At 40.3% G+C, this 57,671-nt stretch carries 52 protein-coding genes, 1 pseudogene and 2 other annotated features (2 of these 55 running past the window's edge); of the genes and pseudogenes, 38 read left to right on the top strand and 15 right to left on the bottom strand.

Annotation, left to right across the window (positions count from 1 at the left end; all coding sequences use genetic code 11):
* A protein-coding gene (locus EGC82_RS16950; RefSeq protein WP_244212479.1) for a cytochrome c/FTR1 family iron permease crosses the window boundary here: on the bottom strand, positions 1-236 show its 5' portion. Its footprint begins 1,693 nt before the window's first position; only the first 236 of its 1,929 coding nucleotides appear in the window; the start codon lies at positions 234-236; the stop codon falls past the left edge of the window.
* A gap of 678 nt (positions 237-914) precedes the next feature.
* Here EGC82_RS16950 and EGC82_RS16945 point away from each other — a divergent pair.
* Positions 915-1,583 carry a flagellar brake domain-containing protein gene (locus EGC82_RS16945; protein ID WP_124731799.1) on the top strand — a complete coding sequence of 223 codons (669 nt, stop codon included), beginning with the start codon at positions 915-917 and terminating at the stop codon, positions 1,581-1,583.
* Between the two features lie 187 nt (positions 1,584-1,770).
* On the opposite strand, the gene EGC82_RS16940 is transcribed toward EGC82_RS16945, so the two are convergent.
* Both EGC82_RS16940 and gltB read right to left on the bottom strand, forming a co-directional pair.
* Entirely contained in the window at positions 1,771-3,177 is a 1,407-nt protein-coding gene (locus EGC82_RS16940) for an FAD-dependent oxidoreductase (protein ID WP_124731798.1), read from the bottom strand.
* Between the two features lie 5 nt (positions 3,178-3,182).
* Positions 3,183-7,631 (bottom strand): glutamate synthase large subunit, encoded by a 4,449-nt coding sequence (gltB, locus tag EGC82_RS16935; RefSeq protein WP_124731797.1) that lies wholly within the window; start codon positions 7,629-7,631, stop codon positions 3,183-3,185.
* Between the two features lie 521 nt (positions 7,632-8,152).
* Between gltB and mnmL the strand changes: the two genes are divergently transcribed.
* The 3 genes from mnmL (at position 8,153) to oxyR (ending at position 10,892) form a co-directional block, all read left to right on the top strand.
* Positions 8,153-9,121 (top strand): tRNA modification radical SAM protein MnmL/YtqA, encoded by a 969-nt coding sequence (gene mnmL / locus EGC82_RS16930; RefSeq protein WP_124731796.1) that lies wholly within the window; start codon positions 8,153-8,155, stop codon positions 9,119-9,121.
* A gap of 292 nt (positions 9,122-9,413) precedes the next feature.
* Positions 9,414-9,779, top strand: a complete 366-nt coding sequence (locus EGC82_RS16925) for an Hpt domain-containing protein (protein WP_124731795.1) — start codon at positions 9,414-9,416, stop codon at positions 9,777-9,779.
* A gap of 195 nt (positions 9,780-9,974) precedes the next feature.
* Positions 9,975-10,892 (top strand): hydrogen peroxide-inducible genes transcriptional activator OxyR, encoded by a 918-nt coding sequence (gene oxyR, locus EGC82_RS16920; RefSeq protein ID WP_124731794.1) that lies wholly within the window; start codon positions 9,975-9,977, stop codon positions 10,890-10,892.
* A gap of 361 nt (positions 10,893-11,253) precedes the next feature.
* On the opposite strand, the gene EGC82_RS16915 is transcribed toward oxyR, so the two are convergent.
* Together EGC82_RS16915 and mutH are read right to left on the bottom strand one after the other, a co-directional pair.
* Positions 11,254-12,276, bottom strand: coding sequence for an adenylate/guanylate cyclase domain-containing protein (locus EGC82_RS16915; protein ID WP_244212478.1), 1,023 nt, complete (start codon positions 12,274-12,276; stop codon positions 11,254-11,256).
* A gap of 232 nt (positions 12,277-12,508) precedes the next feature.
* Positions 12,509-13,177 (bottom strand): DNA mismatch repair endonuclease MutH, encoded by a 669-nt coding sequence (mutH, locus tag EGC82_RS16910; protein WP_124731792.1) that lies wholly within the window; start codon positions 13,175-13,177, stop codon positions 12,509-12,511.
* Between the two features lie 762 nt (positions 13,178-13,939).
* On the opposite strand from mutH, the gene rppH reads away from it, so the two are divergent.
* The 3 genes from rppH (at position 13,940) to EGC82_RS16895 (ending at position 17,614) form a co-directional block, all read left to right on the top strand.
* On the top strand, positions 13,940-14,458 hold the full coding sequence (rppH, locus tag EGC82_RS16905) for an RNA pyrophosphohydrolase (protein WP_124732689.1): 519 nt from the start codon (positions 13,940-13,942) through the stop codon (positions 14,456-14,458).
* A 24-nt stretch (positions 14,459-14,482) separates the two neighbouring features.
* Positions 14,483-16,723, top strand: a complete 2,241-nt coding sequence (ptsP, locus tag EGC82_RS16900; RefSeq protein WP_124731791.1) for a phosphoenolpyruvate--protein phosphotransferase — start codon at positions 14,483-14,485, stop codon at positions 16,721-16,723.
* 90 nt (positions 16,724-16,813) lie between these two features.
* Positions 16,814-17,614 carry a sulfite exporter TauE/SafE family protein gene (locus EGC82_RS16895; RefSeq protein WP_124731790.1) on the top strand — a complete coding sequence of 267 codons (801 nt, stop codon included), beginning with the start codon at positions 16,814-16,816 and terminating at the stop codon, positions 17,612-17,614.
* A gap of 73 nt (positions 17,615-17,687) precedes the next feature.
* On the opposite strand, the gene EGC82_RS16890 is transcribed toward EGC82_RS16895, so the two are convergent.
* Positions 17,688-18,539 carry a thymidylate synthase gene (locus EGC82_RS16890; RefSeq protein WP_124731789.1) on the bottom strand — a complete coding sequence of 284 codons (852 nt, stop codon included), beginning with the start codon at positions 18,537-18,539 and terminating at the stop codon, positions 17,688-17,690.
* A gap of 246 nt (positions 18,540-18,785) precedes the next feature.
* Here EGC82_RS16890 and nhaA point away from each other — a divergent pair, with 246 nt between their 5' ends.
* The 5 genes from nhaA (at position 18,786) to EGC82_RS21875 (ending at position 22,180) form a co-directional block, all read left to right on the top strand.
* Positions 18,786-19,961, top strand: a complete 1,176-nt coding sequence (gene nhaA / locus EGC82_RS16885; protein ID WP_124731788.1) for a Na+/H+ antiporter NhaA — start codon at positions 18,786-18,788, stop codon at positions 19,959-19,961.
* Positions 19,958-20,344: a hypothetical protein gene (locus EGC82_RS16880; protein WP_124731787.1), complete on the top strand. Its 387-nt coding sequence runs from the start codon at positions 19,958-19,960 to the stop codon at positions 20,342-20,344. Before nhaA ends, EGC82_RS16880 begins: the two co-directional genes overlap by 4 nt.
* A 182-nt stretch (positions 20,345-20,526) precedes the next feature.
* Entirely contained in the window at positions 20,527-21,450 is a 924-nt protein-coding gene (gene nhaR, locus EGC82_RS16875; RefSeq protein WP_124732688.1) for a transcriptional activator NhaR, read from the top strand.
* A gap of 30 nt (positions 21,451-21,480) precedes the next feature.
* Positions 21,481-21,729, top strand: a complete 249-nt coding sequence (locus EGC82_RS16870) for an FAD assembly factor SdhE (protein WP_124731786.1) — start codon at positions 21,481-21,483, stop codon at positions 21,727-21,729.
* A gap of 37 nt (positions 21,730-21,766) precedes the next feature.
* A complete protein-coding gene (locus EGC82_RS21875; protein ID WP_124731785.1) occupies positions 21,767-22,180 on the top strand; it encodes a protein YgfX in 414 nt (137 codons plus the stop codon).
* 32 nt (positions 22,181-22,212) lie between these two features.
* On the opposite strand, the gene nadB is transcribed toward EGC82_RS21875, so the two are convergent.
* Entirely contained in the window at positions 22,213-23,829 is a 1,617-nt protein-coding gene (gene nadB, locus EGC82_RS16860; protein WP_124731784.1) for an L-aspartate oxidase, read from the bottom strand.
* 234 nt (positions 23,830-24,063) lie between these two features.
* Here nadB and rpoE point away from each other — a divergent pair, with 234 nt between their 5' ends.
* From rpoE to EGC82_RS16800, 12 genes are all read left to right on the top strand, one after another.
* On the top strand, positions 24,064-24,642 hold the full coding sequence (rpoE, locus tag EGC82_RS16855; protein WP_124731783.1) for an RNA polymerase sigma factor RpoE: 579 nt from the start codon (positions 24,064-24,066) through the stop codon (positions 24,640-24,642).
* Positions 24,643-24,668: 26 nt separating this feature from the next.
* Positions 24,669-25,283 (top strand): sigma-E factor negative regulatory protein, encoded by a 615-nt coding sequence (locus EGC82_RS16850; RefSeq protein WP_124731782.1) that lies wholly within the window; start codon positions 24,669-24,671, stop codon positions 25,281-25,283.
* 41 nt (positions 25,284-25,324) lie between these two features.
* Positions 25,325-26,254: a MucB/RseB C-terminal domain-containing protein gene (locus tag EGC82_RS16845; protein ID WP_124731781.1), complete on the top strand. Its 930-nt coding sequence runs from the start codon at positions 25,325-25,327 to the stop codon at positions 26,252-26,254.
* Positions 26,255-26,460: 206 nt separating this feature from the next.
* Positions 26,461-26,931, top strand: coding sequence for a SoxR reducing system RseC family protein (locus tag EGC82_RS16840; RefSeq protein WP_164839236.1), 471 nt, complete (start codon positions 26,461-26,463; stop codon positions 26,929-26,931).
* A 250-nt stretch (positions 26,932-27,181) separates the two neighbouring features.
* Complete coding sequence (gene lepA / locus EGC82_RS16835; protein WP_124731779.1) at positions 27,182-28,972, top strand: translation elongation factor 4; 1,791 nt, start codon at positions 27,182-27,184, stop codon at positions 28,970-28,972.
* Between the two features lie 477 nt (positions 28,973-29,449).
* A complete protein-coding gene (gene lepB, locus EGC82_RS16830) occupies positions 29,450-30,364 on the top strand; it encodes a signal peptidase I (protein ID WP_124731778.1) in 915 nt (304 codons plus the stop codon).
* A complete protein-coding gene (rnc, locus tag EGC82_RS16825) occupies positions 30,364-31,044 on the top strand; it encodes a ribonuclease III (RefSeq protein ID WP_124731777.1) in 681 nt (226 codons plus the stop codon). The genes lepB and rnc overlap by 1 nt, the downstream gene beginning before the upstream one ends.
* Positions 31,041-32,045: a GTPase Era gene (gene era / locus EGC82_RS16820; protein WP_124731776.1), complete on the top strand. Its 1,005-nt coding sequence runs from the start codon at positions 31,041-31,043 to the stop codon at positions 32,043-32,045. Before rnc ends, era begins: the two co-directional genes overlap by 4 nt.
* Before the next feature lie 45 nt (positions 32,046-32,090).
* Complete coding sequence (gene recO / locus EGC82_RS16815; RefSeq protein WP_164839235.1) at positions 32,091-32,804, top strand: DNA repair protein RecO; 714 nt, start codon at positions 32,091-32,093, stop codon at positions 32,802-32,804.
* 111 nt (positions 32,805-32,915) lie between these two features.
* A complete protein-coding gene (gene pdxJ, locus EGC82_RS16810) occupies positions 32,916-33,653 on the top strand; it encodes a pyridoxine 5'-phosphate synthase (protein ID WP_124731774.1) in 738 nt (245 codons plus the stop codon).
* Positions 33,653-34,033, top strand: coding sequence for a holo-ACP synthase (gene acpS / locus EGC82_RS16805; protein WP_124731773.1), 381 nt, complete (start codon positions 33,653-33,655; stop codon positions 34,031-34,033). Before pdxJ ends, acpS begins: the two co-directional genes overlap by 1 nt.
* 113 nt (positions 34,034-34,146) lie before the next feature.
* Entirely contained in the window at positions 34,147-34,668 is a 522-nt protein-coding gene (locus EGC82_RS16800; protein WP_124731772.1) for an Mpo1 family 2-hydroxy fatty acid dioxygenase, read from the top strand.
* Positions 34,669-34,716: 48 nt separating this feature from the next.
* Here EGC82_RS16800 and EGC82_RS16795 read toward each other — a convergent pair.
* From EGC82_RS16795 to EGC82_RS16785, 3 genes and pseudogenes are all read right to left on the bottom strand, one after another.
* Positions 34,717-36,038: pseudogene (locus EGC82_RS16795) on the bottom strand (IS4 family transposase).
* Positions 36,039-36,173: 135 nt separating this feature from the next.
* The gene (locus tag EGC82_RS16790) at positions 36,174-37,454 is read right to left on the bottom strand and encodes an HlyC/CorC family transporter (RefSeq protein WP_124731771.1); all 1,281 of its coding nucleotides are present in this window, start codon (positions 37,452-37,454) and stop codon (positions 36,174-36,176) included.
* 153 nt (positions 37,455-37,607) lie between these two features.
* A complete protein-coding gene (locus EGC82_RS16785; RefSeq protein WP_124731770.1) occupies positions 37,608-38,396 on the bottom strand; it encodes a cytochrome C assembly family protein in 789 nt (262 codons plus the stop codon).
* 283 nt (positions 38,397-38,679) lie between these two features.
* On the opposite strand from EGC82_RS16785, the gene ffh reads away from it, so the two are divergent.
* The 8 genes from ffh to EGC82_RS16745 all read left to right on the top strand — a co-directional run bounded on the left by ffh (position 38,680) and on the right by EGC82_RS16745 (position 45,318).
* Positions 38,680-40,053: a signal recognition particle protein gene (gene ffh, locus EGC82_RS16780; protein WP_124731769.1), complete on the top strand. Its 1,374-nt coding sequence runs from the start codon at positions 38,680-38,682 to the stop codon at positions 40,051-40,053.
* Between the two features lie 229 nt (positions 40,054-40,282).
* On the top strand, positions 40,283-40,534 hold the full coding sequence (gene rpsP, locus EGC82_RS16775) for a 30S ribosomal protein S16 (RefSeq protein WP_101034542.1): 252 nt from the start codon (positions 40,283-40,285) through the stop codon (positions 40,532-40,534).
* Positions 40,535-40,555: 21 nt separating this feature from the next.
* Complete coding sequence (rimM, locus tag EGC82_RS16770; protein WP_124731768.1) at positions 40,556-41,086, top strand: ribosome maturation factor RimM; 531 nt, start codon at positions 40,556-40,558, stop codon at positions 41,084-41,086.
* 15 nt (positions 41,087-41,101) lie between these two features.
* Positions 41,102-41,848 carry a tRNA (guanosine(37)-N1)-methyltransferase TrmD gene (gene trmD / locus EGC82_RS16765; RefSeq protein WP_124731767.1) on the top strand — a complete coding sequence of 249 codons (747 nt, stop codon included), beginning with the start codon at positions 41,102-41,104 and terminating at the stop codon, positions 41,846-41,848.
* Positions 41,849-41,881: 33 nt separating this feature from the next.
* Positions 41,882-42,235 carry a 50S ribosomal protein L19 gene (rplS, locus tag EGC82_RS16760; protein ID WP_124731766.1) on the top strand — a complete coding sequence of 118 codons (354 nt, stop codon included), beginning with the start codon at positions 41,882-41,884 and terminating at the stop codon, positions 42,233-42,235.
* Between the two features lie 364 nt (positions 42,236-42,599).
* A complete protein-coding gene (locus EGC82_RS16755; protein WP_124731765.1) occupies positions 42,600-43,691 on the top strand; it encodes a 3-deoxy-7-phosphoheptulonate synthase in 1,092 nt (363 codons plus the stop codon).
* An 11-nt stretch (positions 43,692-43,702) separates the two neighbouring features.
* Positions 43,703-44,842, top strand: a complete 1,140-nt coding sequence (gene tyrA / locus EGC82_RS16750; RefSeq protein WP_124731764.1) for a bifunctional chorismate mutase/prephenate dehydrogenase — start codon at positions 43,703-43,705, stop codon at positions 44,840-44,842.
* Positions 44,843-44,973: 131 nt separating this feature from the next.
* On the top strand, positions 44,974-45,318 hold the full coding sequence (locus EGC82_RS16745) for a hypothetical protein (RefSeq protein ID WP_124731763.1): 345 nt from the start codon (positions 44,974-44,976) through the stop codon (positions 45,316-45,318).
* A gap of 397 nt (positions 45,319-45,715) precedes the next feature.
* Here EGC82_RS16745 and EGC82_RS16740 read toward each other — a convergent pair whose 3' ends face one another.
* On the bottom strand, positions 45,716-47,662 hold the full coding sequence (locus EGC82_RS16740) for a chorismate mutase (RefSeq protein WP_124731762.1): 1,947 nt from the start codon (positions 47,660-47,662) through the stop codon (positions 45,716-45,718).
* Between the two features lie 58 nt (positions 47,663-47,720).
* Positions 47,721-47,842, bottom strand: a sequence feature (Phe leader region).
* 124 nt (positions 47,843-47,966) lie between these two features.
* Positions 47,967-48,320 carry a ribosome hibernation-promoting factor, HPF/YfiA family gene (hpf, locus tag EGC82_RS16735; RefSeq protein ID WP_124731761.1) on the bottom strand — a complete coding sequence of 118 codons (354 nt, stop codon included), beginning with the start codon at positions 48,318-48,320 and terminating at the stop codon, positions 47,967-47,969.
* A gap of 396 nt (positions 48,321-48,716) precedes the next feature.
* Here hpf and EGC82_RS16730 point away from each other — a divergent pair, with 396 nt between their 5' ends.
* The gene (locus EGC82_RS16730; protein ID WP_124731760.1) at positions 48,717-49,382 is read left to right on the top strand and encodes a cytochrome b/b6 domain-containing protein; all 666 of its coding nucleotides are present in this window, start codon (positions 48,717-48,719) and stop codon (positions 49,380-49,382) included.
* 123 nt (positions 49,383-49,505) lie between these two features.
* On the opposite strand, the gene EGC82_RS16725 is transcribed toward EGC82_RS16730, so the two are convergent.
* Positions 49,506-49,955, bottom strand: a complete 450-nt coding sequence (locus EGC82_RS16725) for a c-type cytochrome (protein ID WP_124731759.1) — start codon at positions 49,953-49,955, stop codon at positions 49,506-49,508.
* A gap of 266 nt (positions 49,956-50,221) precedes the next feature.
* Between EGC82_RS16725 and trpR the strand changes: the two genes are divergently transcribed.
* The gene (gene trpR, locus EGC82_RS16720) at positions 50,222-50,503 is read left to right on the top strand and encodes a trp operon repressor (protein ID WP_124731758.1); all 282 of its coding nucleotides are present in this window, start codon (positions 50,222-50,224) and stop codon (positions 50,501-50,503) included.
* 303 nt (positions 50,504-50,806) lie between these two features.
* Here the strand turns inward: trpR and EGC82_RS16715 are convergent, their stop codons facing one another.
* Both EGC82_RS16715 and slyD read right to left on the bottom strand, forming a co-directional pair.
* Positions 50,807-51,184: a hypothetical protein gene (locus tag EGC82_RS16715; protein WP_124731757.1), complete on the bottom strand. Its 378-nt coding sequence runs from the start codon at positions 51,182-51,184 to the stop codon at positions 50,807-50,809.
* Between the two features lie 257 nt (positions 51,185-51,441).
* Positions 51,442-52,008 carry a peptidylprolyl isomerase gene (gene slyD / locus EGC82_RS16710; protein ID WP_124731756.1) on the bottom strand — a complete coding sequence of 189 codons (567 nt, stop codon included), beginning with the start codon at positions 52,006-52,008 and terminating at the stop codon, positions 51,442-51,444.
* A gap of 545 nt (positions 52,009-52,553) precedes the next feature.
* Positions 52,554-52,671 (top strand) — a sequence feature (Thr leader region).
* 61 nt (positions 52,672-52,732) lie between these two features.
* Here slyD and thrA point away from each other — a divergent pair.
* The 4 genes from thrA to EGC82_RS16690 form a co-directional block, all read left to right on the top strand.
* A complete protein-coding gene (thrA, locus tag EGC82_RS16705; protein ID WP_124731755.1) occupies positions 52,733-55,198 on the top strand; it encodes a bifunctional aspartate kinase/homoserine dehydrogenase I in 2,466 nt (821 codons plus the stop codon).
* Positions 55,195-56,154, top strand: a complete 960-nt coding sequence (thrB, locus tag EGC82_RS16700; protein ID WP_164839153.1) for a homoserine kinase — start codon at positions 55,195-55,197, stop codon at positions 56,152-56,154. Before thrA ends, thrB begins: the two co-directional genes overlap by 4 nt.
* Positions 56,155-56,198: 44 nt before the next feature.
* Entirely contained in the window at positions 56,199-57,482 is a 1,284-nt protein-coding gene (thrC, locus tag EGC82_RS16695; RefSeq protein ID WP_124731754.1) for a threonine synthase, read from the top strand.
* Positions 57,483-57,664: 182 nt separating this feature from the next.
* Positions 57,665-57,671 carry the 5' end (the start) of a hemerythrin domain-containing protein gene (locus tag EGC82_RS16690; RefSeq protein WP_124731753.1) on the top strand. It continues 536 nt past the right edge of the window, so 7 of the gene's 543 nt are visible here — the first part of the coding sequence; the start codon lies at positions 57,665-57,667; its stop codon lies beyond the right edge, outside the window.

Below are 57,671 nucleotides of genomic sequence, written 5' to 3'. Positions count from 1 at the left end.
GTTTTTTCGATAATGATGCTAGCAAATTGCTGCATTTCAGCAAATTCATCCGGATTAGAAATATTGCCAGCTGTCACGGCTTCTGAGTAATCCACACCAATGTATTCCGCTAATTGGAGAATTTGTCGTGTTTGTTTTAAAAGATCTGGTGATGTCTTTTGTGATACTTCTTTTAATATAAGTGTCGGGCTCTGTGCCCATAAAGACGTTGAAAAAACCGAGCTAATGATAATCAATAGGCATCGATTGAAGACAGAAGATCTGAGCTGTTGTCGCCATAACGTGAAGCTGCTTAAGAAAGTATTCAAGGTATTGCCTTAATAGGAATGAGGTAATTATGCTATAAACCAAATCAAACAAATGATAATGATTAGCATTCTACTTTCTTGTTGGCGGCTTATCAATCACTCTGAAACGGTGTTAGGTCGGGCGATAAGTGTTATACAACTGATTTGCGTGGTTATTGGTGGATTACAGTGAACAAAATGTGAGGTTATAATGATATTTTTATTATTATTTTAATTTAAAACATAATGTTATGTTTTTACCTGTAGTAGGTGAAACAATTAGTTTTATGGCTTATTGATATACAGTATTAATTATCATTATTTGGTATAACTAACCTCATTTAGTGATAATAAACGGTGAGTAAATAGCCCTTTGTCCTGCTGTACGCATTGACTTACAATAGAGAGCTAATGGCGCTTAGCTAGCAAAACGAATAATACATTTACGATGACAGGCTTATAAGTATTCTGACCGTCATTCATTTATTGTCTCAAGTTGAGATTAAATGAGATTAACAAGATTTAAGTCGCTCTCAAGCTAACGCTAGTCGTTACGATTGTTTTTTGATTAGATATTTTGATGAAACAGAGGTTTAGTATGACAAGTTGTACGATGGCAGGTAAATAATGACAACGCCAGCAAACGCTGCACTTTATGGTGACCTTCGTTTGATTGATATCGGCATGGAGTTGTTTGTTGAAATTCGTTTTGCCAATGGTAAAACAGTGCAATCACGTTCGAGCATGATTGGTTACCAAATTGGCCGTTTTATCTTGATTGAGTATCCCAACAAAGGTTTTTCTGAGGCTTATCAACATATGTTAGCTAATGCTGAAATTGTGGTAAGAGCGATGACTAATAGTGGTTTTAAAGACATCATTGCCTTTAAATCGACCATATTCTCTGTGGTTAATCAACCTATTAGAATGCTGTGCATTAGCGTGCCTAAAACCATCATTAAGAAAAAAGTCAGAGATCAGTTGCGAGTTAATATCGAGCAAGAAGTGTTTATTATGCACAACGACAATAAAATCAGTGCAAAAATGCTCGACTTTTCTTCTACTGGTTGTTTGCTTACGGTAGACGCCAAAACGGTGAATATTGAACAAGGCGAAGAGATACATGTGGCTATCTCGATTAACACTGATCTTTCAGGGATTTTAACGGGTAGCATGGTTAAAGTTCAAAACATTGAAGGTGTATTGAATATTGGGGTGAAGTTTTCAGATGAGCATCCACAATTAAAAGATAATATTTTCAGTTATTTTTTAGTGAGTTCAACTAAAAAGCCGTGACCAAAAGAGAATCTTAGTAGTGGTTTTTGATTGTGACTCATCGTGCGAAAAAAGATAAAAAATGCGCATCAAAAGATACGCGAAAATTCACAAGCAAACTCGGTATTCCAGCTTTTATTATTAGACTATAGGCAGGCTAAAGGTTTACTTACCTTTAGCCTGCTTTTAGCTTTATTATGGCTAGCTGTTAGTCTAAGTAGTTTAAAATACCTAATGCAGCGTCTCGACCTTCTGCTATTGCAGTCACTACCAAATCAGAACCTCGTACCATATCCCCACCAGCAAACACTTTTGGGTTAGTGGTTTGGAATGGATTGTCGTCGGTTTTCTTGGCTTTAACTAATCCCCATTCGTTGGTTTCGATACCAAAATCACTAAACCAAGCAGCAGGACTAGCCTGGAAACCAAAGGCTATAATCAGCGCATCGGTTGCCAGTACTTGCTCACTACCAGCAATGATTTCAGCGCGTTGACGTCCACTGGCATCAGCTTCGCCCATTTTAGTTTCAACGCATTCAATCCCGATCACTTGGCCATTTTCAGCTTTAATGGCCACAGGTTGACGATTAAATAAGAAATTAACCCCTTCCTCTTTGGCATTTTGTACCTCACGACGTGAACCCGGCATGTTGGCTTCGTCACGACGATAAGCACAAGTAACGCTTTTAGCACCTTGGCGTATCGCTGTTCGTAAGCAATCCATTGCAGTATCACCGCCGCCTAATACCACCACATCTTTACCTTCTAGGCTTAGATAGGGTGTCGCCTCGTCTTGAGTACCCATAATATGATGAGTATTACCGATAAGGTATGGCAGAGCTTGAATAACCCCTTCAGCGTCTTCGTTAGGCAGTTTCGCTTTCATGGCGGTGTAGGTACCCATGCCAAGGAATACCGAATCATATTCGTCTAACAAGCTTTGAAAGCTGATATCTTTACCAACAGTGACACCCATTTTAAATTGAATGCCCATGCCTTCAAGTACAGAGCGACGGGTCGCCATTACATCTTTATCTAACTTAAAAGATGGAATACCATAAGTGAGTAAGCCACCAATTTGTGGATATTTATCATACACTACCGCTTGCACGCCATTACGAGCCAAGATATCTGCACAGCCTAGGCCTGCAGGACCAGCGCCAATAATAGCAACTCGTTCTTTGCGTGGTGTTACATCGGCTAAGTTTGGGCGCCAACCTTGTGATATCGCGGTATCGGTAATGTATTTTTCAACACTACCAATGGTGACTGCACCAAAGTCATTATTTAACGTACAGGCACCTTCACACAAACGATCTTGTGGGCACACTCGGCCACAAATTTCTGGCAAGGTATTGGTTTCATGCACCAAGTCTGCCGCTTCCATAATCCGACCTTCTTCTGCCAGTTTCAACCAGTTTGGAATGTAGTTATGCAGTGGACATTTCCATTCGCAATAAGGATTGCCACAGTCGAGACAACGATCGGCTTGTTGCGTTACTTCAGGCTGTGTAAAAGGCTGATAAATTTCAATAAACTGTGTAGCACGTTTTTTGGCTTCATGTTTAATAGGATCTACTCGACCCACTTCTATAAATTGAAAGTCATTGCTCATAATAATTACCCTGCCTTTACTACTAATTCCGGACTCTTCTGCTCAATGTTCAACAGGTCAGCAACGGCAATATTCTTTGGTTTAACTAATACGAAACAATCCAGCCAGTTTTCAAAATCACTTAAAATCATAAAGGCGTGTTCACTGCCTGTTTCAGCATAGTGAGTTTCAATCAGGCCTTTTAAATGTTGCTGGTGAATTTTTGATTCTAGTTTATGAGTATCAACCATTTCGGTGTTAACTCGGCGATTAAAGCGCCCAAACTGGTCGAATACATAAGCAAATCCGCCGGTCATGCCCGCGCCGAAGTTGACTCCTGTTTTACCTAAAATAACCACGATACCGCTAGTCATGTATTCACAACAATTGTCACCACTGCCTTCTACAACCGCAATAGCGCCAGAGTTACGTACAGCAAAACGTTCACCCGCTTGACCAGCAGCAAATAATTTACCGCCCGTTGCACCATATAAACAAGTGTTGCCCATAATGGCACTGCGTTCACTTTGGAACGGACTACCAATAGGAGGGTGAATCACTATCTTACCGCCAGACATGCCTTTGCCAACATAGTCATTGGCATCGCCGCATAGCTTAAGCTCAAGGCCAGGGCTGTTCCATACGCCAAAACTCTGACCTGCACTACCATTAAAACTAAGTGTTAATGGCTGCTTAGCACCAGCAACGCCGACGGTTGTGGCGATAAAACCTGATAATGCCGCGCCTACTGAACGGTCGGTATTATTGATTTGATATTGACCAGAAAACGGTTCACCGCTATCAACTGCCTGGCGACAATCAGCTAAGAGTGTTTGGTTTAACTGGCCCACATCAGATGGTGGATTGGTTTCTTTCCACGTCAATGATGAGTTGGGCTGAACTTTAGGCTTATATAAAATCGGCGCTAAATCTAAACCACGTTGCTTGTCAGTTTGTCCTTCGAGTGCATATAGCCAATCACTGCGACCAACCAAATCTTCGAATTGGTTTACACCTAATGCCGCCATCCATTCACGCACTTCTTGAGCCACAAACTCAAAGTAGGTCATGACACGTTCTGGTAAGCCGTGGTAATGGTTTTCACGTAAGTTTTTATCTTGTGTTGCCACACCCGTTGCGCAGTTATTAAGATGACAAATACGTAAATATTTACACCCTAGTGCAATCATAGGTACAGTACCAAAACCAAAACTTTCTGCGCCTAATAGCGCCGCTTTAATCACGTCTGTACCGGTTTTTAAACCGCCATCAACCTGCAGGCGAATTTTATGACGTAAGCCATTCTCTACTAGCGACTGATGCACTTCTGCTAAGCCAAGTTCCCAGGGAGAACCGGCATACTTAACCGAGGATATAGGACTTGCGCCAGTTCCGCCGTCGTAACCAGATATGGTGATCATATCTGCATAGGCTTTGGCGACACCCGTTGCAATGGTTCCAACACCGGGTTCTGATACTAGCTTGACCGACACCAAGGCTTTTGGATTAATTTGTTTTAAATCGAAAATTAGCTGGGCTAAATCTTCAATTGAGTAAATATCGTGGTGCGGCGGCGGTGAAATTAATGTCACACCAGGACGAGCATGACGCAGTCCGGCGATTTCAACACTGACTTTATGGCCAGGTAATTGCCCACCTTCACCGGGCTTAGCGCCTTGTGCTACTTTAATTTGCAGTACATCAGCGTTAACGAGATAGTGAGCGGTAACGCCAAATCGACCAGATGCAATTTGTTTAATCGCTGAGTTACGTTCGCTATTAAAACGACGCGCGTCTTCTCCGCCTTCACCTGAGTTTGAGCGTCCACCAAGACGATTCATCGCAACCGCTAATGCTTCATGCGCTTCAGGGCTTAACGCCCCAATACTCATGGCGGCACTGTCAAAGCGTGAATACAGAGTCTCAGCGCCTTCAACGGCGTCTAGTTCAACAGCTTCAAGTTGGCCTTTAATGCCAATTAAGTCGCGCAGTGTTGCTACAGGGCGATCATCAACTAAGTGAGTAAACTTTTTATATTCAGCATAGTTTTTATCTTTAAGTGATGCTTGAAGTGTGTTGACCACATCTGGGTTAAAGGCGTGGTACTCACCACCTTCAACATATTTAAGTAAACCACCTTGCGGTAACGGCACATGAGCACGATATGCTGCGGTATGGAGTACTTTTTGGTCATCGGCAATATGGTTAAAGCTGACCCCTTCAATACGACTAATCACACCTTTAAAGCATAATTCAATCACATCACTGGCTAAACCGACAGCTTCAAACTGTTGGCTGCAACGATATGAGCCCACAGTACTGATGCCCATTTTAGACATGATTTTACGTAAACCCTTTTCAATGCCATAACGGAAGTTAAGCAATAATGAGGTCACATTTTCAACGTGATGCAGTTTGGCCATTGCAGCAATAGATTCATAGGCAAGATAAGGGTAAATAGCTGTCGCACCAAAGCCTATCAATACAGCAAAATGATGCGGATCGCGTGCTGATGCGGTTTCAACAATAATGTTGGTGTCGCAGCGTAAGCTTTTATCAACTAAACGCCTCTGCACTGAACCCACAGCCATTGCGGCAGGGATCACTTGAGCATTTTTAGCTATAGCACGATCAGATAAGACTAATAATGTTGTGCCACTGCGTGCTAAACGCTCGGCTTCGTCGGTTATACGGCGAATAGCCTGCTCTAGACTTTCGTGAGCATCATAGTTTAAATCAACAGTGTTAGCGCGATAGTTGGTGCTATCTAAACCGAGTAATTGATTAAAATCACTGAACAATAAAATCGGTGAATTAAACATCACTCGATAAGCATTACCAGTGGTTTCACTGAATAAATTTTGCTCACGTCCAACACAGGTCGCTAGCGACATAACGTGTTTTTCACGCAACGGATCAATCGGTGGATTGGTCACCTGAGCAAACTTTTGACGGAAATAGTCATATAAAGAACGTGACTTTTTCGACAATACTGCCATAGGCGTGTCATCACCCATTGAGCCAATAGCTTCTTCACCTTTGCTGGCAAGTACCCAAACAACTTGCTCTAACTCTTCACGAGTAAAACCAAATTGTTTCTGATATTGCAGCAGTATTTTGCTATCAAAGCCACTCGAACCCTGTTTGTCTGGGGCCATTTGTTCTGCTGGGATCAAGGTTTGACTGTTTTTAGCCATCCATTCTTTGTATGGATGGCGGCGTTTCAAGTCGTTGTCAATTTCAAAAGAATGATACAAACGACCATTTAAGGTATCGAGTACTAATAACTCACCTGGCCCCACTCGACCTTTTTCAATCACTTCATCGGCGGCATAATCCCAAATACCGACTTCAGAGGCTAAGGTAAGGATGCGATCCTTGGTTATAACGTAACGAGAAGGGCGTAGGCCATTGCGATCAACTGCACATGCAGCATGGCGGCCATTGGTCATTACAATGCCAGCAGGGCCGTCCCACGGCTCCATGTGCATTGAGTTAAAATCATAAAAAGCTTTTAACTCGTCATCCATTTCAGGATTTGATTGCCACGCTGGTGGAATAAGCAAGCGCATTGCTCGGTATAAATCCATTCCACCTGATAATAGCATTTCGAGCATGTTATCTAATGATGAAGAATCTGAACCTGTTTCATTCACAAACGGTGCGGCTTGTTGTAAGTCAGGCAGCAAGGGGGAATTAAATTTATAGGCACGTGCACGCGCCCATTGGCGGTTACCCGTAATGGTATTGATTTCACCGTTATGGGCTAAATAGCGGAACGGTTGTGCTAATGGCCATTTTGGTGATGTGTTAGTTGAAAAGCGCTGGTGAAATAAACAAATAGCACTTTTTAAACGTATGTCTGCTAAGTCGCTATAAAATGATGGCAGATCAGCTGGCATCATTAAGCCTTTATAGACAATAACCTGGCCAGAAAGACTGGCGACATAGAAATCTTTGTCATCGGTAATTTGTTGTTCAAGACGACGACGCGCCATATACAAACGACGCTCAAGATCTTTTTCGCGCCATCCCACTGGTGCATTAATCAATACTTGATAAATTTGTGGCAAGCTTTTACGCCCAATTTCTCCCAGAACATCTGGGTTAATTGGTACTTTACGCCAGCCAGCGACACTTAATGTTTCTCGTTGTAGTTCTTTTTCTAAAATAAACTTAGCTTCATCAGCACGTTGTTCATCTTGACTGAGAAACAGCATTCCTACGGCAAACTTTCGGCTTAAATGCCAATCGTTCTCTGCCGCAATAGCTTCAAAAAAATCTGTAGGCATTTGCATTAATAAACCACAGCCATCACCTGTGCGTCCGTCAGCTGCAATACCACCACGATGCTTCATTCGATCGAGACCATGAATCGCGGTACGCACAATGCGGTGACTTGCGTCCCCGTCCATTTGTGCAATCAAACCAAATCCGCAATTGTCACGCTCAAAACTGGGATGATACAAGCTCATACAAAAAACCCCCTAAACCTCTACTAGATACGACTCGGGGTAAATTTGAAGAATATCCATAGATATGCACCCGAACCATTCAAATTAAACTGAGAATGCATAAAGGTCAAACCAAAAAAATGCAACAAACTGAAATATTATTACTAAAAAAAACTAAAAAGGCTCTAAGTTTACGTTAACGTAAACTGTGAGATGTCGTCTATAACGTTATGAATAAAAAGAATTTTAGAAAAAATTCAAACAACTGATTACTTTTTGGTAACAAACTCGATAAATTGTTTTTGAAATAAAAATAATGAATTTTATTTTAAATACAGTTTTTGGGTAAAAAATTATTCTAAATGACTAAGTATTCATTGTAGGTAATGTGTAAATTGCTTTAATTTTTTTACACTGTTTTGAACTCGTGCACAAGTTTACCGTCAAGTTTATTAGATAGCCGCTTTATTGATTTAGCACCAAGACAGATGTTTATCGGCTAACTACACTGACAAACTTTGTGATTATGATGAGAGTAAATTGTGGGTTTAGATGATTACGTTAATACGTTTGGTGTACATTGCAAACGACTATATGGACAAAGAGTAAAAAAATTAACTATTGATGCTCAATTCACTTGTCCTAATCGTGATGGCACATTGGGTGTTGGCGGATGCACTTTTTGTAATGTGGCTTCATTTAGTGGTGAGCAAAACAGCGAACAACCGATTGCGCAGCAATTAACTCAAGGCAAAGTACGCGCTCAATCAGCAATAAAATGTACCACTTCTGTGAATATAACTTCAACATCAGCGGCAAAGTATATTGCTTATTTTCAAGCTTACACCAGTACTTATGATGAATATAAAGTACTCAAGAAAAAGTACGATCAAGCGCTAGAAGATACCGATATTGTTGGACTGCACATTGGTACTCGCCCTGACTGTGTTCCGAATGAAGTACTTGATTTGTTGGTTGAGTATCAACAGCGTGGGATTGAGGTGTGGCTTGAGCTTGGACTGCAAACGGCCAATAATCATACTTTAAAGCGGATTAATCGTGGCCACCAATTATGCGAATACCGCCAGACAGTAAAAAATGCCCGTGAAAGAGGCATTAAAGTGTGCACTCATTTGATATTAGGCCTCCCAGGCGAAACGTCCGTAGATTACTTTAATAGTTTACAAACTGTATTGGGCATTGGTGTTGATGGGCTTAAGTTACATCCTTTACATATTGTTGAAGGCAGTATTATGGCTAAACAATGGCGTTACCAGCCTATGCCATTGATGAGCCTTGACGAGTATGCTTCAGAGGTAGCAAAACTGATCCGCCATACTCCAAAAGAGATTATCTTTCATCGCGTAACGGCTTATGCTAAAAAACCCATGTTACTCGCCCCTGATTGGTGTGCTTTTCGCTGGGATGGTCTGGTTGCGATTGTTAATGAGTTACGTGATTTTGGTGGCCAAGGCAGTGCGTTAATGTTTAGCCAACAGAAAACGGCTTAATGGGATTGATATCGATAAATTGATCGTGAACCGACTGAATATGACTGAGGTGAAGCATAGTTTTGCGGAGATGCATGAGAGTGATAACTATTACCAACTAGCCTGTGAGTAAAATAGGACCAATATGAGGTATTTTTAAACATTGGTAATACCAGCTGAGTAGTTATGTTGATAAAATGTAACTTTTTATGGATAAATAGCGGCTAAATATTAGCAAGCCTTGCATAGGGTATTTTACTCGGTATCATATTTATAATTTTATAGCGTTATATTTTTGATACAGGGGTCCTTTATGGCCACAACGCAGTTAGACTCAATATTGGATCTCAATACGCTTGAGCAATATATCAGTGCCATCGGTGCTGGAACGTTATTGAAAAGCGTAGTGTTATTCGAGCAACTAATGCCTGAATATGTCAGTAGCCTAGTGAAAGCTGGCGATGCAAATGATAAAGAAACGCTATGTGCAGAAGCTCATAAATTTAAAGGTGCAGCAGGATCTGTTGGCCTTAAACGTATTCAGCAATTTTCACAACTATTACAACATGGTGAAGAGGCTAAATGGGACAGCGGACATATGATTTGGCTTGCCGAAATCGTTGAGCATGCCGCGCAAGATTTACAACAACTGAAAGTCTACCTAGAAGCGAAAGTGTAATTGCAAATAGAATAGGTCGGATAATCCTTTTAGATTAATACCTATTCGTTAGTGTCTTCAATCGGTTTGTTGAAATGCCTCATATGAATGAGGCATTTTTTATGGGTGTTTGTTCAACATTGCACATCACTGTCTTGTTATTTGGACTAATTTAATTCACTATTTGAATTAACATAGATAAGGGCAATCGTTTATATGAAAAATCTTCCCAGCCTTAAGAACCTTTATTACTTGGTTCATTTACATCAAGAGCAAAATTTTAACCGTGCCGCCAAGACGTGTTTTGTTAGTCAGTCAACTTTATCTAGTGGTATCCAGAATCTTGAAGAGCAACTGGGTTATCAGTTAATTGAACGTGACCATAAATCGTTCATGTTTACTGCAATCGGTGAAGAAGTGGTTGAACGTGCTCGGAGTATTTTAACCAATGTTGATGATTTAGTTGAATTGGTTAAAAACCAAGGCGAACCGATGACTGGAGAGATCCGTTTAGGTTGTATTCCGACTATTGCGCCTTTTTTACTCAGCAGAGTGGTGAAGTTATGTCAGCAAGACTACCCTAAACTCAGCTTGTTATTAAAAGAAGACACCACAGAACGATTACTAGATGCATTAGCAAAAGGCGAATTAGATTTATTGATATTAGCTTTGCCTGTCGACACCAGTGGTTTTCACAGCATGAAAGTCGGTATTGATCCATTTAAAATGGTGATGCATAAAGAGGTATCACAACAATTTCTACAACCGATTGACTATCAAAAAATGCCCGATGAAAGTATCTTTTTACTGCAAGCAGAGCATTGTATTACTGGACACGCGATAACAGCGTGCCAACTGGGAGATAGCGCCAAAATTAATCCATTTGCAGCCACCAGTTTGCATACTTTGGTACAAATGGTAAACAGTAAACTTGGCACCACGTTTTTACCGCAAATGGCCATCGATACGGGTATTCTAAGCGATACCGATCTGGTTGCTATGGACCCTCCCGGTGAAGCTCCTTATCGTGATATTGGTTTAGTTTGGCGACAAACGACCAGTCGGATTTCAACATTTAGAACTTTGGGTTTAGCTATTCAACAAAAACTATTAGCTCAATCATTACCTAGCTAGTTTCAGTGAGAAGTCATTGATAGGTTAATGTCAGATATCAGCAAAATGACAGGTATGAATACTTGTCATTTTTGTTATTAGCATTCCTGTTATTATTTAAGTTGTCTAGACGCGTTAATAGAACTTCGGTGGTCAGTCAATTACCCTATGTTAGTAGGGGGAAGAGGTTTTTTTATTGGCAGCAGATCAACGAAATAAAGGCTATAATGAGGTCAGGTCCGTCATCGGTGAAACGACTCCAAAAACCAATCCAAAAACCAATCTATTATAATTTTTTTGCTAATCAATATCATCCTGTTAGCACAACTCTTGTCAGTGTGATTAATGTTGATTATCGCGATTTGATATAAACTGATTTACGCTAGTGATGGGGTAGTTTTATTGGGGCAACACCGTAGACCTCAGTCGGTAACTTTTTACCTTTAAGCATAATAGGGCCTAAGCTAGTGAGATCATACTGACTGTTTTGTTGCTCAAGCCTATGGACGACATCTCCTGATAACAACATTCTTTGACCCAGCGGGTTACATTGGTCTTGCAATCGTGCCAAAGTATTCAATACATCACTAAAGAAACTAATTTCTTGTTTATGTACGCCGACAACCGCTGCTACAACTTGGCCACAATGTGCTGCGGCTTTGAATTTAGGCACAAACCCATATTGCTGCTCAAAGTATTGTCTTTGCCATTGAAGTTGCTGGCAAAATTCAAAATAAATATTCATACAACGATCTTGTTTAATGCCTTGTTCTAACGGCCAGTGGATTAGCACTGCATCACCCATATAACGATAAATTTCTGCTTCATTGTCGGTTACTGTATCTGCCAGCATACTAAAGCTGTCTTGAATTAAACGACTAAAGCGGTAATCACCTAGGGTTTCGGCATGAGCTGTAGATGACACCATATCTATAAATAAGAACAATTGTTGCTCATAACGTGGTTTGTGATATTTGCCAAGGCCAATATTGAGTAATACTTTGGGACCAACTAGCAGTGACATTTGTTCAATAAAAGCTAAACTGACCCGCACTACAACGAGATAAACCACTAACGCTTGAAATGATGGACTGTAAATAATCTGCACAGTGAGCATTTGTCTTAAGGTCACCATGTGATTCTCAATAGCCCACATGTTTAAAAATTGTGTTACGTACGCCAAGGTCGTTGCCCCGAGTAACAGAAATAATCCTTTAAACACCACAGAAAACAAATAAGGCAAGCGGCTGATGGCACTAAAATCCGCAATCAGATTCGACATCCAATGCAAACTGCCAAATACAATCCCCATCATTACTGCAAGTGTTGCTAGATCAGCATTGCCAACGGCCCATTCAGGTAGTTGCGATGATTGTGAGTAGCGAAAAAAAACAAAAGAAGCCATTGCTACACACCAGGCAAAAATAGCGAACAATAATTTTTGAGTTTGACGGCGTGCTTTCACGGAGGATGTGGTTGCCCATATGACTTAGTATATAAGGGGGGTAGTCTATAGAAAATTTACTAACTTGTGATAGTTTATTTGTGATTTAGATCAATAGAAGTGAATAAATATGTGCTGTCATGCAAAGTTTTTCCAATACTACTAACAATCAAAAGATTGTTATTACGACCGATTATGAAAATGCATTGGCTAAAATCTGCTGAGTAAATTCAATTTTAAGGTAAAATCCTCGAGGATTGGATAATTTAATACTGCCATCTTCGGCAATACTTTGGGTAAGCGTTTTACTATTAGCCGCTTTTGGACGTAATTGTAGTACCTCACCCTGACGTGCGCTGATCCTGTCTACCTGGCCTAGCGCAATAAGCTCCATTATCTCTTCCCAATCTTGTTGCAGCTGCCCAGCTTGTTTAGGGTTAGGTTGCCATAAAATGGGGGTACCTATTCGACGCTCTCCTACAGGTATACTCCGAGCCCCTTCAACGGGTACCCATAACACTCTTTGTAATTTATGATAAACGACACTGTTTTCCCAGCTCATGCCTTGAATATTTGTTAGCGGAGCCACAGTGACATAGGTGGTTTCAAGTGGCTTGCCATTGTGATCGATAGGTATCGTTTTCAGTTCAACGCCTAAATGCAAAAAGTCTTGTTGAGGTTTTGAACCTGCTAGTGCGCCTAATTCAGATTCAATAAGTTGGCCAACCCAACCCTTATCGCGGCGTAAATCTGCAGGCACCATTATGTGGTTATCAGCGGCGATATCAGCTAAGCGAATACCTGCCATGTTATGCGCTCTTTGCATTAATTCGCTAAGATTTAAGGGCGATGATTTAGCCATGAACGAGTATTTCTCTTTTATATAAATTGATGAGTCGACGATTAAAACTGATCATATATGCTAACAAGTAATATTCAACGATAACAAGTTTTGTTATTTAGTTATAGGGAGGTTAAAAAGTAACCGTATTTTACTGGGGCAAAACCATTTGATTGAATTTGATTGTAGGTCTATGTTTCTATTTGGATTTTTATATAGCCTCTGTTTTTATAATATACTTGTCCCGAGTTACACTCGTTTTCCCCTAGATTTTGCACATACTTATCCACAGATTTAATGGATAACTGTAATAAAACGACTCTTTAACTGATTAAAAACACCAAGTCAACGCAATAAAATAGCTTTTTAAGCTGTTTAATTTAAAATAAGCCTTGTTATTTGTGTATAACTTAAGTTGCTAAATGAGTGTTTGACCATCTTAATTGATCTTGGTTGTTTTTTGTTCAATAGCTTGAATTAAGCATATATTAAATTTATTAATATTTTTAAGTTAATGTTTATATAGAATTATATTATAATTATGGACTATTTATTTTAAGGGGTGATTAGCTTTTTTTTACCCTGTTATCAAGGTTTACCAAAGTTTCGAACAGAGATATCCACAGATTTTGTGGATAATCCACTGTGTAGGTTTGTTTAATTGTTGATAATTTTGATTTATTAACATTGTTATTCATTTATCCACAGTAAATAGAGGTTTGCCGATAGGCATGCTTTGTGAAACAATCAGACGATATAAAATTTGTTATCTTTGGAGTCCATGTGATTGATAGCGACGGCTTTCGCGCAAATGTGGGCATCATTATCTGTAATAATTTTGGGCAAGTTATGTGGGCCAGACGTTTTGGTCAACATTCATGGCAGTTTCCACAAGGTGGGTTAGATGATGGCGAGTCAGCAGAAGAAGCCATGTATCGAGAACTTTACGAAGAAGTGGGACTAAGACCTGAACATGTTCAAATTTTAACGTCCACTCGATCTTGGTTACGTTACCGTTTACCCAAGCGTTTGGTTCGCCAAGAAAGCAAACCTGTTTGCATTGGCCAAAAACAGAAATGGTTTTTACTACAATTAAAAGGTCATGATAATACTATTAACCTCAACTCTTCTGGTCATCCTGAATTTGATGATTGGCGTTGGGTTAGTTATTGGTATCCTGTTCGTCAGGTAGTGTCTTTTAAGCGCGACGTATACAGAAAGGTCATGAAAGAGTTCGCATCGACGACACTAGCGCTACAAACGCGTGAGTTTAGTAAGAAACGAAGCAAACAACGGAGTTAACTGATTTCAAAGAGGATTGGAACAGTGTTAAATATGCTCAGGGATATCACTCAAGCTGTTGCCAGAGCCAGCAGCCTTGAAAGTGCATTAAATGTATTAGTGTCACAAACTCGATTAGCGATGGCAACTCACTGCTGTTCTATTTATATCCTCGAACAACAACATCTTGTGTTATCGGCGACCGAAGGACTCGAAAAGTCCGCGGTTGGTCGAGTCAGCATGCCATTATCGGAAGGTTTAGTAGGCTTAGTTGCAGAGCGTGAAGAAGCCGTAAACCTTGCCGATGCTCGTATTCATCCGCGATTTAAATTATTCCCTGAAGCTGCAGAAGAAGAATATCGAGCATTTTTGGCTGTGCCGATCATTTTTCAAAAACAGCTTGTGGGCGTTATTGTGGTTCAACAGCCAGAAGCCCGTCAATTCAGTGAAAGCGAAGAAGCCTTTTTAATGACTCTAGCGGCTCAACTAGCAGTCGTTGTTCGCAGTTTGAAGCACAAAGCCGCCATTACCAATGTGCAACAACAAGTGCTTTTTAGTGGTGTGAATGCATCAAGTGGCATTGCCATTGCTCACGGGTTGGTTTTGGGCGGTGTTATCTCACTGGAACAAGCCGATGTTCGCTGTATTGATATTGATGTTGAAACTCAACGTTTAAAGTTGGCTATGCAGCGTTGTAAAGACATGTTGTCGTCTATATCGCAACGATTTGAACGTGAAAACTCTGCTGAAGTCGCCTCTATTTTCACTGCATTTCAATTACTGCTCGATGATTCTAGCCTTGGTGGTGAATATGCTCGAGAAGTTGCTTTAGGCTGGCAGGCTGAATCTGCAGTAAGCAGAGTTTCGGTTCGTTATATCAAACAGTTTTTGGAGATGGAAGATCCTTATCTAAAAGAACGTGCCAGTGATATTCGCGAGCTTGGGCAAAAGTTACTTCGACAACTTATAGAGCCTGGTCGACTAGAATTAGAACCTGATAAACCGGTTATTTTAGTTGCTAAAGAAGTGGATGCTACTTTGCTAGCTGAGTTTCCTCGTCAAAAACTGGCGGGTATTGTCACTGAACGTGGTGGGGTTAATGCCCATGCGGCTATTTTAGCGCGTGCTTTAGGTGTACCTGCCATTGTTGGCGTTGATGATGTGTTATCAATCGATATCGATCAAAAACTATTAGTTCTGAATGCTAATCGAGGTCAGCTATTAGTGTCGCCGTCGCCGGCCGTGATTGAAGAATACCAGCTTCTAATTGATGCCGATGTTGAAAAGCAAAAGCAATTTTCTGCGGAGCTGAGCTTACCTTCAGTGACCACAGATGGTCAGCGGATCCACTTATATCTTAATGCTGGATTATTGAGTGGCATTGCTTCTGAAATAGCTGAATGTGCTGATGGTATTGGATTGTACCGAACTGAAATTCCTTTTATGTTGCATCAACGCTTTCCTAGTGAAAGTGAACAAATTAATGTCTATCGCCAGGTATTAAGTGCCGCAGGAGATAGACCAGTTGTGATGCGTACATTGGATGTGGGCGGTGACAAGCCGTTACCGTATTTTCCGATTAAAGAAGACAATCCGTTTTTAGGCTGGCGAGGTATTCGTTTATCGCTTGATCATCCTGAGTTATTTTTAGTGCAATTACGCGCGATGTTGCAGGCCGCTGGCAACGGTAATCAATTGCAAATATTATTACCGATGGTCAGTAACCTTGATGAAATAGATCAAACATTAAAATATTTAGAGCAAGCATTTACTGAATTGAATCAAGAGTTAAATACTATTTTAGTGAGGCCTAAGATCGGCGTTATGCTTGAAGTACCCGCATTATTGTATCAATTACAAGATGTGGCTAGTCGGGTCGACTTTGTATCGGTTGGTAGTAACGATTTGACTCAGTATTTATTAGCTGTCGATCGCAATAATCCTAGTGTGAGTTCGCTATTTGATAGTTACCATCCTGGGATTCTTCGTGCACTAAAACGCGCTGTGGATGAATGTAAGCAGTATGATTTAGATGTTAGTGTTTGCGGTGAGCTTGCCGGTGAACCTTACGGCGCATTGCTTTTAGTTGCTATGGGTTATAACAAACTCAGCATGAATCAAGGTAGTTTAGCCAGAATTAACTTTTTACTTCGACGAGTATCAAAACAACAGTTAACTGAGTTGTTAGGATCTATTTTACAACAGTCAAATGGTAACCAGGTTAGGGGCATATTGGCTCATTTCTTACGAAAAAATAATTTATCAGATTTAGTTAACATCGATTAGCAATGCGATTGAATCAGCCTATGAAAACACGTAGATGATTTTTTAAAATGGTTCATAATATAACCAAACGTCAGTTTTAAGGATGTCATCGTGGATAGTTTGCTACAGGTCTTTTTCATTTGCCTTGCGTTGGGTTCGGTGGTGGGGTTTTTAGCTGGGCTGTTAGGTATTGGCGGTGGGCTAATTATTGTGCCTGCACTGTTATACATTTTACCTTCCGTGGGTATTGGCTCTGCACAAATCACTCATGTTGCTATTGCTACATCACTGGCATCAATTATTTTAACCTCAATGTCTTCGGCCGTTGCGCACCATAAACGCGGTAATATTCCTTGGGAGTTATTTAAACCTATTTTCCCCGGGATTGTGATAGGGTCTTTAGCATCGGCATTTGTATCTGAGCAAATAGCATCAGATGATTTACAACAGGCTTTTGCTATTTTTGTGGTGTTAATGGCAGCACAAATGGCGTTTCCATTTAAAGTTAAAACGGGTAGCAGTTTGCCTAGTTTTGTAGTGTTATTCATCATCTCATCGTTGATAGCGCTAATTGCTGGTTTAATGGGTATTGGTGGTGGAGTCTTACTGGTACCATTTTTGAGCTATTGTGGTTTACAAATGCGCCAAGCTGTGGGGTTTTCGTCGGCAACTGGAATGCTTATCGCGGTATCAGGAACCATTGGCTATATCATTGCGGGTTTCGATGTACCCAATTTACCTGAAGGATCGGTTGGGTTTATATACTTACCAGCATTAATCGGTATTATTATTAGCTCAATTCTGTGCGCGCCCATAGGTGTAAAAGCTGCAAGCTCTTGGCCAACACCCGTATTGAAAAAAATCTTTGCAGGATTACTTGTTGTTGTAGGGCTAAAACTGTTGTTGAGCTAACCCGAATTGGTATAAAAACGCCTTTGTTCAAGTACTTGAGCAAAGGCGTTTTTATTAATAAACTAAATGTGTTTTACACAGCAAAAGGATATTTAATCGCGTCGTGATGCTGATAATCTTCAATACTAAAATCATCTAAAGTCACCCACGTTTCAATGTCTTTTAAGGTTTTAATCTTTGGATTAATGATTAACTTAGGTGAGGCAAAGGGTTCACGTTGTAGTTGAATATCGCGCATAGGTTCAAGCTGATCTTCGTAAATATGAGCATTAACAATTTTATGATACGCCTTACCGGCTTTATGGCCTGTTATCTGCGCCATTAATGCCAGTAGTACATAAACTTGTACCATGTTGAAATTTAACCCTAAAGGGACATCACAGCTTCTTTGAGTGCTATTGAGATACAAGGTATCACCGAGCAATGAAAAGTGGTGTTCGTACATACATGGGCGCAAGCAACCTAAGTCAAATGCCCCTGGATGAAAGAAGGTTAAAATCTCTCCACGATTATCGATGCCATCGGTTAAATCATCGACAATCTGTTGCAATAAATCAACATGGCCACCATCGGGTTTTGGGAATGCACGTCCTAATGCTCCATAAATTAATCCCATGTCATCGGGACCTTTGCGATTTGGGTTATCTAGCCATGCTTGGTTTTCATTGGCGTTGGCATCCCAGGTTTTAGTGCCTAACGCTCTAAAGTCCGCAGCATTTTGATAGCCACGTAAATAACCAAGGATCTCTGCAATGGCTGATTTCCAAAAGCTTTTACGTGTTGTAACTAGCGGAAATTGATTGTTTGCAACGTCATAAACAAGATCGGCATTTATAACGGTTAGACATTTTTTGTTAGTGCGAGCATTATTGACCCATTCGCCTTCATCGACAATACGCTGGCACAAATCTAGATATTGTTTCATCTGTTTAATCCTTTTTACTTTTGTAGATTATACCCAACTGATGGTTAATTTACACCGCCTAATCTGTAGGTCACGGCTTAATCTACGCTATGCTTCACAATGTCTACATGACTTGAATAAAAATATAAAGAAGTCTTATCGAGACTTGATACCTCGGAAATACCGAGTTAATATCAAGAAACAATCGATTATTATTGTTTCAATGATTCAGATAGACTTATATTATTGTTTTTTTAGGAGTGTTATATGGAACGTGCAATTAAAAACTTCTTAAGCCAAGAGTCTGCGGGCGGCATTTTATTAATCGTTGCTGTCGCATTGGCGATGATTTTAGCCAATTCACCGTTAGCGTTTGTATATCAAGATTTCTTAGGCACTGAAGTGCAGTTTAGAGTAGGTGATCTTGATATCGATAAGCCGCTGTTACTGTGGATTAATGATGGCTTGATGGCATTATTCTTTTTATTAATCGGTTTAGAAGTAAAGCGTGAATTACTTGAAGGTGCGCTGTCGAGCGTAGCTAAGGCATCATTGCCCAGTTTTGCTGCTATTGGTGGCATGGTGTTTCCGGCATTATTCTACTTAGCATTTAATTATTCAAACCCAGAAACTCAGATCGGATGGGCCATTCCTGCTGCTACTGATATCGCCTTTGCACTAGGTATTATGGCACTACTCGGTAGTCGTGTGCCCGTAGCGTTAAAAGTGTTTTTATTAGCTCTGGCGATTATTGACGACCTAGGAGTCATTGTCATTATTGCTCTGTTTTATAGCACTGATTTATCAATGCTTAGTTTGGTGATTGCCGCGGTATCGATCGTGTTGATGGTCGCACTAAACAGGAAAGGAGTCAGTTCAATTCTGCCGTATGGTTTACTCGGTTTTGTTTTATGGGTTGCAGTATTAAAGTCTGGAGTACATGCGACATTGGCGGGAGTGATTATTGCATTTTGTATTCCGCTTAGAGCCAAAGATGGTTCCTCACCGTCGGAGCATTTAGAGCATAAGCTACACCCGTGGAGTACCTTTATGATCTTGCCGGTATTTGCTTTTGCGAATGCAGGTTTGTCATTAACGAATATGTCATTTGATACATTTGCTGAACCTATCACCCTGGGTATTATCATGGGTCTGTTGTTAGGTAAGCCGATTGGAGTGCTGTTATTTAGTTATTTAGCGGTAAAACTGAAGCTAGCTGAATTACCACCAGGCATTGGCTGGAGGCATATCATACCCGTTGCTGTTATGTGTGGTATTGGCTTTACCATGTCGGTGTTTATTGCTTCGTTAGCATTTGAACACTCACCCGCTGCATTTGGTGATTATGCAAGACTAGGTATTTTAACAGGATCGTTATTTGCGGCTGTGATTGGTTACTTTTGGTTAGCCAAGGTACTGCCTGAAAATGGAGTAAAATCATGAAATTGAATAAATTGACTTTCGGAATACTACTGACCAGTTTTGTTATTCCTGCATCGGCTGAATCATTTAATGTTTGTCTAAAATCATCTGATTCACCGACTTGCCAAAGTTATCTAGAAGGTGTGGTCGATGGTGCACTAATGTATCGGGATGATTTGGCAAAGAAAAGAATTAATCCAAACGATTACGAGTCAAGAGCACTAAAATACCGAGCAGGAAAACGTTACCAATCGGCGAATTTGAATTATTGCTCTAGTCATATACCGGTAAAATCTGAAATTGTATCAGCACTCACAGAGCAGGTGTCGTTAAACAATGTTAATAACAGTGACGAGCTTGAGTCAGTGATCACTAGTTTAATGGATTGCCGACGGAGTCAGTAACTCGATCTTTACTTAACGCAGCCGTTTGGCTGCGTTTTTTATGGTTAATCTTGGCTAATCAATATGGTAACTAACTATGGTGAACTAATATTGTTGTTGATTAGTATCGATTAATGAGCAATAGAAGTTGCGGTTTATTTGCTATAGTAGTGTGAGTGAATTTTGTTAGGTTAGTGATTGATATGCAGCATTTAAATTATAACCATTTATATTATTTTTGGATGGTACAAAAAAAAGGCTCAGTGACTAAAGCCGCAGAAGTATTATGCCTTGCTCCTCAGACCATTACAGGTCAGATTCGCTCATTAGAACAAAGATTGAAAGGAGCGGTTTTTAAGCGTGTTGGGCGTAACTTGGAGGCAACTGAACTAGGCGAGTTAGTCTTTCGTTATGCCGATAAGATGTTCAGTCTTAGCTATGAAATGCTCGATATACTTAATTATCAAAAAGATGATTCACTGCTGTTTGAAGTCGGTATTGCCGATGCTTTATCTAAAGCCTTAGTGAGTAGAGTATTGTTAACCGTGATCCCTAATGACGGGTCGGTACATTTGGCGTGTTATGAATCAACCCACGATAGTCTTATTGAGCGTTTACGTGAGCATAAGCTAGACATGATTTTATCTGATTGCGCTGGCGGCTCGTTGAAATATCCTGAGATTCTATCTAAAAAGCTAGGCGAATGCGGTGTGAGTTTCTTCTGCGCTGAAAAAATCTTAACTCCTTTTCCAGCTTGTCTTGAGCAGCGTAAATTATTGATCCCAGGTAAGCGGACATCATTGGGACAACAGTTACACGGTTGGTTTGCTGAAAAAAGTCTTAATGTTAGTATCTTGGGTGAGTTTGACGATGCAGAAATGATGAAAGCATTCGGCTATTTTAATCAAGGAATTTTTGTCGCACCGTCTATTTATCGTCATGATATACTGTCACAAGGTATGGTACTGCTCGGTGAAACAACCGATATCAAAGAAGAATACCATGTGATGTTCGCCGAGAGAATGATCCAACATCCTGCGGTAAAGTCATTACTGGCAACGGATTTTGGTGAACTATTTGCAGGACGAGATAAACAAGTACAAGATTTTGAGCACCGTATAAGCTAGCTTGTGATATTAGAAATCAGGAGAATTGTGTTGGAATTAATGAATATAGCTCGCGTACGCTGGGCATGTCGTCGCGGAATGTTAGAATTAGATATATTGCTTCAACCTTTTATCGAAAGCCAATATGAAGCCATGTCCGATGATGATAAAACCACTTTTATTCGGTTATTAGAGTGTGAGGACCCGGAGTTATTTGCGTGGTTTATGGGTCATGAACAATGCCAAGATCCATTATTAGCTCAAATGATAATAAAAGTCCGTGGAAGAGCAGCACCTTAACTCGGCGGAAGATTCGTCAAGTAATACTAGCACTTATATGCAGCAATTTGCATTGAGTGCTTCGTTTTTACAGCGTGGAGCCTTAGTGGCCTTTTTCGCTGTGATATTAAGTAGTTTTTTGGCTTGGCCTCACTATCCTTCCTTGATATACAACATCCTTCAAACGCTATTATTCATCGTTATCATTATCATATTTACTTATGCTTGGCGTAGCGTCTCACGTTGGCGTTGCTTGCTTACTTTTGGTGATAAAGGGACTGGTACATTATTAGATCTTAGTGGACACACCCAAAAAATAAGGCTCAGTAAAAAACCGTATATTAGTCCATTGTTGTGCATAATTTATTTGCAGAACACTAAAACGGCAGAATATCAGTTATTGCTAGTGTGGAATGATATGTTAGACGACACAGCATATCGTAATCTGTGTCGTCTATTAGTGAGTTATTAGCAGTATCAATTAACTCATTCTCTTAATGATGACTAATTGCCAGGTTGTAAGATGGTTGGTTTAGGGTTGTCGATTTGTTTCGGATAATCAAGATTATAATGAAGACCTCGACTCTCTTTACGGTCCATTGCACATCGAATGATTAGTTCTGCTACTTGGACTAAATTTCGCAGTTCTAATAAGTTGTTACTTACCCGAAAGTTTGAATAATACTCTTCAATTTCTTGTTGCAGCATCAAGCATCGTCTCAGAGCTCGTTCTAATCGCTTATCTGTTCTAACTATTCCGACGTAGTCCCACATAAAGAGTCGTAATTCGTGCCAATTATGGGCGATGACGACTTCTTCATCTGAGTTAGTGACTTTGCTCTCATCCCATACCGGTATCGGACAAGGCATTGGTATTTTATGCAACAGACCTTCGATATCTTGTGAAGCTGCACGGGCAAAGACTAAACACTCAAGTAGTGAATTACTCGCGAGTCTGTTAGCGCCATGTAAGCCGGTGTAGGCCACTTCACCAATAGCATATAAGCCATTTATATCTGTTTGACCATGAAGATCTGTCATCACACCACCGCAGGTATAGTGCGCTGCTGGAACCGCTGGAATGGGGTCTTTAGTGATATCAATACCCAACTCAAGACAACGCTGATAAATGGTTGGGAAGTGTTTAATGATAAAATCAGCAGGTTTATGGCTTATGTCTAAATAGACACAATCGGCGCCCAAACGTTTCATTTCATAATCAATTGCGCGAGCAACAATATCTCTAGGAGCGAGTTCTGCTCTTTCGTCGAAGTCGGGCATAAAGCGGCTGCCATCAGGGCGACGTAAATAAGCCCCTTCACCACGTAATGCTTCCGTTAATAAGAAGTTTCTGGCATTAGGGTGAAATAAACACGTTGGATGGAATTGATTAAACTCCATATTGGCAATACGGCAACCTGCACGCCATGCCATTGCAATACCATCGCCACTGGCGATATCCGGATTCGAGGTATATTGGTAAACTTTTGAGCTGCCACCTGTTGCTAGTGCAACAAACTTGGCTCTTACGGTTTCTACATGTTCCTCATCACGATTCCATACATAAGCACCAAGTACACGGTTACCCGGTCGATGCAATTTTCGCGTGGTGATTAAATCAATCGCATTGTAACGTTCAAGTACTTGTATGTTTGGGTGAGCGATAGCCCGTTCTTGCAAAGTGGTTTGCACCGCTTTACCCGTTGCATCGGCAGAATGCAGAATACGACGATGGCTATGCCCGCCTTCACGAGTTAAGTGGTAGGGGGCGGTGCTGTTATCGACTCCAGCTAAGGTTTCTTCTTTATCAAATGCCACACCACAATTAATTAACCATTGCATGGCGCTTTTGGCATTTTCTGCGGTGTATGTCACAACTGATTTATCACATAATCCGGCGCCAGCGATTAAGGTATCGTTGACGTGGGACTCAATTGTGTCGCTTTCATCAAAAACAGAGGCGATTCCACCTTGAGCATATAGAGTCGATCCTTCAGATAACGGACCTTTCGAAAGAAGAATTACTTTTGATTTTTCAGCAAGATGTAGTGCTAAAGTTAGTCCAGCAGCGCCGCTGCCGATGACCAAAATGTCAGATTGATGTTCAACTGCTTGTTTCATCAGGTATCATGGTGTGGCTTAGTGGTTTGATCATAGTAAATCAAATTACTCAGACTGGGTACTTTTACAGCGTATTTTATTGATATTTTGCTTAGATATTTTTTTTATATGCAAAATAAATTAACTTTTTTTAATTCAACATCGAACTTTCTTCATATTGGTAGGTCTACTTATATGAACAGGATTCGAGCGACTGAGAAATCAGTATTACAGATTTAGGAGTAGTCGGCTCGGATGAGTGGACAATATAGTGATCAACAATTAGTTGAACGAGTACAGCAAGGCGATAAAAATGCATTTAACCTGTTAGTGCTAAAGTATCAAAATAAAGTGATGAGTTTAATTTCTAGGTATGTCCGCAATCAAGCGGATGTAGCGGATGTGACACAAGAAGCCTTTATTAAAGCGTACAGAGCGTTAGCAAATTTTCGTGGTGAAAGTGCATTTTATACATGGTTGTACCGTATTGCGGTAAACACCGCAAAAAACCATCTTACATCGCAAGGGCGCAGAGCACCTGCAAACGATGTCGATATAGAAGATGCAGAATATTATGAAGGCAGTGATGCACTAAAAGAGTTTGCATCACCAGAGCAATTATTAATGAAAGATCAAATGAGTAAAGTGATCTTCGATACGCTCGATACTCTGCCTGAAGAGTTAAAAATGGCAATATCGCTCAGAGAGCTAGAGGGAATGAGTTATGAAGATATTGCCAATATAATGGATTGCCCTGTCGGTACGGTGAGATCTCGCATCTTTCGTGCTCGAGAAGCAATCGACAAACAGCTCCAGCCTTTGCTGGAAAAGTAACAGCCTTAACCTTAGATAGGTGAATAATGCTTAAATCAAGTCAAGAGTGGGTATCTGCAGCAGTTGATGGTGAAGTCGATGATAAAACATTGGCGCAGCTTTCTGCTGACGTTGATTCACATGATGAATGGCAACGCTATCACATGATAGGCGATGCGATGCGCGGTGAGTTACCGGCAACCATTGACTTAGACCTTTTTGCTAGCATCACAGCAGCAATTGAGCTTGAACCGACAATTATTGCACCTCAAGCCAAGCAAAATGAATCAGCTGCAACCGTTGAAGCACAACAACATGTGGCGTCGAGTTCAAACGTTGTCCCTTTTTTCAAACAGTTTGGCCAATATGCTATTGCAGCAACCGTTGCTATGGTAGCCATTGTTGGTGTGCAGAACTATAACCAAACTAATGATGTTGAGTCACCACTTCCAGTGCTAATGACCCGTCCTTTAGTGGGTACTGTGTCTCCGGTAAGTTATCAAACAGGTGCGGTACAAAGTCAACAAAGTTATTCGAATGAACAAGTTATAGAACAGCGTCGTCGTATTAATGCTTATATTCAAGATCATATGTTGCAACAACGCTTGAATCCGGGTGTTGCTGTTGATAATAGCGTGCAAGATGCTGCGGTAAATCCATAATCCGTTGGCATAAACCTTATCTCACCATGTTAGGAGTTAGCTTGCGCCTTATCCTGCTAGCAATGTTAGTGTTAACCTTTCCAACACACGCTGAAGATGATTTGTCTGCTAAAGCTTGGCTTAATAATATGAGCCAAGCAATGCATGATAAGCAATTCAAAACCTCTATTATTCAATTACAAGCTGACCATATTCGTCCGCTTGTTTACATTCATGGTATTGTCGATAATAAAGAAGTCGCTATACTTGAATACCTTAATGGTCCCCCTAAAACTGCAGTTAGAGTTGGCAATACGGTTACGTTTATAGAACATGACCAACCAGCTTATAGCGTTGTTGCGCCTCGTATCCAAGGTGTTTGGCCTGCTGCTTTATCTGGTGATTTAAGTCAGCTTGAAAAAGGCTATCAATTTGTTATCGGCGGCCGAGGTCGTATTGCAGGGCGTTCAGGGCAGATGATCCGTTTATTGGCTAATGATGATCGTTATGATGCTCAGGTATGGATTGATATGGATACTTATCTGCCTTTACGTTTTGATACCCTCAATAAAGACAAGCAATTACTTGAACAAACCATGGTCATAGAGCTTAATGAATTAACTGAGCCTGCGAACATTTTAATTGAAGCTGCCAAGCAAGAGTGGCCAGCGGTAATGAACCAGGCAGAACGTACAGATGGTAAAAACTGGCAATTTACCTGGTTACCAGAGGGTTTTGATGTCGTTGTTCGTGATCATCATCGTTTGATTGGTATTCATGAACCTGTTGAGTATGTTGCGTTAACGGATGGATTAGCTAATATTTCTGTGTATGTTGCCCGTGCAGGAGAAAATCCAATGCCAAATGAATTACTCATTCGTAATGGGTTATCCATGGTGGTGGTTAAAGTCGGAACACTTGAGGTGGTTGCCATTGGTAAAGTCCCTTCTGAAACCTTGGATAAAATTGCCAATAGTTTAGTGTTAAAATAAACGATTATTAATTGACGAGTAAGCCGTGCCACGAAGTTATTGTGTCACGGCTTACGCGTATTAGTCGTCAGTGAACCGTTAGAAATGATATAGCTTAGCGGTAAACTTGCTTAGCCAATGTGTAAGATTGTGCTAAAGTCATGCCATTATTTACGGGTTGAGTTTGTTAAATGAATAGCCACATATCCGAATCGTCTACATCAACAATGATGGAAGAAATTGCCCGAGTGGTTGATTATCAACAAGGTTGGGCAACGGTTGAGGTAGAATTAAAAAGTGCATGTAACCATTGTGCTAGCAGTGAAAATTGTGGCACATCAACAATAGCTAAAGCATTTTCGGTGCAAACACAACGTTTTTCATTACCCAGTGACAAAACTTGCCATGTCGGCGACTTACTCAAAATAGGCTTGCCTGAAAGCGTCATTATCAAAGCGGCGGCACTTGTGTACTTATTGCCGTTATTTGGTTTGTTTTTATGTGCATTGGTTGGTCAGATGCTAGCCGCTGGAGTAGGGCTTAGTACCAATGGATTTGCTATGGCGTTTGGTGCAGTAGGAGCGTTGGTTGCCTGGTTTATTGGCAAGCATTTTGCCGCTCAACTCGAAGCAGATGCTACGCCGGTCATTATTGCCTATCTAGGTCAAGAAGTCGGTATTATTAGTGCAGGGCATTAGTCAGCATTTTTAATGCGATACATTAGACCGTATTCTGAACCTTTATATGATAACTCATGACCAGGTATACTGTGCTCAACAGGCTAATTGAACCTAGTAAGGTATTAACATTCTCTCCAAAACCCCTATTTATGGTCAATAATTGCACCAAAATAGACACTATTGCTTAATCTGATTGGTATTAACCCCCTAATCAGGTACAATTTGCCACCTCAATTTCATCATATTTAGTAGTAGTCATTGCAGCATAATGAAACACATTAGAAACTTCTCGATTATTGCCCATATCGACCATGGTAAATCAACTTTATCCGATCGCCTTATTCAGGTATGTGGCGGCTTAACTGACCGTGAAATGGCTGCACAGGTTTTAGATTCAATGGATCTAGAACGTGAGCGTGGCATTACGATTAAAGCCCAAAGTGTCACCCTAGATTACCATGCAAAAGATGGTAAAACTTATCTACTTAATTTCATTGATACTCCAGGCCACGTAGACTTTTCCTATGAAGTTTCACGCTCTTTGGCTGCATGTGAAGGTGCATTATTAGTCGTTGATGCTGGTCAAGGCGTAGAAGCTCAGACATTAGCAAATTGCTATACCGCACTAGAAATGAATTTAGACGTTGTTCCAGTATTAAATAAAATTGACTTACCTCAGGCAGAGCCAGATCGTGTCGCTGCAGAGATTGAAGACATTGTTGGCATTGATGCCATTGATGCTGTGCGTTGTTCTGCTAAGACCGGTGTGGGGGTTGATTTAGTATTAGAAGAAATTATCGCAAAAATTCCTCCTCCAGTGGGTGATGAATCTGCGCCTTTACAAGCGCTAATTATTGACTCGTGGTTTGATGCTTATCTTGGTGTTGTGTCTTTAGTACGTATTAAGAACGGCATTCTTAAAAAAGGTGAAAAATTTAAAGTGATGTCCACAGGGCAAAACTATAACGCTGATCGCATAGGCATTTTTACACCCAAAGAAAAAGATAAATTAGAGCTTCGTGCTGGTGAGGTAGGTTATGTTATTTCTGGTATTAAAGAAATTCATGGCGCACCCGTTGGCGATACTTTAACGCATGCAAAAAATGGCGCAGACAAACCTCTTCCAGGTTTTAAGCGTGTTAAGCCTCAGGTTTATGCCGGTGTATTCCCCATTTCTACGGATGAATATGAAAGCTTTCGCGATGCGTTGAATAAGTTAAGTTTGAATGATGCTTCACTGTTCTTTGAACCTGAAACATCATCTGCATTAGGTTTTGGTTTCCGTATTGGTTTCCTTGGTCTACTCCACATGGAGATTGTGCAAGAACGCTTAGAGCGCGAATATAACCTGGATTTGATCACCACAGCTCCAACAGTGGTATACGAAGTGATTATGAACAGTGGTGAAACTGTTTATGTTGATAATCCATCAGGTTTACCTGCGCTGAACAACATCGAAGAAATTCGTGAACCTATTGTTGAAGCTAATATTCTAGTGCCCAAAGAATACTTAGGTAACGTGATTACCTTGTGTATTGAAAAGCGTGGCTCACAAACCAACATGGTTTATCATGGCAATCAAGTGGCGGTGACTTATCATTTGCCGATGGCTGAAGTGGTAATGGACTTCTTTGATCGTCTCAAGTCAACGAGCCGTGGTTATGCTTCATTAGAGTATAACTTTATTCGCTTTGATCCTGCGGACATGGTGCGATTGGACATTTTAATCAATGGCGACAGAGTTGATGCATTAGCGATGATCATTCACCGCAGTAATATTCGTCATCGTGGTTTGGCATTGGTTGAAAAGATGAAAGAACTGATCCCTCGCCAAATGTTTGATATTGCTATTCAGGCTGCTGTTGGTAGTCAGATTATTGCTCGTTCAAGTATTAAAGCATTACGTAAAGATGTAACCGCTAAGTGTTATGGTGGTGACGTTTCACGTAAGAAGAAACTACTTAACAAGCAAAAAGAAGGTAAAAAACGCATGAAGCAAGTCGGTAACGTTGAAGTGCCACAAGAGGCATTCTTAGCGGTATTGAAGTTAAACGATTAATAATAATTAATTGTTTTAGTTTGCTAGTGCCTGTTGAACTTTGTTGGTTAAATTTTATTCGATATAAAAACGTTTTAATCGAGGCGAGTGGATTACTGCCTAGTAATCTAAGCACCACTTGATTCACAAAGAATCGCTCAACAAAGAGTAAAACGTTTTTAGCCGAACCCTTCGGGCAGCATTTGTTGGTCATTTCTACTGCGTTATCGGCTTTTTATGTAGTATAACTACACGACAAAGCCTCTGCCTAGTAGCTCATGTTTAAGTAATGACCAACAATTCGCTGTAAAAACAACCTTGAAAGATCTACAGACACTAAACGCCGCATATTGCGGCGTTATCATTACTTTTACTATATATTTTGTAACACTCAACTGGGTGAATGTTTATTCGTTAATCACCATACTGGATTGAGTTATTCTGAGCCTTTGCTCAAGCCATATGGATCCAACACACCCAGCAGGAGAACTATCAGTAATGGCAGCCTATTTTTCGCTTATTCTAGTGCTCGTAACCTTAGTCAGTGGCCTTATTTGGTTAATTGATGTGGTTTTTTTTGCACCTAAACGCCGTGAAAGTTTATTAACAGCACAAGCTAATTCATCACAGTTAAGCGCTGATGCGATAGATAAAATCATTCGTGAGCCTGTGTTAGTTGAAACGGCACATTCTATTTTTCCGGTGATCGCATTTGTAATGATTTTGCGCTCATTTATTTATGAACCATTTCAAATCCCATCAGGCTCTATGATGCCGACACTGTTGGTTGGCGACTTTATATTAGTTGAAAAGTTTAGTTATGGACTTCGCGATCCTGTATGGCGTAGTAAATTGATTGAGATTGGCGAACCTGAACGTGGTGATGTGTTTGTATTTAAATATCCTGAAAATCCAAAAATAGACTACATAAAGCGTGTAGTAGGTTTGCCAGGTGACAAAATTTTCTATCGAAATAAGCAGTTAATGATCCAAGAGTCGTGTGTGAATCAAGCTGACTGTTCAGCACCTAAAACGATTGAACATATCGAAATTAATCGTGGTGAGTTCAGTAATAATGGTGTGCCATTAATTCGTTTGAATGAGCAACTTGGTGAAGTTAAACACGATATTTTGATTGATCCGTCGCGTCCTGATTTTAGACAGCACTTTTATCCTCAAGCTGGCCTTCCTGCTGGTGAGTTTGTTGTGCCAAAAGGCATGTACTTTGCCATGGGTGATAACCGTGATAACAGTACCGACAGCCGCTTTTGGGGTTTTGTACCGGAAGAAAACCTAGTCGGTAAAGCCGTTGCTATTTGGATTAGTTTTGAATTTGACCGTAAGTCGAGTGATATATTACCCACATGGGTACCGACCGGCGTACGTTTTGATAGAGTAGGTGGAATACATTGATGGAACCCATTAAAAATTTGCCGCGTTTGTGCCGTACTTTAGGTTATGAATTTAATAATATTGAATTACTTATCCAGGCATTAACTCATCGCAGCGCAGCAAATAAACATAATGAGCGTTTAGAGTTTTTAGGTGATTCGATTTTATCGATAGTCATTTCAGATGCCTTGTATCATCAGTTTCCAAAGGCGACAGAAGGTGATTTAAGCCGCATGCGTGCCACTCTGGTTAAAGGTGACACCCTGACATTAATTGCCATAGAGTTTAAGTTAGGTGATTATTTGTTTTTAGGTCCGGGTGAACTTAAAAGCGGTGGCTTTAGGCGTGAATCTATTCTAGCTGATGCAGTAGAGGCTATTATTGGTGCCGCTTATCTTGATTCCGACATTGAGGTCTGTCGTAAGCTATTATTATCTTGGTATCAAGAGCGTTTAGCAGAGATAAAGCCGGGTATTAATCAAAAAGATCCGAAGACAATTTTGCAAGAATATTTACAAGGTTTTAAAAAGCCATTACCTGATTACCAAGTCGTAGTGGTAGAAGGTGAAGCTCATGATCAGACATTTACTGTAGAATGTCGAATTAGCGAATTAGATAAAGTTGTCACCGGTGTGGCAAGTTCAAGAAGAAAAGCTGAGCAGCTTGCCGCCGCTCAGGTATTGGAGCTACTGAATAAATGACCAAGAAAACAGACTTGCCAGCAGGTGATAGCCAAGAACCTAGCTTAGATGAACTGCTAGCAAGGATGAACCAAGCAGCGCCAATCGCCACGGCTAAATACGCGGTAACTTATTGTGGTATGGTGGCGATTGTTGGTCGTCCCAATGTGGGTAAATCAACTCTTTTGAACAAGTTGCTTGGTCAAAAAGTAAGTATCACCTCAAAGAAACCGCAAACGACTCGTCATCGTATTATGGGTATTCATACCGATGGCCCAAGCCAAATTATATTTATTGATACTCCCGGTCTACACATTGAAGAGAAGCGTGCAATAAACCGCTTGATGAATCGTGCTGCGGCCAGTTCGTTAGCGGATGTTGCTATGGTTATTTTTGTTGTTGATTGCATGACGTGGACCGCCGATGATGAAATGGTATTACAAAAAATTCAACATCGTAATGATGATCGAAAAATCATCTTAGCCATTAACAAAGTGGATAACATTAAAGATAAGGAATCATTATTTCCTTATCTAACTGAATTGGCTAAAAAGTTTGATTTTGATGAGATTTTGCCAATATCAGCCAGTAAAGGCACCAATGTGCAACGTATTTTGGATATGGCACGTGAGTCATTGCCTGAAGCACCATTTTATTTCCCTGAAGATTACGTTACCGACCGTTCACAACGTTTTATGGCATCAGAAATTGTCCGTGAAAAGCTAATGCGTTTTTTAGGGGATGAACTTCCTTATGATGCGACGGTTGAGATTGAACAGTTTAAAATGATGGAAAATGGCGTTTATCAAATCAATGCGTTAATTCTCGTTGAGCGTGAAGGTCAAAAACGCATGGTTATTGGTAATAAAGGTGAGCGTATCCGTACTATTGCAACTCAGGCCAGATTAGATATGGAAACCTTATTCGAGAATAAAGTATTTCTTGAAGTGTGGGTTAAAGTAAAATCAGGTTGGGCTGATGACGAACGTGCATTGAGAAGTCTAGGTTATGGCGAAAGCTAAATCGTCTTTAGTTTTATTGATTATTAAGTTATAGGCATGGCCACTATGAAACGTGGCTATGTGCTTCATCATCGACAATTTCGCGAATCGAGCGTGATTGTAAATTTGCTAATAGAGGGCGTTGGGCGTGTTGATGCCATTACCCGAGTCGGTTCAGGTAAACGTTCTATTAAAAGTATCTTACAACCTTTTCAACCTCTTATTATCCAATTTAGTGCCAAATCGGAAGCAAAAAATCTAGGGTTAAAAAATATTACTCAGATTGAATCTGCTGCGCCAGCGATGCCACTAAGCGCGAATAGTCTTTATTCAGGTTTTTATTTAAACGAGTTATTGGTTCGTCTATTATCAGTTGAACACCAAGCCGAAGGACTCTTTTTAGACTATCACCGTGCGTTACTCGCACTAGCTAAACAGTTTTGCTCAAGTCATCTGCGTTATTTCGAAATGGCACTGTTATTAGAGTTAGGTGCATTTCCATCGCTTGCTTATGATACTCAAGGTGATTTACTTGACAGCGGTTGTCATTATCGCTTTATTGCTGATGGTGGTTTTATTCCTGTGGCAACTAATCAAGATCCCTCTTTTACTCATGGTAAAGGCTGTTTATCTGGCTCAATGTTGCTCGCATTGGCAGCGCAAAACTTACAACCGGAACAGTTTAACCAAGCCAAAGGATTAATGCGTTATTTGCTAACGCCATTACTGGGTAATAAACCGTTGTTAAGTCGGCTGTTATTTACCAAAAAAGCAGATTAGTACAAAGAATCTCTTAGATTAAATTGGTGAACCAAGCACGATTTAATTCGTACCAACTTTGGTAAACATAAGTCATTATTGTACGTTATTCATTACATTAAGGAGCTCGATGTGAGCGGAATACTATTAGGCATTAACATCGATCATATCGCGACATTGCGCCAAGCTCGCGGTACCCACTATCCAGATCCAGTGCATGCAGCAGCAGTAGCAGAACATGCTGGTGCCGATGGCATTACTATACATCTTCGCGAAGACCGTCGTCATATTCAAGACCGCGATGTGTATTTGTTAGCAAAAACATTGAAGACAAGAATGAACTTTGAGTTTGCGGTAACTGAAGAAATGATTGCTATTGCCTGTGATATTAAACCAGCCTATGCGTGTTTAGTTCCTGAAAAGCGTGAAGAGCTAACCACCGAAGGTGGTCTTGATGTTGCAGGTCAGTTAGAGAAGATCCGTTCAGCGGTCACTCGTTTGGCTGCACAAGGTATTAAAGTGTCATTGTTTATTGATGCTGATAGAACACAAATAGATGCAGCTGTTTTGTCTGGTGCACCCTACATAGAGATCCATACCGGTTGTTATGCTGATGCTAGTACTGATGCTAAACAGGCAGACGAATTAGCGCGAATTACCGAGATGGCAAAATATGCCCACAGTAAAGGCTTAGTGGTAAATGCTGGACACGGTTTGCATTACCACAATGTTAAACCTATTGCCGCTATTCCTGAGCTTTATGAGCTTAATATTGGTCATGCTGTGATTGCTCGAGCTGCTATTGATGGTTTAGACACCGCAGTTAGAGATATGAAGGAGCTCATGCTGGCCGGCCGTAGAGGCGAATAATGGCAATTGTTGGTATCGGTACTGATATTGTAGAGATTGCCCGCATCAGCGAGCAGAGGGAGCGTCTAGGTGACAGATTAGCTAGGCGAGTGTTGACTGAGCCCGAACTTGCTACTTACTTGCAATCAAAACAGCCCGAGCGTTTTTTAGCTAAACGTTTTGCCGCCAAAGAAGCCGCCGCCAAAGCTTTAGGCACAGGAATAGGAAGAGGCGTGTCGTTCCAACATATTCATATCGACAATGATGAAAATGGAGCACCATTGGTTAGTTTTACCGATGGAGCACTGGCTAGGCTTAAACAACTAAGCGGTAGCCGAGGGTTTATTAGTATTGCCGATGAAAAGCATTATGCTGTCGCTACTGTGGTGTTAGAGAGCTAAAATGAATGAATGGGATATTTATTAAAGGCGCATTAGCGCCTTTTTTTGTGGCCTTTTAAAATAAGCTCAAATGGAGTAAATTAACAAGATAACAACAATTAAAGAGACGTAAAATGAAATCGGCAGTAGAACAGCTTTCAACGTATAAAAGCGTGCATTTGAACCCACAGAATATTAAGGCACATTTTGTTGGTGTTCCGATGATTATTTGGTCGGCATTTTTAATGTTGGGGACACTTCGTTTTGCATGGCACGATTATCAAGTCAGTGCAGCGATGATATTAACGGTTGTAGTGTTAGGTTACTACATGGCTCTTCATATACGCTTAGCACTTGGTTTAGTATTGTTTATTGTGCCTGTGTTATATACATCTGAACGAGTTGTTCACAGTGCCCATCCGTTTATAATTGCCATCAGTATTTTTGTTATCGGCTGGATTATTCAGTTTATTGGTCATCAATATGAAAAGGCTAAACCGGCTTTTATGGATGACTTAAATCAATTACTGATAGGGCCATTCTTTTTAATGGCGGAATTATATTTTATGTTGGGTCTAGAAAATAAATTAGCGGCAGAAATAACCCCAATAGCACGTGAAAAACGTCGGGCATTAGAAGCTAAGCGTCGCCCTTAGCGATGGCAGATTTATTGCAATAAAAAGGCGAAAAATGCGTAATGCCGTTCACTTAAGGTGAGCGGCATTTTTTCTTTTTGCCACAGGACACTTGTTTTTACTGACTTTTAAGCACCTTGGATAACTTCTTTCTCGTTTTTCCTCCAACTTAAACTTGTTTGGCATTTCTCTCTATATCTAAAATGAATTTGGGAACATTGCCTGGGGCATATAACGGCATATGGGTGAGTTTATTAATAATATAATATGAGATGAAGCATCTCGAAAACGGAGCTGATTTGGAAATACGCTTTTAAGCAATTTCGCCATTAATATCATTTTATAACGGATTAAATTATAAGCTAATAATAACCCCCATAACTCCTGGTGTATCAGCTCTGGAAGGTTGCTTCTCAGCGTAAATCGAGTTTCTAGCATATATTGTTTCATTTCTCGATAACCCAGCTCTATCTCCCAGCGATGGGCATATAAATCAATAATCTCAGCACTCGGATAGGCCATAGGATCAAGCATTGAGCTAAGGACACTAACCTGTTTACCTTTTATCTGACAAGTGGTTAATCTGGCTTCGATTGTGAAGGGAAAATCAGGACGTTTCTTTCTCGATTGAGGCGTTGTACTTAGCCTGACAAGCTTATCGTGTTTACCTAAACTGCGGATTTCTTCATATTGAGTGCCTTTTTTTAATGGCAATAACCAATGTGTATTCTCGCCTTTAGAGCGCCAATCATGTAATAACCCCAGTGAATAAAACCCCTTGTCAAATAAGGTCAAACTGTTGTCAGGCACACGTTTGATAAGCTTAGCCGCTAAGTTCATGCCACACTGTCAAATGCACTATCAACCAGTAAATGACTACTCAACTCCATCATACAAACCATTCGAACTTTAGGGTAACCAGACTCACTTGCTTTGTTTGCTGTGCGCGCAAAAGCTGCGCTATTTTCTTTCGTTTCAGGTGTTCGCCATACCACGCCATCAACGTCAAAGAGGTTCAAACCACACCAATGAGGATGCTCAGCACGTTGATGCCAAGTGGCGGCTGAGCCATGGAATATATCGCGAACCACATTATTCCCCAACTTTTTTCTGGCCTGTGTTACAGCACTTCTCGCGACATAATCAACTTCTTGTGGTAGCACAATATCAAGCTTGTTAATCAATTGTCGAACGGATTCATTGCGAAATAAAGACATACCAATAACAGCCCAAACCATAGCATCCATGGGAATTTTTCGCCGTTTTAATGTGGCAACACCGTTGGCGTCTAGACAAGATTGAATAATATCGGGTTCAAGGACATCAGTAAGGCATGAGAATTCAGTTTGACGGTTAATTGAAGTGCGGGCAAGAGCTTCTGAAAGTTCGATAAAAAAATCCGATAATGTAGATTATCGGATTTTGGCAGACTGAAAAGATCGGTTAAGAGATCGGTTTATTTTTTATAACTTCAGTTCTTAACTGATCGGCATTACGCATAATGCACCTTTTTTGTGAGTAAAAGTCTACTTGTTATCATCAATCAATTCTAAATTACTCGGTAAAACCCTGACTGTTTTAATCATATTATCTGCCACATCGATGACTTCTATTTGATAATCAACTATGCGTAAACTGGTGTTTACCGCAGGAATGTCTTCAAGAAACTCAATGATCAGACCGTTTAAGGTTTTAGGGCCGTCAATTGGTAGGTTCCATTTCATCTCTTTGTTGAGATCACGAATGTTAATCGTAGCATCAATTAAGAAACTGCCATCTAGCTGGATATTAATGTCTTCACTTGCGGTGGTTAGCATTGAGGTCGTAAAGTCACCGACAATTTCTTCCAGAATATCTTCTAAGGTGACTAAACCTTGAATATCACCGTATTCATCTACAACAAGTCCAATACGTTCTTTATTTTGTTGGAAGTTAGTCAATTGTACGTTGAGTGGGGTGCCTTCAGGAATAAAATATAATTCTTTGACCGCGCGTAATAATGACGACTTGCTGAACTGCTCTTTTGATTGTAAACGCAATGCGTCACGCAAATGTATAAAACCAACGGCGTCATCAATATTATCGCGATACACTAATACTCGAGTGTGTGGGCTGTGGACCACTTGCTTATTAATTAATTTAAAATCGTCATTGACGTTAATAGCATAAATATCTGATCGCGAAATCATAATGTCTTCGACAGTGACTTTTTCTAAATCTAAAATCGATAACAGCATTTCTTGGTGACGTTGTGGGATCAACGCTCCCGCCTCATGTACCACAGTACGCAGTTCTTCTTGGCTTAAGGCATCACTAGTTTTGACGGTTTTAATTCCCATCAAGCGTAAAAACATTGAGGTAATTAAGTTAATCGCTTTCACTAACGGTGATAGTAATATTAATAACCAGCCTAATAAAATACTTGAAGGGAATGCAATTCGTTCAGGATGCAAGGCAGCAAACGTTTTTGGCGTCACTTCTGCAAAAACCAGTACCACAATGGTCAGTACACCTGTAGCAATAGCCACACCCATATCACCAAACAAACGCATACCAATAATAGTTGCAATTGCGGATGCAAGAATATTAACCAGATTGTTACCAATGAGAATTAAGCCAATAAGTCGATCCGGGCGGTCGAGTAACTTTAAGGCACGTTGGGCACCTTTATGGTCATTGGATGCAAGATGTCTTAAGCGGTATCGATTGAGGCTCATCATCGCGGTTTCTGAACCCGAAAAATAAGCAGAAATCACAATTAAAACCAAAAGAAAAATAAGGAGTGCGCTGGTAGATATAGCGTCCAAAAAAGGGGCCCCATGAAGTGATGTGAAATTGACCAACAGGTCAAATTGTCATAAATTTAACGGCCATTATTTATTATTGACCGTTAGTGTCAAGTTATCTTGTTTATTTTTCAACAGGATATCATTATCTATTGAGCATAGGCATTGTTAAAATTAGTTTAATATCAATTCTTTAACAACTCTTGCGCCAAAATAAGCCAGAGAAAGTAAACCAGCACCAGATAAGCTGTAAATCACTGCAGTACGGATTCTACAGCCAACAGTATATTGTTGCCACAACATAATCGCGTAAACTATCCACGCTATTATTGATAATATGGCTTTATGCCCTTTACCATCACCGAACATATCATCTAAAAAAACGAACCCGGTTACCAGTGACAGGCTTAGTAAAATAAAGCCAATAATAATGAGGTGATAAAGCTGTTTCTCAACCGTCATTAAGGGGGGCATAGCAGGGCTCATCATCATCTGCTTTTTCTTAAGCTTATTCTGAATAAACAGCAGTTGAATGGCATACATTGCCGCTATCATCAAGGCGCTATATGCCATGAGTGATAAAACAACATGAGCAAGTAGTTCTGGGTGTATTTCAAAATGAGTGATGAATTGTGGCGGCAGTAACCATAATAGGGCCACCGATAAAATTGAGCATGCATAAACCACAGGCACAACAATAATGACTTTAAGTCGAGGCATTGTAATGGTAAATGTTAATGCAATAATCCAGTTAACCAATGAAATCACGTTGGTTAAACTAAAGTTTTGTCCATCAACGGTAAAAATTGCATTCGAAAGTGCAAACCCATGCATGATAACGGCCAGACTGGAAGCTACCATAACGGCTTTACGATTAGGCCCTTTTACGTGAAAAAGTCGGCTCGTCACCAATACCAATGCTAAACAATAAAAAAGCATGGCTGCCGCTGAAAAAATAACCATTGAGAATCAACCTGTCATAGTAGTTAATGCTGAAAAACTGCGCTGTTAGTAATGAACAATACTATTAAAGCATCACCTTTTCATTATTTGTATTAGATTAACATGATCACGGTCTAATATGGCAGTGACCTAAGGCTCAAAATTTAACAGTTTCATGGCTTTTTCGACAATTAATTTACGCAATATTGATGAGTGTTTCAGTTCTTCGTGTTGCAAGTATCGTAATTTAGAGTGGCTTGGGTATAATGGACCCAATTATCGATATGTTTAAAAGAGCCACTCAATGTTTGAAAATTTATCTGACAGACTTTCACGTACACTAAAAAATATTAGTGGCCGTGGTCGCTTAACAGAAGACAACATTAAAGAAACCCTGCGTGAAGTGCGTATGGCGCTGCTTGAAGCGGATGTGGCTTTACCTGTTGTTAGAGATTTTGTTAACAGTGTAAAAGAACGCGCTGTGGGTCAAGAGGTATCAAAAAGCTTAAGCCCAGGGCAAGCTTTTATCAAAATTGTTCAAAATGAACTTGAGAAAGCCATGGGCGAGGCGAATGAAGCCCTCGATTTAGCGGCGGTTCCTCCTGCTGTTATCATGATGGCGGGTCTTCAAGGTGCAGGTAAAACAACATCAGTAGCTAAATTAGGTAAGTTTTTACGCACTCGCCATAAAAAGTCTGTACTTGTTGTCAGTGCTGACGTTTATCGTCCTGCAGCAATAAAGCAACTTGAAACATTAGCTGCCGAAGTAGAAGTTGAGTTTTTTCCATCTGATGTAAGCCAAAAACCGGTTGATATTGCTAAAGCAGCAATAAGCTATGCTAAATTAAAATTCATTGATGTGGTGATTGTTGATACTGCAGGTCGTCTGCATGTTGATGAAGCCATGATGGATGAGATAAAACAGCTGCACGCAACAGTAAACCCGATTGAGACATTGTTTGTTGTTGATGCCATGACGGGGCAAGATGCTGCTAATACGGCTAAAGCATTTAATGAAGCGTTACCGTTAACCGGTGTTATTTTGACCAAAGTTGACGGTGATGCACGCGGTGGTGCTGCACTGTCTATTCGCAGCATTACCGGTAAACCAATTAAATTTTTAGGTGTTGGTGAAAAAACCGATGCATTAGAGCCTTTCCATCCAGACCGTATTGCGTCGCGCATTTTAGGTATGGGTGATGTATTGTCACTAATAGAAGAAGTTGAACGTGGAGTCGATAAAGACAAAGCGATGAAGCTAGCTTCAAAAGTGAAATCTGGCGGCAGTTTTGACCTAGAAGATTTTCGTGAGCAATTACAGCAAATGAAAAACATGGGCGGAATGATGAACATGCTTGAGAAGCTCCCTGGTGTGGGTCAATTACCACCAGAAGCATTGGCTCAAGTTCAAGATGGTAAAATGACTGGGCAGATGGAAGCCATCATTAACTCTATGACGGCGAAAGAGCGCAAAAATGTTGATCTGATTAAAGGATCGCGTAAACGCAGAATCGCTGTCGGTTCAGGGACTCAAATTCAAGACGTAAATCGCTTGTTGAAGCAATTTACCCAAATGCAGAAAATGATGAAAAAGATGTCCGCAAAAGGCGGAATGAAGAAGATGATGCGCGGAATGAGCGGAATGTTACCTCCCGGAATGAAATTTCCAGGTCGATAATATCAACATCTTTTAAGTGAAAAATTAGTTAATTTTACATTCAATCAGTCGGTTAGGTTATATTTTTGACTTTATTGCAACAAAATGGGTGAGCTAAAAATCATCAGATTTGGTTGCAATAGTTCAAAAGTCAGGTAAAATCTTCCGGCTTTCTTTCTGGGACTCTTCGCGAACACGGAGTTCCAGTTTTTATTTTTGCTTCTAGCAAATCATTAGAGGAATAAAACGCATGGTTACCATTCGTTTAGCTCGTGGCGGCGCAAAAAAGCGTCCATTTTATAATATCGTTGTTGCTGATAGCCGCAATGCTCGTGACGGTCGTTTCATCGAACGTGTAGGTTTTTTCAATCCATTGGCTCGTGGCCAAGAAGAAACTTTACGTTTAGATCTTGATCGTGTTGAGCATTGGGTTGCTACTGGCGCTGCAACATCTGAACGTGTTGCAAAACTGATCAAAGACGCACGTAAAGCTACTGCTTAATCGTGTATAAGGTATAGATAGATGAGTAGTAACCAAGAGCTAGTTGTACTGGGAAAGATAGGCTCCAGTCATGGTATTAAAGGTTGGCTAAAAATCACTTCCTATACCGATTCTGTTGAAGGTATTTTCGATTATTCGCCTTGGCTTATAAAAGAACAAGGCGTTTGGCGTGAAGTTAAGGTTGCTCAGTGGCGTTTTCAAGGTAAAGCTGTTGTGGCTGAACTAGAAGGTGTTGCTACCAGGGAAGATGCGCAAATACTCACAAATTGTGAAATTGCCATTAAGCCTGAGCAAATGAAAGATTTGGATGACAGTGAATTCTATCATCGAGATCTTATCGGCTGCGAAGTGACCAATATAAACGGCTATAACATGGGTATTGTTGAACAGATCGTGGCAACAGGATCAAACGACGTACTATTGATTAAAGCTAATGCCAAAGATGCCTTCGGCAAAGTGGAACGTATGGTCCCCTTTGTCCCTGAGCAGTTCATCAAACAGGTGGATTTGCAAGGGAAGCAGATTTTAGTGGATTGGGATCCTGACTTCTAAGTCGAGGTACAACATATGTGGTTAGGGGTAATAACCCTGTTTCCAGAGATGTTTCGTGCAGTTACAGACTTTGGGGTTACGGGTCGAGCCGTGAAAAACGGCCTGCTTGAGTTGCAAACATGGAATCCTCGAGATTTCACCCATGATAGACATAATACTGTGGACGACCGCCCTTATGGTGGTGGACCTGGTATGTTGATGATGGTGCAACCTTTACGTGATGCTATCCATGCAGCAAAAGCTGCTGCAGGTGATAGGGCAAAAGTGATTTATCTATCTCCTCAGGGGCGTAAGCTGGATCAGCAAGGCGTCTCTGAGTTAGCTAAATCAGAATGTTTGATTTTAGTGTGTGGTCGATACGAAGGTGTTGATGAACGCATTATTCAAACTGAAGTAGATGAAGAATGGTCTATCGGTGATTACGTACTTTCGGGTGGCGAATTACCGGCAATGACATTGATCGATTCAGTGGCTCGTTTAGTACCTGGTGTACTAGGTAAGCTAGCGTCAGCAGAGCAAGACTCTTTCTCTGATGGACTGCTGGATTGTCCTCATTATACACGCCCTGAACAATTGGATGGTCTTGACGTACCCGCAGTGCTGTTAAGTGGTGACCACGAAAAAATTAGACTCTGGCGTTTACAACAAAGTATCGGAAGAACTTTTTTGAGACGGCCAGAATTATTTGAAAATCTAGCTCTGACTGACGAACAATCGACTTTATTAGCGCAGTTCGTGAATGAAACGGACAAGTCCGCATAGTCAACGCTCAGTTATTACTAGGATGGAGTAATTATGAACAACATCATTAAAATGCTCAACGATGAGCAAATGAAAACAGATGTGCCTGATTTTGGTGCTGGTGATACAGTAGTAGTTCAAGTACGTGTTAAAGAAGGTGACAAAGAGCGTCTTCAGGCTTTTGAAGGTTTGGTCATAGCTAAGCGTAACCGTGGTCTGCATTCAGCATTCACAGTTCGTAAAATCTCTAATGGCGAAGGTGTTGAGCGTGCTTTCCAGACGCATAGCCCGTTAATTGCTAGCATCGAAGTTAAGCGTCGCGGTCGTGTTCGTCGTGCTAAACTGTACTATTTACGTGAGCGTTCAGGTAAGTCTGCACGTATCCGTGAAAAATTGGCAACTAAGTAATAGTTACCAATACAGAATAAAGATGCAGTGTTCGCACAACAACCCGCCGAAAGGCGGGTTTTTGTTTGTGTGGCTTTTAAAAATAATAAAGGGATAACAACGGATAAATCGGTAACAACGAGTAGAGCGGTAACAGCAGAAAAGTACAAGAAGCGTATTTGGTTGTTTTTTGTTCAACACCTCTTAGGTTAAGTAATTTTTTACCTTTTGTGTAAATAAGCCTTGCCCTAGAACCTTTGCACAGGCATAGTTGCTTTTAAGATGTAATGGTGTAGCGTTACAAAAATACAGTTTGTTTTGTCTAATACCTAAAAATCAAATCTATTAGTGACCTTTGGTCCGTTGTCAAAAGAGAGTGATAAGTATGCAACAAGATACCATTAATAATGTGCACATTAGTTCAGAACAAGTGCTAGTGACTCCAGCAGAGTTAAAAAAAGAACTTCCATTATCAACTCATGCTTATCAATATATTCTTAACGCACGCAAGCAAGTGTCAGATATTGTTCATAAACGTGATAGTCGTGTGCTTGTGGTAACTGGCCCATGCTCTATTCATGATATTGCCGCAGCAAAAGAGTATGCTTTAAAACTTAAAAAATTACACGACGAGTTAAGTGATGACTTTTACATTTTGATGCGAGTTTACTTTGAAAAGCCTCGTACAACTGTTGGTTGGAAAGGCTTGATCAACGATCCTGATATGGATGAATCCTTTGATGTAGAAAAAGGCCTTCGAATGGCTCGTGAGCTAATGATTTGGCTTGCTGAGCTTGAACTGCCCATTGCAACTGAAGCGCTTGATCCTATAAGTCCACAGTACATGTCCGAGTTGGTTACTTGGTCAGCCATTGGCGCGAGAACCACAGAATCTCAGACTCATCGTGAAATGGCGTCAGGCTTGTCTATGCCTGTTGGTTTTAAAAATGGCACAGATGGCAAATTGGAAGTGGCGATTAATGCACTCAAATCAGCCGCCAGTAGTCATCGCTTTATGGGCATTAACCAAGAGGGGCAAGTGTCATTGCTACAAACTGCGGGTAACCCAGATGGACATATTATTTTACGTGGTGGTTCAACGCCCAATTATGATGCTGATAGTGTTGCTCAGAGTGAAGCTCAAATTCATAAGGCGAAACTGAGTGCACGTCTAGTGATTGATTGCAGTCACGGTAATTCTTCAAAAGATCATCAACGTCAAAGAAACGTTTGTGAAGATGTATTTAACCAAATTGAAGCAGGTAATAAATCCATCATAGGTGTTATGCTTGAAAGTAACCTCAATGAAGGTAACCAGAGCTCAGATAAACCGTTAGCAGAGCTAACATATGGTGTATCTGTTACTGACGCATGCATTGACTGGGAAACTACTGAAACCATTTTAAGACAAGGCGCTAACCAGTTGTCTGCAGTGTTATCAACACGTTTTGAGACACAGCAGGTTGTCAACGGTTAATGGATAAACAGATGAATGAAAAAACCACAGCAGGCTTAGAGCATCTTCGTGATTTAATTGATGGCGTTGATCAGCAATTACTGCATTTATTACGCAAGCGCCTCGACTTAGTCGCACAAGTTGGCGCAGTAAAACACGCTGCTGGTGTACCTATTTATGCACCGCAACGTGAAGCTTCAATGTTAGCAAAGCGCCGAGATGAAGCGACAAATATGAATGTGTCGCCTCAATTAATCGAAGATATTTTGCGACGACTAATGCGTGAATCCTATCTAAATGAGAAAGACGTTGGTTTTAAACAAATTAAACAAGACCTTGGCCATGTAGTTGTGGTTGGTGGACAGGGCAAGTTAGGGCAATTATTTAGCCAAATGCTCGTGCTCTCTGGTTATAAAGTAAAAAGCCTCGATAAAAATGATTGGCAAGATGCAGCGGCTATTTTTGATGGTGCAGGATTAGTGATTGTTACTGTTCCTATCAATGTCACCTGCGAGGTTATCCGCGAAAAATTAACTCAGTTACCTGAACATTGTATTCTCGCGGATCTTACTTCAATTAAAGAAGCGCCTTTAGCGGCAATGTTAGCAGCACATAAAGGCCCTGTAGTGGGTTTACATCCTATGTTTGGCCCCGATGTTGGTAGTCTCGCTAAGCAGGTAGTAGTCGTGTGCCATGGCCGTGATCAAGAGGCATATCAATGGTTACTGCAACAAATTGAGATTTGGGGTGCTCGTATTGTTGAAGCTGAAGCTGAACGTCATGATAAAGCGATGCAACTCGTGCAGGCCATGCGTCACTTTTCAACCTTCGTATATGGGGTGAACTTGTGTAAGGAAGAAGCTGATATTGGTAATTTATTGCAATTTAGCTCACCTATTTATCGTTTAGAGTTAGCCATGGTCGGGCGTTTATTTGCTCAAGATCCCGAACTTTATGCCGATATTATTTTTGCACAGCCTGGTAGCCAGTTGGCTATAAGTGATTATCTCGATAACTACCGTGATGCACTCACAATGTTACAAACAGGTAATAGGCAAGCCTTTGTGGAGCAATTCCAACGTGTGGCTAAATGGTTCGGTGATTTTGCGCCACAGTTCCAACATGAAAGTCGCGCTATGTTACAATCGGTCAATGATATGAAAGCCGATTAACTTTTACATAAAGCATTATTAATGGATCTAAATATTGCGAAATAGTGACACAAAGCTTATGTTTATCTAGCACTATAGTAAAATAATGCCATGTTAGCTCAGTAAACTTAGTTGTATTTGGAGGATACCTTATGTCGATGATGCCATCGAATACGCTGCCTGTTCAACAGGTTGAAGATAATTCCTTAGGGCATTTTCTTTACGGTCTAATGAGTGCTTTCCCATTATTTTTTGTCCCCGTATTGTTGAGTTTATGGTTTAATTTAATTCAGAAAAATATCAATCCAAATTCCGTTTTGGGTAGTCATTTACGTTGGCAACGCATGAGCATAATTGGTTTATGTCCATTTTTTATTGCAGGTTATTGGTTAAGTCCGTTATGGTTAAGTTTACCAATGTACATCCTGGGTGTTAGTTGGTTTAGTTATCGTATTTTTAAAGGTTGGATTAGCCTTAATGATGGTATTGCTGTTTAAGTAAAGATGATGTGCGCTGTAATGGTCTAATAAAAATGCCGAGATAATATCTCGGCATTTTTATTGAGTTTACTTCAAGTCTAGTGAGCAAAATCGATTTAATAATCGCTTCTTATCCTAGGGCCTGTTGATCTTTGCTGGTTGAATTTTGTTCGAGTTAAAAACGTTTTAATCGAGGCGAATGGATTGATGCCTAGTCATCTAAGCAAAATGCATTCAACAAAGAGTAAAACGTTTTTAGCCGAACCCTTCGGGCAGCGTTTGTTGGCCATTTTTACTGTGTTATCGACTTTTTATGTAGAATAACTACACCTCAAAGTCTCTGCCTTGTACAAATGGCCAACAATTCGCTGCAAAAATAACCTTGAAAGATCAACAGGCCCTAATAGAACATGCTTTAATCTGTCTGGTATAAATCGTGGAGTAATTCAGTATGCGAAAATTTATCTTGATGCATAATAATAATACCATCGCCTTTTAGCTGTTTAACTGCAATTGCAGTAGAGTTAAGTAGTGCAGTATTACGGCTAAAACTGGTATTAACGATAATCGGTAAATGACTGCGAGATTTTATTTCAACCAACCCTGCTAAATCGAGGCTTAACTGTTCTGGGTGAGTGAAACTACGCACGCCTGACTCACATAAACCTAGTTGTTGATTTCCTTGGCTAAGGACTGCGTCAGCTGCTTGTAACCAATCATCGATACTAGCCATCGTGTTTCGTTCTAGTAGTACCGGTAAATTGACAGAACCAATTAAGGTTAGCATGTCTGGGTTATACATTTGTTTACCGCTTAATATCAACATATCTGCTAATTGGCTCGCTATGGCAAATTCTTGTTCTTGATCTATTTGCATTATGCATATTAACCCAGCTTGCTCAATGACCTGTGCATGTCGTTTTAACTCTTGTTCATTGAGTTGTTGTTTTAAGTCATTAAGCACAATGGCTTGAAAGCCTGATTCTTTAATAATCTTGGCTCTGGTGGCTAGTTCGGTATTATCTATCGGTAAGTTAATTTGTTGTGATATGCTAAATTGTCCGGCACCTATTTGTAAGTGTTGACAGAATAGGTGAGTATCTTGTGGTTTATAGTCGCGTGAATGTTTAGCTTGGCTGATTGGTAAAGGCTTGATTAGTTCTTGTTTTGAACTATCTGGCTCAATTAATAACTGCGCCTGCGATAATTGTGTTGGTTTAACTGTTTCACAGGGGTAGCAGCCTAAGACTTTAATAAAACGGGTTAGACGCTCTAGCTCTTTAATCGCCTGCTGTACCTCTGTAGTCGCTAAGTTGCCATCAATATCGAGGTAAAACATCTCTTCCCATGGAGTACCAGGGATAGGACGGGATTCTAATTTACTCATATTTAAGTTATGTGCTTTAAGTACGAGTAATGCTTCTACTAATGCTCCTGGTTTTTGTCCTGTTGCCATGATTAAGGTTGTTTTAGCGGGGAGTTGAGCAGGAACAGCAGAGGCTTTTCTGGCTACAACAATAAAACGGCTTTGGTTAATTTTTTGGTTTGCTAAACCTTGTTCCATTGCCATCAGTTGGTATAGCGCTCCACCTTCAGCACTGCCTATCGCAGCTGCCGTGTGGCCGCTTGTTTCGATAACTTTTGTCATGGCCTCAGCACTACTTGAGCAATATTCTAGTTTAATATTTGGGTGCTGGTTTAAATAACGACTACATTGACTGATCGGCTGCGGATGAGCGTAGATAGTTTTGATATCAGTTATCTTGCTGTCTGGTTTAGTGAGTAAGCAATGACTCACTTCAATAGTGGTTTCGCCTACAATCGATAATGTAGTATGTTGCAGTACGTCATACACTTCATTAATCGATCCTGACGAGGTGTTCTCAATTGGTAAAAAGCCATAATCAGCATGGCCAGATTCAACAGCGTTAACGATGTCATCAAAGCTTTTGCAACCAAAATCAAGCATGTCTACTTGGCGTCGTGAACAGTAACGGCTGGCAGCTAAGTATGAATAAGACCCCTTCGCACCTAAATAAGCCACTGTGTATTGTTGTTTTTGAGTCTCTGGATTTGCTCTACCATGAAGGTAAGTCTGTTGAAATAAAACTGAATCTTCAATAATACTTTGGTAAAGAGATATCACAAAGTGAGCATCAAGCCCTTGCTCCCTCCCTTGTAGTACGAGTCTCTCAAGCAGTTCTTTTTCTCTTTGTGTGTCTCGAATGGGTCTAACATTTATTTCTTTGCTGCGTGCAACGTTTAAGCTCAATTGGCGGCGTTTAGATAACAACTCTAATAGCGCTTTATCAAGAGCCGTTATCTGCTCACGAGTTTGACTTAACGCGGGTGGTTTTTGCATATAGACCTCAATGTAACGCTACAAACTGACGTACGAGTACATACAGCAGTGTTTATAAGACAAAAAAGCCTCCCAGTTGGGAGGCTTTAGAATTTTCAATTTCGTTTTTACACAGAAAATCCGCCTCCGGGGGTGGGCTGAGTAAAAAAGAAAATAAAAAAGCTGAATATATTTTTGTTCATGGCTTAAAACTAAAGCTCTGATAGACGACTGTCAATATAAATTTACTCATCTAGGTGTTGGATATTGAAAAGTCGACAAAAGAAAGCGCACCCGAAGGTGCGCTGGTGAGAGATAAATAATATCAAGCGGCGGTTTCCTCCTTATAGACATACTCAAATTCGCTTTCTGTGTCATTGGGTAATGATACGTGGCGTTGAGCCTGGGGTTTATGGGTCAGGCGATTTAGCTGTTTTTCCAGCTTTTGTCCCATTGCAGTAATTGCTGCGTATAGGTTTTCACTTTTTGCCTGGGCGAATAAATCTCCACTAGGTAATCCAACTGATGCCTCTATTTTAAATAACTGCTTTTCTTGAGTGATAATAACGTGTGGGTTAATTAATTGAATATCATGTCGACTTAATTTCTCTAATCGTCCTTCAATACGTTCACGGATAAGGGCAGTGACTTCAAGTTGTTTGCTAGTGATTTTCAGCATATTTAGAACCTTCTTGTTGTTTGCTTAACTCTAGATTACCAAGGTTAACTATAAAAATAGTGATCTAAATCACACTTTTGCTGACTATTAATATTGGGAGCTGCATATTTGATCTCCTAGACGTTTTGGACAAAAAGTGCATAAAAGAGACTTGTAATACTGTGGATATAGGCTCATATTTGATTGGATAAGTTGATGCTAAATTATCTTTTTCGTTACTAATAAGGTGATAAATCGACATTTTACTCCTCCTAAGTAACACAATACTGTAGTTCCCATTCTATCTTTAGGCCAAACATTTTTCCTATTAAGCACATTACTGTTATAGATGTGATTTAATTCGTTTTTGATTCGCTTATAATCAACTCATAAGCAAATTTATATGAGCAGCTATTAATGAGTATAGATCAACATAAAATAAAGGTGTGGGATTTTCCAACCCGTTTATTTCACTGGACCATGGTGTGTTTACTTAGTGGGTTATGGTGGACCGCAGATATAGGTGAAATGCAGTGGCATATGGTATTAGCATATCTATTAATGACTCTGATTGCATTTAGGTTGATTTGGGGGTTTTTCGGTAGCGAGACGTCTAAGTTTAGCGGCTTTTTTGTTTCACCTAAAAAAGTGATTGCTTATGCAAAATCTCATCCCAAACCATTATCACTTGGTCATAATCCTTTAGGTGGTTATATGGTGATTGTGTTGCTCAGTATCCTTGTGTTGCAATTAACAACAGGGTTGTTTACTACTGATGATATTTTTACTGAAGGCCCATTGATGCATCTTGTCTCGTCAGAAACCGCAGGATGGCTAACTTGGCTACATAAAACAAATTTTAATATTATTTTAGCTATGACTGCAGTCCATATCATTGCGGTTGTCGTGCATGTGGTTAAAGGTGACAACATACTCAAAGCGATGTTTAGTGGTTATAAGCAGGTTAATCAGCAATTAAGGTCACCTATTCTACGCTCATCTTGGTTAGCGTTAGTTATTGTGTCTGTTATATTTGCATTTGTTTGGTGGTGGTTGCTTGAACCAGTTGTTAGCTATTTATAAATTAATATGAGTAAAAGCCAATAAAAAAGCCCACATACATGGGCTCTAATCATTTTGACTATAGAACGACTTATTAGTTATAACTAAGTATCAGATATCGAAGTCGCTCGGTGGCTTATAAATTTAGTCTTTTTTGTAAACGTCGTGGCAACCTTTACAGCTTTTACCTGTGTTAGCAAAAGCTTGTTTGATGTTGTTTCGATCGCTTGATTTAGCTGCAACAGCTAATGCTGCTGCATTATCTTGAAATGCCGTCATCTTGCTATCAAAGTCCGCCTTGTCTTGCCAGATCTTTGCTAGCGCTTCGGTATCGCCTTTATCAGAACCGGCAATAAAACCTTCATGTGGTATTTTTGATAGTGCGGCAACATTATCTGCTCTGGCACTAAAAATGGCTGCATCAAAAGGTTTTTTACCTTTTAGCATTGCGCCCATATCACCAAAGTTATAAGCAATTAGGCCAAAAGCTGCTTGGCGGTATTCAATTGCATCAGCAGTTTCTTCGAAGTTATTTGCAAATACAGCTGGGATCATCATTGCGGTTACTGCAACGGTTAGTATTATCTTTTTCATTGTTATCCTTCACTTTTTTGTGGATGGTACCGGTTCCATAAGCACTAATACTCACTTAGTTATGCTAAATATTAAGCTATTATATTAACGTTTGCCGTGTAGCCAAATATTTAGCGTTAAGCTATAGGGTATTAATGTTTATTCTACACAATTTTATTATCATTTTGCGATATGTTTCATTACTTGTTTTTGAGAGCGGCTTTGCAAGTCAGCCTAGTTACTTGATACACTTGTAATGTTTAGGCATTACTAAAAAGAGAAAAACAATGCGTGCCAATTGGAATGTAGTAGTAGAGAAAATATTGACCCATGCAAATGAGGATGATTTGTCTGTGTTGTTTCAATTATTATTAACAGAAGAAGAGCGCAGTGCTGTTTCTGGCCGCTTGCAGGTGTTTCAAACGTTATTAGCAGGGGAGTTGAGCCAAAGACAAATTGCTACAGAACACCAAGTCAGTATTGCAACGATCACGCGGTGTTCTAATTATTTGAAAAATATGCCTATAAATCAAAGAGAGCTAGTTAAGAATTTGATTTTGGACGAGTAATAATTTATTGCTAATTCTTCTTACCTACCTACTTACCTACATAAATGACTCGTGGCGAGTCGCTGCTAAGTCTTTCGCTACAAACATTGTTTATATAGTAATGGTCAATAATATTTTGCCAACAGCCCAATAAGTGATACGCCACTTATTGGGCTGTTTTACATTATAAATGGTGCCGTTCGAACACTCATAAGCTTTAGTTAACCAAGTTTTGAGTTACTTATAATCATAATTAGTCTTTATTAATCAATATGATATTAAGTTAATATGCAATAATTTTGCTTTTTTTAAATAAAAAACAGTTTATTGGCTAATGCTTCGCGGTAGTCTGTGATGACGATAGCTTAAACGCCTTAAAAATAGGTATCCACCATAAGTGGTTAAGCACAATGCAAAAAGTATGCTTGAGTCTCTTGGGTAAAAACGATAGAGACTTACCGCTATTAATACGTAAATAAATGGCATCAAGCCATAGAGAGTTTCAGGTATTAATCCTGATTTTCGCTTACGCTTAGGATCTGTGCGTCGGTTTTTTGAGCGTAAGTTATAGATGTGTGCACCGTAAAAATAGACGACTACAGAAGCGATAAGGGCATAATTAGGGTCAAGCAGAAAAATACTGACACAACCTACAATCATGTAAGTGAAAGGCAGCAATTCGTATAGTGGTTTAATTAACATAAGCACTCCGTCGCTATGTATTAATTTTTATATTGGGAGTCAATTAATTAGCATTGCGGCCCCAAGTTGTCCTTAACGGTAGCTGCAATAAATCTGATTAACTGATGTGATTAATGGGGTAACTATAACCCAAACAAAAAGGCACTGCCTAGTGACTAGACAATGCCTTAGTATATTATCAACCTTTCTACTGACAAATAGACATTAACGCGGACATTAAATAAGATTATTTATCAAATATTTGATTAGTGGATTAATTAACGGCAGCCACAGCCGCCATTGCCGTCACAACCAGGTTTTTCTGTGCCACATGATCCATCATCGTGATCATGGCCGTGAGCATGACTACCACAACCGCCTTCCGCATGGATATGACCATGAGATAGTTCTTCTGCAGTGGCTTCTCTTACAGCAATCACTTCAACACTAAAATGCAATGATTGACCTGCTAACGGGTGATTACCATCAACAACAATGACATCGTCTTTTACTTCAATCACTTGAACTGGGCGTTGGCCCATTTCAGTTTCAGCGATAAAACGCATACCTGGAACAATATCTTCGACATCACCAAATGCACTGACAGGAACTTCTTGCTTTAAGCCAGGATGATATTCGCCATAAGCTTGTTCTGCAGGGATATCAGCTTCTACTTTTTCGCCAGTGGTTTTACCTTCTAAAACTGATTCAAGACCAGGAATTAAATTTTCAGTTCCATGTAAGTAAACCATTGGTTCACTATCAAATGAATTTTCAATAAGTAAACCTTGTTCATCAGATAAGCGGTAATGAATTGTGACCGCCGCATGTTTTGTAATTTTCATATCGCCTCCAAATGTAATGTGTGCATGATACCGTATTTTGCTATCAGGCTGCGATGTCTAACATCAGTTTTTGTTTATTCAATCACAGCTTTTTTCATTTTGTCTTATGCTGCATGTTTTTTCGTGCAGCTGTTGAAAATAACTCAACTTACTTGCCATGCATGTTGATAGGGCTTTAATTAATTTAGGTAATTTATTTGCAGCCAACATATTCCTAGTTTTATATTATCAGTATAAATATAGATTGTTGTTTATATGAGGTTTTATTGTCCATTGCTATTTGGTTGACGTTTACGTTAATGTTGAAAAATGTTAACTATGAACGTTACTAATAGAATTTTTTTGATTTTTATAACCAATTTATTAAAAAAATCAACTCAGATTGGAAAATAACTAATAAATAAACTGTAAGCAGGGGTTGACAAGTTTAGGTAAAAAAAGCAATTCTGTTATCCAACGTGGATCAGCTATTTAATCTGATTAAATGATTTCGGCAGTTAACATTTATTATAACAAAGAGAATCACCGAATGTTTACCCTCATGCTTGTTGTAATTACTACCATTACAACCACCACTATTACCATAGTGGGGGCGGGCTGATTACACCCTAAAAGATTTGCAAAAAAAGCCCGCTTCTAACAACTGAAGCGGGCTTTTTTGTTTTAATTCTGATATTTGATTTTAATTTAATGTTGTCACTATATGAGTGGCAAGGAGAGCAATATGAAAGTAATGAAATTTGGTGGAACATCGCTAGCGAACTGGTCTCGTTTTTCGATGGCGGCAGACATTATTGCTGATACTGCTTCGACAGAATCTGTTGCTACGGTACTTTCTGCTCCTGCAACAGTAACCAATGCGCTGTTAGAAATGGTTGATATCGCTGTTAATCAACAAGACTATCAGCCAGTGTTAGACCATATCAACGGTGTCTTTAGTGGTTTATTTTCTGATGCGAAATCACTTATTACAGCATCTCAACATACATTACTGGTTGAGAAATTAGCTGCGCAAATGCAGGTTTGGAAAGATAAGCTTTATGGCATAAAGTTATTGGGCGAATGCCCAGACAGCGTTCGTGCTGAGCTAGTGGTGACTGGAGAGCGCTTATCTGCAGCATTAATGGAGCAAGTAATGCTAGCAAAAGGCATTACTTCTGCACAATTAGATCCCGTTGCGTTATTTTTAGCTCATGGACAGCCGTTAGAGTCGGTAGTTGATATTGCTGTGAGTAAGCCTCGCTTTACCTTATTGCCGCTTGAACAATACCGAGTCTGGGTTATGCCTGGCTTTACTGCTGCAGATGCTCAGGGCAAAATAGTGACATTAGGTCGCAATGGTTCTGATTATTCGGCTGCGGTACTGGCAGCATGTTTAGATGCCTCAAGTTGCGAAATTTGGACTGACGTTGATGGGGTTTATAACACCGATCCCCGAGTGGTTGCTGATGCTAAATTGTTATCACAGTTAAGCTACCAAGAAGCGATGGAGTTATCTTATTTTGGCGCCAAAGTGTTGCATCCTAAAACTATAGCGCCGATTGCTCAGTATCATATTCCTTGCTACATCAAAAATAGTTTTAATCCATCTGCTCCCGGCACGCTAGTGTCTAATGACGATGATAAAACCGGTTTACAAGTTAAAGCAATTTCAAATCTTGATCACCAAACGATGTTTAACGTATCAGGTCCTGGTATGAAAGGCATGGTTGGTATGGCAAGCCGAACATTAGCGGTTATTTCTCGCAGTGGTATCTCGGTATCGCTCATTACCCAAAGCTCGTCTGAATACAGTATCAGTTTTTGTGTAGCAACTTCAGATGCCAATAAAGCGAAATGGGCATTAGAACAGGAGTTTGAGCTAGAAATTAAGAGTGAATTACTTGAACCGATAGAGTTACGTCATGATCTTTCGATTGTGTCTTTGATCGGCGATGGCATGAAAACCCATAAGGGTGTAGCGGCTAAGTTTTTTACAGCGCTAGCTAAAGCCAGTGTCAATATTGTTGCTATTGCGCAAGGATCATCAGAGCGTTCAATTTCTACTGTTATCCAACAGAAGAAAACTAAACATGCCATTGGCGCGTGCCATCAAGCCTTTTTTGATGTGCAGCAATATGTAGATGTTTTTTTAGTCGGTAGTGGTAATGTTGGTGCCGGTTTATTAGATCAAATTAAACAACAAGGTGCGATGTTAAAAGAACAGCACATCAGTATCCGTGTTTGTGGTATCGCTAATTCGCGCCAAATGTTGTTAAACAGTGAAGGTCTAGAGCTTAATAATTGGCAGTCATTATTAGCCGAGAAAGGTCAATCGTATGATTTAGCCAAGTTACTAGAATGGGGCCAAGAGCAACAATTACTCAATCCTGTGCTAGTTGATTGTACCTCTAGCGAATTAGTCTCAGATCGCTATCTCGATGTGATGAACGCCGGTTTCCATGTAGTGACACCCAACAAAAAGTCCAATACTCGTGATTATGCCTACTACCAAGCCTTGCGTAAAACAGCATTAACTCAGCGTCGTCAATTTTTGTATGAAACTACAGTAGGCGCTGGTTTACCGGTTATCGATAACTTGAAAAAACTCATGTATGCCGGTGATAAGTTACATAAATTTAATGGCATTTTATCTGGGTCGTTATCGTATATTTTTGGTATGTTGGATGAAGGTATGAGCCTTTCTCAGGCGACTTCAATTGCCCGTGATAAGTGTTTTACTGAACCCGATCCTCGTGATGATCTTAGTGGTATGGATGTAGCGCGCAAGGTGTTAATTTTAGCCCGTGAAGTCGGTCTGCCTTTAGAGCTTGATGATATTAATATTGAGTCAGTATTACCTATCGATTTTGATGACTCCGGTGATGTAAATCAATTTATGACTAATCTACCTCTACTAGATGCCAAAATATCTGCTCGAGTTGCAGCGGCGAAAGTTGAAGGCAAAGTATTGCGTTATGTTGGTCAAATTGAAGAAGGGCAATGCCATGTCAGAATTATTGAAGTGGATGCGACCGACCCGCTTTATAGTGTAAAAGGTGGCGAGAATGCCTTAGCATTTTATAGCCGCTATTATCAGCCGATCCCTTTTGTATTAAGAGGCTATGGTGCCGGTACCGATGTTACTGCAGCAGGGGCCTTTGCCGATGTCCTAAGAACCCTAAACTGGACTCGTGAGGTTGGGTTATGAAGCAAATGCTAAAGGTAAGCCAAGGCACTCTTACGGTTTATGCGCCAGCATCAATGGGCAATGTGGGTGTTGGCTTTGACTTATTGGGCGCCGCATTAGCGCCAATCGATGGCTCATTGCTGGGTGATAGAGTGACCATTAGCACTGCTTCTAGCGGCATTGATTATAGCCAAACAGGTGAGTGGGCGCATAAGTTACCAGCAGATGGTAAAGATAATATCGTCTATCAATGTGCGGCGTTTTTTTTAGCAAAATTGCACAGACAAGATGGAGTGACCATTTGTTTAGAAAAGAATCTTCCTGTAGGCAGTGGTTTAGGCTCTAGCGCCAGTTCTGTTGTGGCTGCATTATATGCGTTAAATGAACACTTTGAGCAACCATTTGACCAGCAAACCTTGTTAGGACTGATGGGCGAATTTGAAGGGAAAATATCGGGTAGTGTGCATTATGACAATGTAGCGCCTTGTTATTTAGGGGGGATGCAGCTAATGCTTAATTCTAGTCATAAAGCCTGCGCCGCTATTCCGAGTTTTGATAATTGGTACTGGGTAGTCGCTTACCCCGGTATTTCATTATCTACCGCCCAAATGCGTGCATTATTACCTGAAAAATATGATAAGTCGGTCGCGATTGACTTTGGTCGTTACTTAAGTGCTTTTGTTCACGCAAGTTATCAGCAAGATGCAGTATTAGCGATTGAAATGCTAAAAGATGTATTAGCTGAACCATATCGTGCATCAGCCATTCCTGGTTACACCGATGCTCGTGCAGCATTAACAGCATTGGGCATGCTCACAACAGGTATTTCTGGCAGTGGCCCAACACTGTTTAGCGTGACAGACGATTTAGCCACTGCAGAAAAAGCTAAGGTTTGGTTAATGGAGCATTATATTTCGGAGCAAGGTGGCTTTGCTCATATCTGTAAATTAGATCAACTAGGCACGCGCTGCGTGTAATGTTTACTTTTCGTAATATTTTTTGAAATTTAAAGGCAGTCGTAATGGAATTATATAACTTAAAACACCCATCGCAGGTAGTGAGTTTTAGCCAGGCAGTGCAGCTAGGTTTAGGCAAGGATAGAGGGTTGTTTTTCCCGAAATCAATTCCAGTATTAGCCGATATGGATGCATTATTGGCCTTACCTTTTGCTGAGCGCAGTAAAAAAGTATTAGGCGCGTGGTTAGCTGATGAATTAGGCCAGGACAGTGTCGATAATCTGGTTGACCAGGCGTTTACCTTTGATGTGCCGCTGGTAAAGATTGACGATAAACGTGCCTGTTTAGAGCTTTTTCACGGCCCGACCTTAGCATTTAAAGATTTTGGCGCACGGTTTATGGCGCAATGCATCGGTTTGCTTGCCGGCAACAAGAAACTGACCATTTTAACCGCTACATCTGGTGATACTGGTGCTGCAGTAGCTGATGCATTTTATGGTTTAGATAACGTCAATGTGATGGTGTTATACCCCAAAGGTAAAATCAGCGAGCTACAAGAAAAAATGTTTACCACCTTAGGTAAAAATATTCATACTGTGGCGGTAACCTCTGATTTTGATGCTTGTCAGCATCTCGTTAAACAAGCCTTTGATGACAGTGATATTCGCGAGGGTTTAGCCTTAAACTCTGCTAACTCAATTAATATCAGCCGTTTGTTAGCACAGATTTGTTATTACTTCGAAGCAGTAGCGCAAGCAAAGCGAGCTGGAAATAATGATATTGTGTTATCGGTACCTAGTGGCAACTTTGGTAATTTAACAGCGGGCTTATTTGCTAAAGCTATGGGGTTACCCATTAAACGCTTTATTGCTGCCACTAACAGTAATGACACAGTACCGCGTTATCTTGAGAATGGTGACTGGCAACCGCATAAAACCGTGGCGACCATGTCAAATGCCATGGATGTATCTGAACCCAGCAACTGGCCTCGTGTTGAAGCTATATGCACACAAATGGACTGGCCGTTATCATTAATCACTGGTGTTACACTTTCTGAGGTTGATACCGCCGGCGCATTGGTTCAGTTATATCATGCTGGCTATCAATCTGAGCCACATGCGGCCATTGCAGCCCATGCATTAACCTTAGGCCTCAGTAGTAACGAAACTGGTATTTTTCTTGGTACAGCTCATCCTGCTAAGTTTAAAGATGTGGTTGACCGCGAGTTATCAATTAATTTGCCGTTACCTCCTGAGTTAGCAGCTGTTGCTCAAAAAGAAATCCTGTCGGCGCAGTTACCCGCTGATTTTGAACTACTTAAAGCACATATGTTTGCAGTATTAAAATAGTCTATTCTATTCAAATATCTAACACCTTATGCCGATACAATCGATATAAGGTTTTTTTATATTCCAATATTATGATCTTGGTCATACCTCGAAAGGTTTATACCAGTGTAAATTAGTAAATAGTGCATTGTTGGCTATTATTTAGACATTGATATTTAGTAAATGAATGACGGGAGAAGACTATGTTGC

This window comes from Shewanella livingstonensis, assembly GCF_003855395.1.
GTDB classification, from domain to species: domain Bacteria; phylum Pseudomonadota; class Gammaproteobacteria; order Enterobacterales; family Shewanellaceae; genus Shewanella; species Shewanella livingstonensis.
This window is presented reverse-complemented; position numbering and strand designations above follow the sequence as displayed.

Bases quoted from the DNA above. Each gene is read 5' to 3' on its own strand.
- EGC82_RS16945 (WP_124731799.1), top strand. From the start codon at position 915: ATGACAACGCCAGCAAACGCTGCACTTTATGGTGACCTTCGTTTGATT.
- EGC82_RS16940 (WP_124731798.1), bottom strand. From the start codon at position 3,177: ATGAGCAATGACTTTCAATTTATAGAAGTGGGTCGAGTAGATCCTATT.
- gltB (WP_124731797.1), bottom strand. From the start codon at position 7,631: ATGAGCTTGTATCATCCCAGTTTTGAGCGTGACAATTGCGGATTTGGT.
- EGC82_RS16925 (WP_124731795.1), top strand. From the start codon at position 9,414: ATGGCCACAACGCAGTTAGACTCAATATTGGATCTCAATACGCTTGAG.
- oxyR (WP_124731794.1), top strand. From the start codon at position 9,975: ATGAAAAATCTTCCCAGCCTTAAGAACCTTTATTACTTGGTTCATTTA.
- EGC82_RS16915 (WP_244212478.1), bottom strand. From the start codon at position 12,276: ATGGCTTCTTTTGTTTTTTTTCGCTACTCACAATCATCGCAACTACCT.
- mutH (WP_124731792.1), bottom strand. From the start codon at position 13,177: ATGGCTAAATCATCGCCCTTAAATCTTAGCGAATTAATGCAAAGAGCG.
- EGC82_RS16890 (WP_124731789.1), bottom strand. From the start codon at position 18,539: ATGAAACAATATCTAGATTTGTGCCAGCGTATTGTCGATGAAGGCGAA.
- nhaA (WP_124731788.1), top strand. From the start codon at position 18,786: ATGGAACGTGCAATTAAAAACTTCTTAAGCCAAGAGTCTGCGGGCGGC.
- EGC82_RS16880 (WP_124731787.1), top strand. From the start codon at position 19,958: ATGAAATTGAATAAATTGACTTTCGGAATACTACTGACCAGTTTTGTT.
- nhaR (WP_124732688.1), top strand. From the start codon at position 20,527: ATGCAGCATTTAAATTATAACCATTTATATTATTTTTGGATGGTACAA.
- EGC82_RS21875 (WP_124731785.1), top strand. From the start codon at position 21,767: ATGCAGCAATTTGCATTGAGTGCTTCGTTTTTACAGCGTGGAGCCTTA.
- nadB (WP_124731784.1), bottom strand. From the start codon at position 23,829: ATGAAACAAGCAGTTGAACATCAATCTGACATTTTGGTCATCGGCAGC.
- rpoE (WP_124731783.1), top strand. From the start codon at position 24,064: ATGAGTGGACAATATAGTGATCAACAATTAGTTGAACGAGTACAGCAA.
- EGC82_RS16850 (WP_124731782.1), top strand. From the start codon at position 24,669: ATGCTTAAATCAAGTCAAGAGTGGGTATCTGCAGCAGTTGATGGTGAA.
- EGC82_RS16840 (WP_164839236.1), top strand. From the start codon at position 26,461: ATGATGGAAGAAATTGCCCGAGTGGTTGATTATCAACAAGGTTGGGCA.
- lepA (WP_124731779.1), top strand. From the start codon at position 27,182: ATGAAACACATTAGAAACTTCTCGATTATTGCCCATATCGACCATGGT.
- lepB (WP_124731778.1), top strand. From the start codon at position 29,450: ATGGCAGCCTATTTTTCGCTTATTCTAGTGCTCGTAACCTTAGTCAGT.
- rnc (WP_124731777.1), top strand. From the start codon at position 30,364: ATGGAACCCATTAAAAATTTGCCGCGTTTGTGCCGTACTTTAGGTTAT.
- era (WP_124731776.1), top strand. From the start codon at position 31,041: ATGACCAAGAAAACAGACTTGCCAGCAGGTGATAGCCAAGAACCTAGC.
- recO (WP_164839235.1), top strand. From the start codon at position 32,091: ATGAAACGTGGCTATGTGCTTCATCATCGACAATTTCGCGAATCGAGC.
- acpS (WP_124731773.1), top strand. From the start codon at position 33,653: ATGGCAATTGTTGGTATCGGTACTGATATTGTAGAGATTGCCCGCATC.
- EGC82_RS16800 (WP_124731772.1), top strand. From the start codon at position 34,147: ATGAAATCGGCAGTAGAACAGCTTTCAACGTATAAAAGCGTGCATTTG.
- EGC82_RS16785 (WP_124731770.1), bottom strand. From the start codon at position 38,396: ATGGTTATTTTTTCAGCGGCAGCCATGCTTTTTTATTGTTTAGCATTG.
- ffh (WP_124731769.1), top strand. From the start codon at position 38,680: ATGTTTGAAAATTTATCTGACAGACTTTCACGTACACTAAAAAATATT.
- rpsP (WP_101034542.1), top strand. From the start codon at position 40,283: ATGGTTACCATTCGTTTAGCTCGTGGCGGCGCAAAAAAGCGTCCATTT.
- rimM (WP_124731768.1), top strand. From the start codon at position 40,556: ATGAGTAGTAACCAAGAGCTAGTTGTACTGGGAAAGATAGGCTCCAGT.
- trmD (WP_124731767.1), top strand. From the start codon at position 41,102: ATGTGGTTAGGGGTAATAACCCTGTTTCCAGAGATGTTTCGTGCAGTT.
- rplS (WP_124731766.1), top strand. From the start codon at position 41,882: ATGAACAACATCATTAAAATGCTCAACGATGAGCAAATGAAAACAGAT.
- EGC82_RS16755 (WP_124731765.1), top strand. From the start codon at position 42,600: ATGCAACAAGATACCATTAATAATGTGCACATTAGTTCAGAACAAGTG.
- tyrA (WP_124731764.1), top strand. From the start codon at position 43,703: ATGAATGAAAAAACCACAGCAGGCTTAGAGCATCTTCGTGATTTAATT.
- EGC82_RS16745 (WP_124731763.1), top strand. From the start codon at position 44,974: ATGTCGATGATGCCATCGAATACGCTGCCTGTTCAACAGGTTGAAGAT.
- EGC82_RS16740 (WP_124731762.1), bottom strand. From the start codon at position 47,662: ATGCAAAAACCACCCGCGTTAAGTCAAACTCGTGAGCAGATAACGGCT.
- hpf (WP_124731761.1), bottom strand. From the start codon at position 48,320: ATGCTGAAAATCACTAGCAAACAACTTGAAGTCACTGCCCTTATCCGT.
- EGC82_RS16730 (WP_124731760.1), top strand. From the start codon at position 48,717: ATGAGTATAGATCAACATAAAATAAAGGTGTGGGATTTTCCAACCCGT.
- EGC82_RS16725 (WP_124731759.1), bottom strand. From the start codon at position 49,955: ATGAAAAAGATAATACTAACCGTTGCAGTAACCGCAATGATGATCCCA.
- trpR (WP_124731758.1), top strand. From the start codon at position 50,222: ATGCGTGCCAATTGGAATGTAGTAGTAGAGAAAATATTGACCCATGCA.
- EGC82_RS16715 (WP_124731757.1), bottom strand. From the start codon at position 51,184: ATGTTAATTAAACCACTATACGAATTGCTGCCTTTCACTTACATGATT.
- slyD (WP_124731756.1), bottom strand. From the start codon at position 52,008: ATGAAAATTACAAAACATGCGGCGGTCACAATTCATTACCGCTTATCT.
- thrA (WP_124731755.1), top strand. From the start codon at position 52,733: ATGAAAGTAATGAAATTTGGTGGAACATCGCTAGCGAACTGGTCTCGT.
- thrB (WP_164839153.1), top strand. From the start codon at position 55,195: ATGAAGCAAATGCTAAAGGTAAGCCAAGGCACTCTTACGGTTTATGCG.
- thrC (WP_124731754.1), top strand. From the start codon at position 56,199: ATGGAATTATATAACTTAAAACACCCATCGCAGGTAGTGAGTTTTAGC.